The 56,316-nt window shown below is 72.1% G+C and carries 49 protein-coding genes, 3 tRNA genes and 2 pseudogenes (2 of these 54 running past the window's edge); 27 read left to right on the top strand and 27 right to left on the bottom strand.

The annotated features are described in order from the left end of the window. Window positions 1-174, bottom strand: partial view of a fused MFS/spermidine synthase gene (locus ABZV42_RS22465; protein WP_355980850.1) — the 5' end (the start) only. The gene continues 732 nt to the left of window position 1, outside the view; 174 of the gene's 906 nt are visible here — the first part of the coding sequence; its start codon is at window positions 172-174; the stop codon falls past the left edge of the window. 63 nt (window positions 175-237) lie between these two features. After that, the gene (locus tag ABZV42_RS22460) at window positions 238-675 is read right to left on the bottom strand and encodes a hypothetical protein (RefSeq protein ID WP_356053257.1); all 438 of its coding nucleotides are present in this window, start codon (window positions 673-675) and stop codon (window positions 238-240) included. Between the two features lie 298 nt (window positions 676-973). Between ABZV42_RS22460 and ABZV42_RS22455 the strand changes: the two genes are divergently transcribed. Next, window positions 974-2,542, top strand: a complete 1,569-nt coding sequence (locus tag ABZV42_RS22455) for a hypothetical protein (RefSeq protein WP_355980846.1) — start codon at window positions 974-976, stop codon at window positions 2,540-2,542. A gap of 10 nt (window positions 2,543-2,552) precedes the next feature. On the opposite strand, the gene ABZV42_RS22450 is transcribed toward ABZV42_RS22455, so the two are convergent. Then, window positions 2,553-3,149, bottom strand: coding sequence for a histidine phosphatase family protein (locus tag ABZV42_RS22450; RefSeq protein WP_356053255.1), 597 nt, complete (start codon window positions 3,147-3,149; stop codon window positions 2,553-2,555). Between the two features lie 246 nt (window positions 3,150-3,395). Between ABZV42_RS22450 and ABZV42_RS22445 the strand changes: the two genes are divergently transcribed. The 7 genes from ABZV42_RS22445 to ABZV42_RS22415 all read left to right on the top strand — a co-directional run bounded on the left by ABZV42_RS22445 (window position 3,396) and on the right by ABZV42_RS22415 (window position 10,180). Next, a complete protein-coding gene (locus ABZV42_RS22445) occupies window positions 3,396-4,397 on the top strand; it encodes a phosphatase PAP2 family protein (RefSeq protein ID WP_356053253.1) in 1,002 nt (333 codons plus the stop codon). Beyond that, window positions 4,348-5,697: a hypothetical protein gene (locus ABZV42_RS22440; RefSeq protein ID WP_356053251.1), complete on the top strand. Its 1,350-nt coding sequence runs from the start codon at window positions 4,348-4,350 to the stop codon at window positions 5,695-5,697. The genes ABZV42_RS22445 and ABZV42_RS22440 overlap by 50 nt, the downstream gene beginning before the upstream one ends. Next, window positions 5,688-7,280, top strand: a complete 1,593-nt coding sequence (locus ABZV42_RS22435; protein ID WP_356053249.1) for a hypothetical protein — start codon at window positions 5,688-5,690, stop codon at window positions 7,278-7,280. The genes ABZV42_RS22440 and ABZV42_RS22435 overlap by 10 nt, the downstream gene beginning before the upstream one ends. Next, on the top strand, window positions 7,277-8,611 hold the full coding sequence (locus tag ABZV42_RS22430; RefSeq protein WP_355980835.1) for an AAA family ATPase: 1,335 nt from the start codon (window positions 7,277-7,279) through the stop codon (window positions 8,609-8,611). Before ABZV42_RS22435 ends, ABZV42_RS22430 begins: the two co-directional genes overlap by 4 nt. Before the next feature lie 145 nt (window positions 8,612-8,756). Next, complete coding sequence (locus ABZV42_RS22425) at window positions 8,757-9,134, top strand: hypothetical protein (protein ID WP_355980832.1); 378 nt, start codon at window positions 8,757-8,759, stop codon at window positions 9,132-9,134. Window positions 9,135-9,282: 148 nt separating this feature from the next. Beyond that, window positions 9,283-10,116, top strand: coding sequence for a hypothetical protein (locus tag ABZV42_RS22420; RefSeq protein WP_356053247.1), 834 nt, complete (start codon window positions 9,283-9,285; stop codon window positions 10,114-10,116). Next, window positions 10,107-10,180, top strand: a tRNA-Lys gene (locus ABZV42_RS22415). The genes ABZV42_RS22420 and ABZV42_RS22415 overlap by 10 nt, the downstream gene beginning before the upstream one ends. A 202-nt stretch (window positions 10,181-10,382) precedes the next feature. Here the strand turns inward: ABZV42_RS22415 and ABZV42_RS22410 are convergent. Further along, window positions 10,383-11,975, bottom strand: a complete 1,593-nt coding sequence (locus ABZV42_RS22410; RefSeq protein ID WP_355980826.1) for a M6 family metalloprotease domain-containing protein — start codon at window positions 11,973-11,975, stop codon at window positions 10,383-10,385. A 353-nt stretch (window positions 11,976-12,328) separates the two neighbouring features. On the opposite strand from ABZV42_RS22410, the gene ABZV42_RS22405 reads away from it, so the two are divergent. Next, window positions 12,329-14,257 (top strand): EAL domain-containing protein, encoded by a 1,929-nt coding sequence (locus ABZV42_RS22405; protein WP_355980823.1) that lies wholly within the window; start codon window positions 12,329-12,331, stop codon window positions 14,255-14,257. On the opposite strand, the gene ABZV42_RS22400 is transcribed toward ABZV42_RS22405, so the two are convergent. From ABZV42_RS22400 to ABZV42_RS22390, 3 genes and pseudogenes are all read right to left on the bottom strand, one after another. Beyond that, a complete protein-coding gene (locus tag ABZV42_RS22400; protein WP_355980820.1) occupies window positions 14,248-15,375 on the bottom strand; it encodes an LLM class flavin-dependent oxidoreductase in 1,128 nt (375 codons plus the stop codon). The genes ABZV42_RS22405 and ABZV42_RS22400 overlap by 10 nt on opposite strands. A 347-nt stretch (window positions 15,376-15,722) precedes the next feature. Beyond that, a complete protein-coding gene (locus ABZV42_RS22395) occupies window positions 15,723-16,457 on the bottom strand; it encodes a decarboxylase (RefSeq protein WP_355980817.1) in 735 nt (244 codons plus the stop codon). Continuing rightward, window positions 16,454-16,871: pseudogene (locus ABZV42_RS22390) on the bottom strand (hypothetical protein). The gene ABZV42_RS22395 and the pseudogene ABZV42_RS22390 overlap by 4 nt, the downstream one beginning before the upstream one ends. Window positions 16,872-17,073: 202 nt before the next feature. On the opposite strand from ABZV42_RS22390, the gene ABZV42_RS22385 reads away from it, so the two are divergent. Together ABZV42_RS22385 and ABZV42_RS22380 are read left to right on the top strand one after the other, a co-directional pair. Further along, window positions 17,074-18,057, top strand: a complete 984-nt coding sequence (locus tag ABZV42_RS22385; protein ID WP_356053245.1) for a D-2-hydroxyacid dehydrogenase — start codon at window positions 17,074-17,076, stop codon at window positions 18,055-18,057. Window positions 18,058-18,076: 19 nt separating this feature from the next. Beyond that, complete coding sequence (locus ABZV42_RS22380; RefSeq protein WP_356053243.1) at window positions 18,077-19,507, top strand: amidase; 1,431 nt, start codon at window positions 18,077-18,079, stop codon at window positions 19,505-19,507. Here ABZV42_RS22380 and ABZV42_RS22375 read toward each other — a convergent pair. Then, window positions 19,504-20,006 (bottom strand): annotated as a pseudogene (locus tag ABZV42_RS22375) (DUF3830 family protein). The gene ABZV42_RS22380 and the pseudogene ABZV42_RS22375 overlap by 4 nt on opposite strands. Before the next feature lie 85 nt (window positions 20,007-20,091). Between ABZV42_RS22375 and ehuB the strand changes: the two are divergent. The 6 genes from ehuB to ABZV42_RS22345 all read left to right on the top strand — a co-directional run bounded on the left by ehuB (window position 20,092) and on the right by ABZV42_RS22345 (window position 24,443). Beyond that, window positions 20,092-21,021, top strand: coding sequence for an ectoine/hydroxyectoine ABC transporter substrate-binding protein EhuB (ehuB, locus tag ABZV42_RS22370; protein ID WP_356053241.1), 930 nt, complete (start codon window positions 20,092-20,094; stop codon window positions 21,019-21,021). Then, entirely contained in the window at window positions 21,018-21,752 is a 735-nt protein-coding gene (gene ehuC, locus ABZV42_RS22365; RefSeq protein ID WP_355980807.1) for an ectoine/hydroxyectoine ABC transporter permease subunit EhuC, read from the top strand. The genes ehuB and ehuC overlap by 4 nt, the downstream gene beginning before the upstream one ends. Before the next feature lie 40 nt (window positions 21,753-21,792). Further along, window positions 21,793-22,443: an ectoine/hydroxyectoine ABC transporter permease subunit EhuD gene (gene ehuD, locus ABZV42_RS22360; RefSeq protein ID WP_355980805.1), complete on the top strand. Its 651-nt coding sequence runs from the start codon at window positions 21,793-21,795 to the stop codon at window positions 22,441-22,443. Further along, complete coding sequence (gene ehuA, locus ABZV42_RS22355; protein ID WP_355980803.1) at window positions 22,433-23,212, top strand: ectoine/hydroxyectoine ABC transporter ATP-binding protein EhuA; 780 nt, start codon at window positions 22,433-22,435, stop codon at window positions 23,210-23,212. Before ehuD ends, ehuA begins: the two co-directional genes overlap by 11 nt. Window positions 23,213-23,464: 252 nt before the next feature. Further along, window positions 23,465-24,223 carry an IclR family transcriptional regulator C-terminal domain-containing protein gene (locus ABZV42_RS22350; protein ID WP_355980801.1) on the top strand — a complete coding sequence of 253 codons (759 nt, stop codon included), beginning with the start codon at window positions 23,465-23,467 and terminating at the stop codon, window positions 24,221-24,223. 146 nt (window positions 24,224-24,369) lie between these two features. Then, a tRNA-Lys gene (locus tag ABZV42_RS22345) sits at window positions 24,370-24,443 on the top strand. A gap of 53 nt (window positions 24,444-24,496) precedes the next feature. Here the strand turns inward: ABZV42_RS22345 and ABZV42_RS22340 are convergent. The 6 genes from ABZV42_RS22340 to ABZV42_RS22315 form a co-directional block, all read right to left on the bottom strand. Then, window positions 24,497-25,825 carry a M18 family aminopeptidase gene (locus tag ABZV42_RS22340; RefSeq protein WP_355980798.1) on the bottom strand — a complete coding sequence of 443 codons (1,329 nt, stop codon included), beginning with the start codon at window positions 25,823-25,825 and terminating at the stop codon, window positions 24,497-24,499. Window positions 25,826-26,465: 640 nt separating this feature from the next. Next, window positions 26,466-28,229: an AMP-binding protein gene (locus ABZV42_RS22335; RefSeq protein ID WP_355980796.1), complete on the bottom strand. Its 1,764-nt coding sequence runs from the start codon at window positions 28,227-28,229 to the stop codon at window positions 26,466-26,468. A gap of 47 nt (window positions 28,230-28,276) precedes the next feature. Then, window positions 28,277-28,744 carry a DUF3592 domain-containing protein gene (locus ABZV42_RS22330; RefSeq protein ID WP_355980793.1) on the bottom strand — a complete coding sequence of 156 codons (468 nt, stop codon included), beginning with the start codon at window positions 28,742-28,744 and terminating at the stop codon, window positions 28,277-28,279. A 148-nt stretch (window positions 28,745-28,892) separates the two neighbouring features. Further along, complete coding sequence (locus ABZV42_RS22325) at window positions 28,893-29,546, bottom strand: lytic polysaccharide monooxygenase (RefSeq protein WP_355980790.1); 654 nt, start codon at window positions 29,544-29,546, stop codon at window positions 28,893-28,895. Window positions 29,547-29,785: 239 nt separating this feature from the next. Next, complete coding sequence (locus ABZV42_RS22320; protein WP_356053239.1) at window positions 29,786-30,973, bottom strand: SPFH domain-containing protein; 1,188 nt, start codon at window positions 30,971-30,973, stop codon at window positions 29,786-29,788. A 60-nt stretch (window positions 30,974-31,033) separates the two neighbouring features. Next, window positions 31,034-32,374, bottom strand: a complete 1,341-nt coding sequence (locus ABZV42_RS22315; protein ID WP_355980784.1) for a peptidoglycan-binding protein — start codon at window positions 32,372-32,374, stop codon at window positions 31,034-31,036. A gap of 184 nt (window positions 32,375-32,558) precedes the next feature. On the opposite strand from ABZV42_RS22315, the gene ABZV42_RS22310 reads away from it, so the two are divergent. Beyond that, window positions 32,559-32,632 (top strand) — tRNA-Lys (locus ABZV42_RS22310). Between the two features lie 544 nt (window positions 32,633-33,176). On the opposite strand, the gene ABZV42_RS22305 is transcribed toward ABZV42_RS22310, so the two are convergent. From ABZV42_RS22305 to ABZV42_RS22285, 5 genes are all read right to left on the bottom strand, one after another. After that, window positions 33,177-33,842: a class F sortase gene (locus ABZV42_RS22305; protein WP_355980781.1), complete on the bottom strand. Its 666-nt coding sequence runs from the start codon at window positions 33,840-33,842 to the stop codon at window positions 33,177-33,179. A gap of 1 nt (window position 33,843) precedes the next feature. Next, window positions 33,844-34,431: a hypothetical protein gene (locus tag ABZV42_RS22300; RefSeq protein ID WP_355980778.1), complete on the bottom strand. Its 588-nt coding sequence runs from the start codon at window positions 34,429-34,431 to the stop codon at window positions 33,844-33,846. A 121-nt stretch (window positions 34,432-34,552) separates the two neighbouring features. Beyond that, window positions 34,553-35,332, bottom strand: a complete 780-nt coding sequence (locus tag ABZV42_RS22295; RefSeq protein WP_355980775.1) for an HAD-IIA family hydrolase — start codon at window positions 35,330-35,332, stop codon at window positions 34,553-34,555. Between the two features lie 152 nt (window positions 35,333-35,484). Next, window positions 35,485-36,408, bottom strand: coding sequence for a hypothetical protein (locus tag ABZV42_RS22290; protein WP_355980772.1), 924 nt, complete (start codon window positions 36,406-36,408; stop codon window positions 35,485-35,487). Window positions 36,409-36,743: 335 nt separating this feature from the next. Further along, window positions 36,744-38,078, bottom strand: a complete 1,335-nt coding sequence (locus tag ABZV42_RS22285; RefSeq protein ID WP_356053237.1) for an ROK family transcriptional regulator — start codon at window positions 38,076-38,078, stop codon at window positions 36,744-36,746. A 56-nt stretch (window positions 38,079-38,134) separates the two neighbouring features. Here ABZV42_RS22285 and ABZV42_RS22280 point away from each other — a divergent pair, with 56 nt between their 5' ends. Together ABZV42_RS22280 and ABZV42_RS22275 are read left to right on the top strand one after the other, a co-directional pair. Beyond that, window positions 38,135-39,226: a Gfo/Idh/MocA family oxidoreductase gene (locus ABZV42_RS22280; protein WP_356053235.1), complete on the top strand. Its 1,092-nt coding sequence runs from the start codon at window positions 38,135-38,137 to the stop codon at window positions 39,224-39,226. Continuing rightward, a complete protein-coding gene (locus ABZV42_RS22275; protein ID WP_355980765.1) occupies window positions 39,223-39,696 on the top strand; it encodes a heme-degrading domain-containing protein in 474 nt (157 codons plus the stop codon). The genes ABZV42_RS22280 and ABZV42_RS22275 overlap by 4 nt, the downstream gene beginning before the upstream one ends. Before the next feature lie 241 nt (window positions 39,697-39,937). On the opposite strand, the gene ABZV42_RS22270 is transcribed toward ABZV42_RS22275, so the two are convergent. From ABZV42_RS22270 to ABZV42_RS22255, 4 genes are all read right to left on the bottom strand, one after another. Further along, the gene (locus tag ABZV42_RS22270; RefSeq protein ID WP_356053233.1) at window positions 39,938-40,795 is read right to left on the bottom strand and encodes a fumarylacetoacetate hydrolase family protein; all 858 of its coding nucleotides are present in this window, start codon (window positions 40,793-40,795) and stop codon (window positions 39,938-39,940) included. A 282-nt stretch (window positions 40,796-41,077) separates the two neighbouring features. Continuing rightward, on the bottom strand, window positions 41,078-41,824 hold the full coding sequence (locus ABZV42_RS22265; RefSeq protein WP_356053281.1) for a YidC/Oxa1 family membrane protein insertase: 747 nt from the start codon (window positions 41,822-41,824) through the stop codon (window positions 41,078-41,080). Between the two features lie 193 nt (window positions 41,825-42,017). Then, complete coding sequence (locus ABZV42_RS22260) at window positions 42,018-42,332, bottom strand: DUF6412 domain-containing protein (RefSeq protein WP_355980760.1); 315 nt, start codon at window positions 42,330-42,332, stop codon at window positions 42,018-42,020. Window positions 42,333-42,703: 371 nt separating this feature from the next. After that, a complete protein-coding gene (locus ABZV42_RS22255) occupies window positions 42,704-43,285 on the bottom strand; it encodes a helix-turn-helix domain-containing protein (protein ID WP_356053231.1) in 582 nt (193 codons plus the stop codon). Between the two features lie 133 nt (window positions 43,286-43,418). On the opposite strand from ABZV42_RS22255, the gene ABZV42_RS22250 reads away from it, so the two are divergent. Next, entirely contained in the window at window positions 43,419-44,948 is a 1,530-nt protein-coding gene (locus ABZV42_RS22250; RefSeq protein WP_356053229.1) for an MFS transporter, read from the top strand. Between the two features lie 146 nt (window positions 44,949-45,094). Here ABZV42_RS22250 and ABZV42_RS22245 read toward each other — a convergent pair whose 3' ends face one another. Then, on the bottom strand, window positions 45,095-45,904 hold the full coding sequence (locus tag ABZV42_RS22245) for a class E sortase (RefSeq protein WP_355980753.1): 810 nt from the start codon (window positions 45,902-45,904) through the stop codon (window positions 45,095-45,097). A 307-nt stretch (window positions 45,905-46,211) separates the two neighbouring features. On the opposite strand from ABZV42_RS22245, the gene ABZV42_RS22240 reads away from it, so the two are divergent. From ABZV42_RS22240 to ABZV42_RS22225, 4 genes are all read left to right on the top strand, one after another. After that, complete coding sequence (locus tag ABZV42_RS22240) at window positions 46,212-47,687, top strand: beta-1,6-galactanase (protein WP_356053227.1); 1,476 nt, start codon at window positions 46,212-46,214, stop codon at window positions 47,685-47,687. Window positions 47,688-47,868: 181 nt separating this feature from the next. Further along, entirely contained in the window at window positions 47,869-48,882 is a 1,014-nt protein-coding gene (locus tag ABZV42_RS22235; RefSeq protein WP_356053225.1) for an SEC-C domain-containing protein, read from the top strand. Between the two features lie 164 nt (window positions 48,883-49,046). Beyond that, window positions 49,047-52,190 (top strand): DUF3427 domain-containing protein, encoded by a 3,144-nt coding sequence (locus ABZV42_RS22230; RefSeq protein ID WP_356053223.1) that lies wholly within the window; start codon window positions 49,047-49,049, stop codon window positions 52,188-52,190. 84 nt (window positions 52,191-52,274) lie between these two features. Next, a complete protein-coding gene (locus ABZV42_RS22225) occupies window positions 52,275-52,577 on the top strand; it encodes a hypothetical protein (RefSeq protein WP_103554612.1) in 303 nt (100 codons plus the stop codon). A gap of 192 nt (window positions 52,578-52,769) precedes the next feature. Here ABZV42_RS22225 and ABZV42_RS22220 read toward each other — a convergent pair whose 3' ends face one another. Further along, window positions 52,770-53,735, bottom strand: a complete 966-nt coding sequence (locus ABZV42_RS22220; RefSeq protein WP_355980722.1) for a helix-turn-helix domain-containing protein — start codon at window positions 53,733-53,735, stop codon at window positions 52,770-52,772. Between the two features lie 225 nt (window positions 53,736-53,960). On the opposite strand from ABZV42_RS22220, the gene ABZV42_RS22215 reads away from it, so the two are divergent. Beyond that, window positions 53,961-54,425: a hypothetical protein gene (locus ABZV42_RS22215; protein WP_355980720.1), complete on the top strand. Its 465-nt coding sequence runs from the start codon at window positions 53,961-53,963 to the stop codon at window positions 54,423-54,425. A 133-nt stretch (window positions 54,426-54,558) separates the two neighbouring features. Next, window positions 54,559-55,068: a levansucrase gene (locus ABZV42_RS22210; RefSeq protein ID WP_356053221.1), complete on the top strand. Its 510-nt coding sequence runs from the start codon at window positions 54,559-54,561 to the stop codon at window positions 55,066-55,068. Window positions 55,069-55,101: 33 nt separating this feature from the next. On the opposite strand, the gene ABZV42_RS22205 is transcribed toward ABZV42_RS22210, so the two are convergent. Next, the gene (locus tag ABZV42_RS22205; protein ID WP_355980714.1) at window positions 55,102-55,575 is read right to left on the bottom strand and encodes a hypothetical protein; all 474 of its coding nucleotides are present in this window, start codon (window positions 55,573-55,575) and stop codon (window positions 55,102-55,104) included. Window positions 55,576-55,926: 351 nt separating this feature from the next. After that, on the bottom strand, window positions 55,927-56,316 hold the 3' end of the coding sequence (locus ABZV42_RS22200) for an MFS transporter (RefSeq protein WP_356053219.1). It continues 1,125 nt past the right edge of the window; 390 of the gene's 1,515 nt are visible here — the last part of the coding sequence; the start codon falls outside the window, past its right edge — the gene reads right to left on this strand; the stop codon is at window positions 55,927-55,929.

Raw genomic sequence — 56,316 nt, 5'->3', positions numbered from 1 at the left:
CGGGGCGCCGTCGATGAGCAGGGTCCAGGCGCGCGCCCGGTCGCGGTCGGGCAGCAGTTCGGCGAGCCCGCCGTCGACGGCCTCCACGACCGCCTCGGCCGCGGCCTGCCCGCGCCGTCCGCCCCGTCCGGTGTCGCTGCCCTCGTCCGCCCGCTGTTTCCTCGCCCTTGCCATCTGGCCATTATCGGGGCGCGGGGGCGGCTCGGCTCAGCGACCGGTCACCGGGTTCCGGCCCGCTCACCGGCAGCCGTCCGCCGCCTCGATCAGCCGCGCGGCCTCGCCCAGCGCGGCCCGCAGGACCGCCGGATCGGTCGCGAGGTCCGCGTCACCCGGCGGGAGCAGCCAGTCCGAGCCCTCGACCGGGGGTTCGGGGATCGCCCGCAGGCCGCGGCCGTTGGTCTGCGTACAGGTGCTGCCGGGAACGTCCCAGGCGTCGGCGGTGCCGGGCGGCACCAGGAAGCCCAGGGTGTCGCCGCCGCCGTCGTGCAGGACGGGCCCCACGAGGTCGGCCGCGCCGCGGCGCAGGATGTCGACCGCTTCGAGTCCCTGGCGGGCCGGGACGGTCACCAGGTCGCACTCGGCGGCCGGCCGCGCCGGGACGGCGCACTCCGGGGACGGCCTGTGCTGCGCGGTCGGCTGCGGCGTACGGAATTCGGTGCTGTGCGTGATCTGCATCCCGGCCTCCAACGGAACCCCTCCTCATGACGAGTGGGTCGGGAGTTCGGGCGGCTCCCGGTCCGCACGGTTCAACGCGCCAGGACGTCAACGGCTACGGCGAAACTCCGCCACAAAGGATGGCAGTTCATGGCAGATCGTGGATGAGATATCCGGTTTGTAGCCAAACCCAGCGTGGCGGCGTTGTCACACCAGGTACGTTCTTGCCCGCCGGAAGCAGGGAAGCTACCGGGCACAACCCGGTCAAGTCAGTCCCTGCTCCGGCGTGGTTCGACGGTTCGCAAGAGAGGGCCCGGCCATGGCGTCGTCATCGGTGACCTCGTCCCCGTCCCCCCGGCCGGCACGGCCGAATCTCGCCTTCCGGCGGTTGCGCGGTCTGCGCTCCCCGGGCGAGTTCGCCGCGCTGGTACGGAGGGCCGCGCGCGAGATCGGCGAGCGGGTCAGCTGCGACGCGCGCTACATCGGGCGCGTCGAGGCGGGCGAGATCCGCTGTCCCAACTACGCGTACGAGCGGGTGTTCCTGCACATGTTTCCCGGCCGCACGCTGACGGACCTCGGTTTCACGCCCCGCTCCTGGGTACGCGGACGCGGTGCGCGCGACACGGGGGAGCCACCCCTCACGCACCCCACGAACCTTCCACCCGCCCCGTATGAGACGGACGGGGCGCACGAGACGTATGAGACACCGGGTCCGCTCCACGTCCCGGCCCCGTACGGACCGCGCACCGCGCACCACACGGACAGCCCGCACGATCCGCACAGCACGCACGATCCGTACGACCCGCACCACTCGTGGGATCCGTACGACCCGTACGACAAACGCGATCAGAACCACGAGGAGAGCGACGTGCAGCGTCGCGCATTCATGACCGGAGGCACCGCCACCGTGGCGGCGGCCTCACTGGGACCCTTCGCGGTCGCCTTCGGCGGCAGCGCCGAGGCCTGCGAACGACGCGTCCACCGGGCGGGTACGTCCGAGGCGGGCGCCCTGGAAGAAGCCGTCCGCCGGATCCGGCTGCTCGACGACAGACACGGCGCCGACGGGCTCTACCGACGCGCGGCGGCCCCCCTGCGCACCGCGTACGAACTGCTCGACGCGGGCACCACCCGGCAGGCGACCGCCGACCGGCTGCACTCCGGGGCGGGCGAACTGGCCATCTCGGTGGGCTGGCTGGCCCACGACTCCGGGCGCTTCGACGACGCCCGCTCGCACTACGCGGAGGCCCTCGCGACCGCCAGGATGGCCGGCGACGCGAACCTGGAGGCCCATGCCTTCTGCAACACGGCGTTCCTCGCCCGTGACGCGGGGCGCCCGCGCGAGGCCGTCCGCGCGGCCCAGGCGGCCCAGCGCGCCGCACGTCCGCTGGGATCCCCCCGGCTGCTCTCCCTGCTCGCGCTGCGCGAGGCGGGCGGCTGGGCCGGGCTCGCCGACCGCCGGGGATGCGAGCAGGCGATGGCGCGCGCGCAGGCCCTCTACGGACGCGGCCCCTCGGAGACCGATCCCGAGTGGATGACCTTCTACGGAGAGGCCGAACTGGAAGGCCTGGAGGCGCAGTGCTGGTCGACACTGGGCGACTGGCCCCGCGCGGCCCGTCACGCCCGCCGCGCCGCCCACCTCCAGGACCCGCACTTCACCCGCAACATCGCCCTCTACACCGCCGAACTCGCCGACGACCTGGCCCGCGGCGGGCGTCCCGACGAGGCCGCCGTCGCCGGTCTGCGCGTGCTCGACCTGCTGAACGAGGTCCAGTCCTCCCGCATCCAGACCATGCTGGCGGGAACGGCCCGCGTGCTGCTCCCGCACCGCAGGGCCTCGGGCGTCTCGGCGTTCCTCGACCGGCACGCGAGCCTGCCCCGCACGACGTGAGGGGCGCCGGTCAGGCGCTCAGGTGCCCGCAGTCGTTCCACACCTCGATCGCGGGCTCCCCGTAGGCCCAGCCCAGCACCGACAAAGAGGCCGGGTTCAGGCGGACACGGGCCGCGAAGTCCAGCGGAAGGCCCAGCCAGCGGGCGCCTATGGAACGCAGGATGTGGCCATGGGCGAAGACCAGCAGATCGCGGTCCTCGGAGCGGGCCCGGGAGACGACCTCGTCCGCGCGCGCGGTGACCTGCTCCAGGGTCTCCCCCTCGGGGACCCCGTCGCGCCAGATGAACCAGCCGGGACGGACGTCCTGGATCTCGGCCGGGGTCATGCCCTCGTAGGCGCCGTAGTCCCACTCCATGAGCGTGTCCCAGACGGTCGCCCGCTCCGCGAAACCGGCGAGCTCGCACGTGTCGCTCGCCCGCGATAGCGGGCTGGTGAGCACCTCGGCACCGGGCAGCGCGCCGAACGGCGGCCGGTGCAGCCGCTCGCCCAGCAGCTTGGCACCGCGCCGTCCCTCTTCCAGGAGCGGGATGTCGGTCCTGCCGGTGTGCTTTCCGGACAGCGACCATTCGGTCTGTCCGTGCCGGGCCAGCAGGATGCGCGGTGCCATGACGAGGAGCCTTTCCGGGACGGCGGCACGGATGAGAGGGTTCGGCTCACCCGTGGACGACTGAGGAGTGGGTCACTCCATCATCGCTCACCCCCACCGCGGGCAACCCGGGGGGCGATGTCCGCGTCTTTGACATCCGGGGCGCCCCCTCGGGGCATTCGCCCACACCGTAAAATCCCGGGGTGGCCACGGAATGCCTGGTCACCACGAGCAGATGGGCACGAGCAGATGGGGGAGGGCGATCGGATGCCGCAGACCGAGGCACCGCGTACCGAAGCGGCACCGCGCGCCCGGTCGGGCCGGTGGACCGCGCTCGGCGGTTCCGCCGCGTCGCAGGGCCGCCCCCGCTGGTGGACCGAGGTCCCGCTGATCCTGCTCGTGTACGCGGCTTACACGGCGGGCCGGCTCCTCGCCCGGAGCGACACCGGCGGAGCGACGGACCACGGCCTGGAGATACTGCGCGTCGAGAAGTTCCTCCACCTCAACGCCGAACATCCGCTGAACCGGCTGTTCACGCGGGAGGCCTGGCTGGGGATACCCGCCGACTTCTGGTACGCCTCGCTGCACTACGTGGTGACGCCCGCGATCCTGATATGGCTGTTCCGCTCCCGGACCGTGCGCTACCGCGCGGCCCGCACCTGGCTGATGACCTCCACGTTCATCGGCCTGATCGGCTTCACCCTGCTGCCGACCTGCCCGCCCCGGCTGCTGTCGCCGGAGCACGGCTTCGTCGACACGATGGCCCAGTACAGCGGTTACGGCTGGTGGGGCGGCGAGGCGAGCGCCCCGCGCGGTATGGGCGGGATGACGAACCAGTACGCGGCGATGCCGAGCCTGCACGTGGGCTGGGCGCTGTGGTGCGGAGTGATGCTGTGGCGCCACGGCCGTACTCCCGCGGCCAAGGTCGCCGCCGTCGTCTATCCGCTGTTCACCACCATCGTCGTGATGGGCACGGCCAACCACTACTTCCTGGACGCCGTCGCGGGCGTCGCGGTGATGGGGGCCGGCCTGCTGCTGACCCCGTTCGTGATGCGGGCGGCGAACCGGCTGCGTACGCTGCTGAAGGCCCGCGCCCCATGGGTCCCGGGTGCCTCCCGGGACGCGGGTTCCGCAATTGTCAGTGCGGGGTGCCAGACTTCCCCGGGTGAACGAATTCCCCGACAGCGCGAGTCCCGTACCGGGCCGGGAGCCGAGCCGGGTGCCTCTCCCACGGACGCGGGGGACAGCGCTGCGACAGCAGCTCGCTGAGCTGCGCGGTCCGGACACGGCACCGAAGGCTCTGGACGCGCGCGCCCTCGCGGCGCTGGCCGCGAACCCCGGGTGCGACCGGCGCGCCCTGCTGGACGGTGTGGGCGTCGACAAGGCGAAGCTGGCCGACGCGCTCGGCGCGCCGTCGGCGTTCGGGATGTCGCAGTTCGCCTTCATGCGGGGCAACGCGTTCGAGGCGCGGGTCAAGGCCGACGGCGGCGCCGAGCTGCTGCGGCTGGTGCACGAGCGGCTGGACCCCGGCGCCGAGCCGCCCGGCGCGGGTGCCGTGCCCGACCTGACCGCGATCGGCCCCGAGGGACGCACGGCACGTACGGAACTGGCGTTGCGGGAGGCCACCGGGACCGGCGCCTGGACCCTGCTCGACCACCCCATGCTCGCCCTGGACGTCGCGGGCTCCCCCGCCTTCCTGGAGCCCGACGCCGTGGTCGTGCACCCCGACGGCGGCTGGACGGTCGTCGAGATCAAGTCGTTCCCGATGCTGGACGGTTCGGCCGACCCCGCCAAGGTGGGCGCCGCCGCCCGGCAGTCCGCCGTGTACGTCCTGGCCCTGGAGGAGGTCGCGGCCCGCCTCGATCCCGCTCCCCGGGTCCACCACCGTGTCCTGCTGGTCTGCCCGAAGGACTTCTCCAACCTCCCGGCGGCCTCGGCCGTCGACGTGCGCAAGCAGCGCGCGGTCACCCGCCGGCAGCTCGCCCGGCTCACCCGGGTCGAGGACATCGCCGCAGCCCTGCCCGAGGGTGTCTGCTTCTCCCCCGGCCTTCCGGCCGAGGAACTGATCACGGCCGTCGAGGCGGTCCCCGCGACCTACGCACCCGAGTGCCTGGCCGCCTGCGAACTGGCCTTCCACTGCCGGGCCCGGTCGCGTGCCGAGGGGGCTGTGACCTCGCTCGGCCGCTCGCTGCGCGCGGAGCTGGGCGCGCTGACGACCGTCCCGGACGTCCTGGCCGCGGCCCACGGGGAGGCGGGCGACCCCGGGGACCCGGCCGTCGCGGCCCTGCGCAGAGCGGCCCTGTTGCGGGCGGAGGCCCTGCGCGGCAGCGCGGCACCGACCCACGCCCGGGCCGGGGAGACCCTGGTCCCGGTCGCGGCGGCGCGGGCCCGCGTGCCGGAGGACCTCGCACCCGTCGTGCCCGCGCCCGGCTCCCCGCCACCGGGGGCCGGCGCGCCCCGGACGCCCGCCGACGTGCCCGGGACGCCGGTCCCCGGCGTCTCCCTGGCGAAAGCCGAACTGCCGGAGACCGGTGCCCCGGACGGTCTGGAGGCGGGCGCATGTCGCTGATCACCACCCTCGCCCGGCTGAAGGCCGTCGAGAGCGGCCGTGCGCAGCCCGCCGCGACCGTGCTCCACCGCCATCTCACCGAACGGCCACTGGTGTTCGTGCCGCTCACCACGGCGGGCGAGGCGGGAGCCCCGCTCGGCGCGCTCGTCGGCACGGACCGGGACGCACCCCGGCTGCTGGTCGTGCCGCAGCCCCGCGACCGCGACCTGCGCTTCGCCTTCCTCGCCGAACTGGCGGACGTCGTACTGCCGTACATCGACACGTACGCGGACGTGGTCGAGGCGGCCGAGCGCAGCGAGACCGACCCGGAGACGGGCAAGCGCGTCAAGGTCGAGGTCGAACTGTGCGCGGACGCGCCGCAGCTGATCGTTCCGGGCCGGGCCGGAATCGAGTTCATCCGCCTCCTCGGGCGCTCCACCCGCTTTCGCCGCACCGCCGAGCAGGACCCCGAGACACCGCATCCGGCGCCTCCCCGCGTCCCGCTGTCCGGCCGCTGGCTGACCCACTTCGGAGAGCGCGCCCGGGTGCCCGGCTCCGCCCTGCTCCTCGCCCTCACCGACGTGCTGTCCCGGCACTGGGCCACCGGGCAGAGCAGCCTGGAGGACCAGCATCTCGGCGCGCTGCTCGCCTGGCTCGATCCACCGGAGGGCGAGCCGGGCGCGGAGGCCGCGGTGCGGGCCGAACTCCAGCGGGACGCGCGCGGGCAGCTCGTCTGCCCGCCCGCCGGACCGGCCACGGACCCCGCCTTCGACAATCAGCTGCTGGCCCCGGCGATCGAACGCTACGACCGCGCGCGTACGGCGCTGGCGGCCGCCGAGGACGGGATCGAGGCGGACGACCGGCTCGGTGAACTCACCGCGGCGGAGCGGAAGATCCGCGAACTGGTCGAGAGCGTCACCCGGCCCACCTGGGACGCGGTCTGGCGCGGGCTCGACCTGCTGCGGACGCTGCCGGAAGGGGCGCACGCCGTCGACCGGTGGACCCGCGACCGCTGGTCGTTCACCGGGCACCGCGACCGGGTCGTGGCCGGCGAGCCGCCGCAGCCGCGCCGCGACGACGCGGTCACCGCCGCGAACAAGCTGGCCACCCGCGAGCGGGAGCAGGCCAGGCTGGACGCTCAGGAGGCCCTCGACGACCCGCTGGTCATGGCCGGCCGGCGGCTCGCGGGTGAGGCGTTCGCCGGGGAGGTCGGCGAGGTCGTGATGGCGTACAGCGAAGGCAAGCGGCCGAGCCCCCGCCCCCTGGTGACCGTCCGGACGGACGACCACCCGCACCTGGGGGAACGGGCCAAGGTGTACCGCTCGCTCGGCGGGAAGCCGCAGGCCGCGGAGTTCGTGGGGCTCGACGACGAGGGCTCCCTGGTGCTGCGGATCGTCGACAAGATGGGGCGCGGCAAGGAACCCGAGGCCGGGTCCGTGCCGGAGAAGGGGGACCTCGTCTGCTTCACCCTCTTCGAGCACGAGCAGCGCGGCGGCGCCAAGCTGCCCGACGCCGAGGAGACGCCGTGGACGCACGGAGGGCCGCCGGGTGAGCCCGACGCCCTGCCGCTGCCGGACCCGGTGACCGCGGAGGACGTCCTGTGACCGCCGTCTTCGACCCGGGCGCCGAGGCCGCCCGCGCCACCGACGCGATCCTGCGCGACACCCTGCACGGCACCGACCGCGGTGTCGTGGTCGACTCCCCGCCGGGCGCCGGCAAGTCGACCCTGGTCGTCCGCGCCGCTCTCGAACTGGCCTCCGCCGGGCGCCCGTTGATGGTCATCGCGCAGACGAACGCCCAGGTCGACGACCTGGTGCTGCGGCTTGCGGAGAAGGCGCCCGACCTGCCCGTGGGACGGCTGCACAGCAGCGACTCCGACCCGTACGACAAGGCTCTCGACGGCCTGGACCAGGTCCGCAAGTCCACGAAGGCGGCCGACATGGCGGGCCTGGACGTCGTCGTCTCGACCGCCGCGAAGTGGGCCCACGTCAAGGGCGTCGAGCCGTGGCGGCACGCGATCGTCGACGAGGCGTACCAGATGCGCTCGGACGCGCTCCTCGCCGTCGCCGGTCTCTTCGAGCGGGCGCTGTTCGTGGGCGATCCCGGGCAGTTGGACCCGTTCGCGATCGTCGGCTCGGAGCAGTGGGCGGGACTGTCCTACGATCCGTCCGCGTCCGCGGTGAGCACACTGCTCGCGCACAATCCGCAGCTGCCGCAGCACCGGCTGCCGGTGTCCTGGCGGCTTCCCGCGTCGGCCGCGCCCCTGGTCTCGGCCGCCTTCTACCCGTACACACCGTTCCGCAGCGGCACGGGTCACGGCGACCGGAAGCTGAACTTCGGTGTCGCGTCGGACGGTTCGGGCACCGACCGGGTCATCGACGAGGCGGCCGAGTCCGGTTGGGGTCTGCTGGAGCTGCCGGCCCGGCACACTCCCCGTACGGACCCGGAGGCCGTCCACGCGGTGGCCGGGGTCGTACGGCGGCTGCTGGACCGGGGTGGCGCGGCCACGTCGGAGCGGGCGGAGGATCCGGTGCCGCTGACGGCCGACCGCATCGCCGTCGGCACGGCACACCGCGACCAGGCCGCGGCCGTACGGGCGGCACTGTCCGGTCTCGGCGTCACGGACGTCACCGTGGACACCGCGAACCGGCTCCAGGGACGGGAGTTCGACGTCACGGTCGTCCTGCACCCGCTGTCGGGCCGGCCCGACGCCACGGCCTTCCATCTGGAGACCGGACGTCTGTGCGTGCTCGCTTCCCGGCACCGGCACGCGTGCATCGTGATCTGCCGGGAAGGAATCACGGAGTTGCTGGACGACCACCCGTCGACCGAGCCCGTACAGCTGGGAGTGACCGTGAAGTTTCCGGATGGCTGGGAGGCCAATCATTCGGTGCTGTCGCATCTGGCGGAGCACCGGGTGGCCTGGCGGACCTGAGTCGCGCTCCCGCGGCCCCTGGACCCGGCGTGGTCCAGGGGCCGCGGGGCGCGCTCGGCCCCCCGGGCCCACTTGCGCGGGCGCGAGACAATGGACGGTGGCCCTTTACCGAGAGGGGCCCCGAACCGTACGAGGAGGAGAAGACATGGCGGAGCCCACGCCGCGTCGGAACGAACCGCGGCTACGCCCCGCGCCCCTGCTCTTCGAGCCCGCGGAAGCCGCCGGGGATCCGGAGCATTTCTTCGACCTGGAGTCGATCGACGATCCGCGCGCGCTCCTCGACCGGTCCACGGAGCTGGCGCACGCGTTCCGCGCCGCCGCCGACCGGGCCGTCGAGTTCCAGGCCATCGCCGCCGCGCAGCTCGCCGATCCGCGCCGTTTCGACCGGCTGACCACCGCCTCGATCGCCGAGCGGGCCGAGTGGACCGAGGACTACGCGAAGAAGATGGTCGAGTTCGGCCAGGACCTGCTGCGGGGCGCCGAGGGCAACGGACACGGTCACGGGGTGACCGACGCGCTCTGAGGCACGTGCCCTGGACCAGGGCGGCCGGCCTTGCTCCGTCCGCTCTGGCATATGCCAGCCGGGCAAGATACTCCACCTCACCCCCGCCTGTCCCGGTTTCCGGCAACCCTCCGGATCCGGGTGCTCACCGCCGGTAGATGTATGCGGCATGAGCAGCACACGGAACCCGCCGAGCAGCAGCCCGCACAGCCCCGGAGCGAGGTCGTCCGAACGGCTGGACGTCTCGGGTGTCACGGCCGAGGGCGCCGCCTGGCTCGCCTCGGCGGGAACGTATCCGCGCAGCACGCTCGCCCTCTGGCGCGAACGGCCCGACGCCCCGGTCGTCCTGCTCTGCGGCAGCGCGTTCGACGTCGTCAGCGCCTCGGCCCTCTTCGGCCGGCGGATGCTCGACCGGCTCTGGGACGAGGGGCCGGGCTCGGGTCCGGTGGCGGCGTACCGCGGGCGGATCCTGCTGTTCGCCGCGCCCGGCACGGCCCAGCGGCTCCCCTCGCTCATGGAGTGGGAGGAGTGGGGTGCGAGCCCCGCTCCCGGCCGCGAGGGCGCCGTGGAGCGCGGCGGACACCCCGGAGCCGGAGCCGTGGCAGGGTCCGGCGAGACCCGGGCCGGAGCCGTCGCGGGGTCCGGTGAGCCCCGGGCCGGAAGTGTCGCGGGGTCCGGCGAATCCATGGGCTCCGAGGCCCTGAGGCACGGCGGGCGGGCGGGGCGGTGCCGGGAGGTGCCGCCGCTGCTCTGCCACGGCACGGGGGACGCGGTCACCGTGCCCCCGCTGAACCCCGGGGGCGGCGGAGCGGAGGCCGCCCGCACCGATTCCCGCTGGCTGGTCGCCCCCGACACGCGGCGGCCCTGGCTTCCCGGCCCCGAGATCCTGCTCTGGGCGGCCGTACGGGCGGCCCGCGCGGCGGCGTCGGCGGCGGTGCGGATATCGATTTTTCCTCGCGCCGATCAGGATGCTAAGGTCTACGACGTCAGCAGGCGCCGCTAGCTCAGTTGGTTAGAGCAGCTGACTCTTAATCAGCGGGTCCGGGGTTCGAGTCCCTGGCGGCGCACGCCAACGAGAGCGGGATGATTCGCGGAAACGCGAGCATCCCGCTCTCGTCGTTTCCGCGACCACCGAGCCCCCACCACTGATTCCGCGGGCCCGGGGAGAGGTCTCCGCCGCCGCTGATGTCAGCGGGCCCGGGGAGGTCTCCGCTGCCACTGATTTCCGCGGGCCCGGGGATAGGTCTCCGCCGCCGCCGAGGGTGCCGCTCAGCCTGTCGTGATCCTCACCGTCCAGGATCCGGAAGCCGTCCGGTCCTCCACCTGCACCCTGACGTTCGCGCCCGGCACCTTGAAGCTCTCCCCGAGGCGCACCGGGGCGTCCGCGAGGGGCGGGTACACCGAGTCCTCCCAGCAGGACTCCGTGCGGGGGTGGGCGTCGAGGACCTGGATGGGGCCGCTGCCCGACTCGGTCCGGCTGCGGACCCGGTAGACGAGGACGCCCTGCTCGCAGGTCGAGCCGTCGTTGCCCCCCGATCCACGCGCCTCCAGGGCGATCGCGCTGTCCGGGCCCGTGGGGACCACCGCCAGCTTCGTGCCCCGGCCCACCCCGAAGGGCCGCGAGCCGGGCGGAGCCACCACACCCACCGCGCCCGCCGGCGTGCGTGGCGCGCCCGGAACACGCGGGGCCGTCCGCGGTCCGCCGGAGGGCACCCGCGGCCCCTGCCAGGCCGGCCCCCTCGCGGCAACCTCACTCGACCCGGCCGCCTCACTCGACCCGTTCGACCCGTTCGACCCGCTCGAAGAAGGCGACGAGGCCTCCACAGCCGACGTCGGCGCGGCCGGGCGGCTCACCGGCACCCCGGCTCCGGCCGGCACCCCGGCTCCCGCCGCTCCCCCGGCGTTCGCGCCGGCCGAGCCGACCGCCGGTCCTACGGGTCCGGCCTCCAGCGGCTCCAGCGTCAGCCGGGTGGTGCCGGAGCCCAGGACGCACGCCACCTGGTGCGATTCCAGCCATCCCAGCCGCCACTTGTGCCAGCCGAAGAGGTCCGGGGCGAGGCCGAACTGGCTGCCCATGAGGTCCCAGTCACCCACATAGGTGTCCCAGTCGCCCTTGCCGTCGGTGGGACGGTGGTAGAGGTCGGGCAGGTCGAAGACATGGCCGGTCTCGTGCGCGAGGACGAGCCGGTCCGGCGGATGCTTCTCGAAGACCGTGACCACACGCCGGATGTCCTTGCCGTCCGCGCGCAGCGGCGTGTCCAGGTTGACGACCTTCGTGGCGTCCGAGTCGACGCCCGGCGCGTCCGGGTCCGCGATGAAGTACACGACGTCGTAGCGCGAGAAGTCGACCTTCGGGTCGGCCGCCGAGAGGGCGTCGCGCAGATAGGCGGAGCGGTCACCGGCGTTCCAGTCGCGCTGTATTGCGTACGACGTGGAGGAGTGCGGCATCCGGATCCAGGCGCGCTGGGGATGCGGCCGCACCGTGAACCTGCCGTACGAGGCCTGCTCGAAGAAGCGGCTGGTGGCGGGGAAGTAGTCGCCCGTCAGTTCGGCGGGCGTGGTGCGCGGGGCGGAGTCGGGGAAGGACAGGAAGACCATGACGGCGTCGAGGGGGCGCGTGGGGCGCTCATAGGCGGCGTTCCAGGTGTCGGCGCCCTCCGAGTGGTGCGCGCCGGTCCGTGTCAGGGCGCACGGCGAGGCGAGGGGTTCGGCGATCGCGTGACCCGGCCCCAGGGAGGTCGCGGCGAGCGCCGCCATCGAGGTGAACACGGCCGCGGTGCTGCGCCAGCGGGTTGCCCCGTCGCGGGCACGACCGCGCGGGGCCCCGCGAGCGAGAACCCTCAGGGCGAGCGGACGCGGCACGTCGACCTCCGGATGCGGTTTCGGGACACCGCACCCAGCCTGATTGAATTTGTACTATTTCGCGCTGTTTGTCTGCACCGGAAGGGTGAGAGGGCGGACGGGCCGACACCCCCGGACATGCACGGAACGTCACGTGCGCTCGATGCGGGAGAGGACCGTCCGGATAACAGGCAGAAACGATCTGTCAGAACAGCTGGTTGTTCCTGGACACTGGACAGTGGCTGCACCGTTTCGCGGGCAGCCTCTATGATCGGCACACTTTCCTGCACCGACACGGCTTGTGCGGCCGCCCGTCACCGGCCGACCGCCCCGAGAGACCCATACGAAGAACGAGTGCACTGCGGGAGCGAGCGGTGAGCGGAACGTCCGAAGGGCCGGCGCCCGCGGGAGACCTCGTCCGGCCGGCTGTCACAGAACGTCACGTCGACACGTCTTCTCGTACGTCCGCCGGGACCTCTCCCGGCCCATTCGCCCCCTCCGTACCGTCCGTGGCGCCGGGGCCGCCTTCCGGGACGTCCGCGCCCATGGCGGTCCCCGACGGAACGTCACTCCGTACCTTCCACGCGGCCTTCGCCACCGCCCCCCTCGCCATGGCCGTCGTCGACCGTGAGGGTCTCGTCGTCACCGCCAACGAGGCACTGGGCACCCTGCTCGGCGCCCGGGCGGGCACGTTCGCCGGGCGGCCCGCCGCCGACCTGGTGGACCTGGCCTCCGACGTCCGCACCTGGCACGCGTACCGCGAGATGCTGGCCGGGAGCCAGGCCAGGCTGCGCTGCACCCGTCGGCTCAAGCACCCCGACGGCCATGTGATCTGGGCGCAGGTCACGATCGCGCCGCTGCCCCCGCAGGAACAGGCAGTCCTGATCTCGGTCACCGACATCGGCGCGAGGCGTGAACTCCAGGCGCGGCTGCGCCACTTGCAGATGCACGACCCGGTGACCCGGCTGCCCAACAGGGCACTGTTCTTCGAGCGCCTGTCGGCGGCGCTGGAGGCGGAGGCGTACGAGGAGCGCGGCACCGGCCGGATCGGGCTCTGCTATCTGGACCTGGACGGGTTCAAGGCGGTCAACGACACGCTCGGCCACCGGGTCGGGGACCGGCTGCTCGCGGCCGTCGCGGAGCGTCTGACGCGCTGTGCCGAGGAGGCCGGCGTCACGAGGGCGGCCACTCCCCTGGTGGCACGGCTGGGAGGGGACGAGTTCGCGCTGCTCGTCGACGACTCCACGGGCACCGACCAGCTCGCGGACCTCGCCGAGTCCGTACTGAAGGCGCTCCGGGCGCCGTTCGACCTGTCGGGGCAGCGGCTGTCCCTGTCGGCGTCCATCGGGGTCGTCGAACGGCGCGCCGCCGGTACCACCGCGACCGGTCTGATGCAGGCCGCGGACACCACGCTGTACTGGGCGAAGGCGGACGGCAAGGGCCGCTGGACGCTCTTCGACCCGGAGCGCAACGCGCACCGCATGACCCGCCAGGCCCTGTCGTCCACCTTGCGCGCGGCCGTCGAGCGGGGTGAGTTCGCCCTGGAGTACCAGCCGTTGGTGGGCATGGAGGACGGTGGTGTGCACGGGGTCGAGGCGCTCGTCCGCTGGAACCACCCGAGGTTCGGGACGCTGACACCCAACCGGTTCATCGGACTGGCCGAGGAGGACGGCTCGATCGTCCAGCTCGGCCGCTGGGTGCTGGCCACCGCCTGCCGCCAGGCGCGCCGCTGGCAGCTGGACCGCCCGGACGCCCCGCCGATCTTCGTCAGTGTCAACGTCGCCGTGCGTCAGGTCTGGGACTCCGACCTGGTGGCGGACGTGGCGAAGATCCTGGCGGAGACCGGACTGGCCCCGCATCTGCTCCAGTTGGAGCTGACGGAGTCGGCGGTGATGGGGTCGGCGGGTCGGCCGCTCCAGGCACTTCAGGCCCTCAGCGACATGGGGGTCCGCATCGCCATCGACGACTTCGGCACCGGCTACTCGAACCTCGCCTACCTGAGCAGGCTCCCGGTGTCCGTGCTGAAGCTGGACGGCGCCTTCGTCCGAGGCTTCCAGTACGAGAACGCCGACGGCTCCTCGGCCCACCCCAACCCGGCCGACGAGGTCATCGTCGAGGCGCTCATCCAGCTCGCCCACCGGCTCGGCCTGACGGTCACGGCCGAGTGCGTGGAGACCGCCTCGCAGGCGGCACGGCTGCGCGGGATCGGCTGCGACACCGGCCAGGGCTGGCTGTACTCCCGGCCGGTGACGCCGGAACGCATCTCCGCGCTCCTGATGTCGGCGACCTGCCCTCAGGCCTGAACGCCCTGCTCCCCGGTCAACCCGTAGGCGTCCGCGATCAGTTCGTACGAGCGCAGCCGCACGTCACCGCTGTGCGCGTTGCCCGTGATCATCAACTCGTCGGCGCCGGTGCGCTTCTGGAGGTCGTCGAGGCCCGCGCGGACCTCGTCGGCGGTGCCGTGGATGACGTTGGCGTTCCAGGATCCGACGAACTCCCGCTCCATCGCGCTGAATTCATAGGCCTCCGCCTCTTCCGGAGTCGGCACGAGACCGGGGCGCCCGGTACGCAGGCGGACCATGCTCAGCGCGGCGGCCAGCACCTGCCGACGGGCCTCCCGCTCCTCGTCCGCGGCGATGGCGGCGACCCCGATGAGGGCGTACGGGGCGTCGAGGACCGCGCTCGGCCGGAAGGACTCCCGGTAGAGGTCGAGCGCCGGGATCGTGTTCTGCGCCGAGAAGTGGTGCGCGAAGGCGAACGGGAGACCGAGCGTTCCGGCGAGGCGGGCGCTGAAGCCGGAGGAGCCGAGCAGCCAGACCGGGGGCCGGTGCGGGGACTGGACTCCGCCGGGCGAGGTCGCCTGGACGGGACCGGGGACGGCGTGGATCCGGGCGTAGGGGTGGCCGTCGGGGAAGTCGTCGTCCAGGAAGCGGACGAGTTCCGCGAGCTGTTCGGGGAAGTCGTCGGCGCCCTCGTTCAGCCGCTGGGTGCGGCGCAGGGCTGCGGCCGTCGCGCCGTCCGTGCCCGGGGCCCGGCCGAGGCCGAGGTCGATGCGGCCCGGGGCCATCGCCTCCAGGGTGCCGAACTGCTCCGCGATGACCAGCGGAGCGTGGTTCGGGAGCATCACTCCGCCGGAGCCCAGGCGGATGCGGTCCGTGTGGGCGGCCAGGTGGGCGAGGATCACCGCGGGCGAGGAGCTGGCCACGCCGGGCATCGAGTGGTGTTCGGCCACCCAGTAGCGGTGGAAGCCCCGGGATTCCGCGAGGCGGGCGATCTCGACGCCGGTGCGGAGGGCGTCGGTCGCGGTGCGGCCGGCGCCCACGGTGACCAGGTCCAGTACGGACAGGGGTACGGGGGCGGTGCCCTGTGCCGTGCCTCGGATCTCGTCCTGCTCGGGCGTCTCGTCCACCGTCTGGTCCACCGGGGGTGCCTCCTGTTGCGTGCGCGATGTCTCCTCGCCGTGCGAACAGGAGGGTGTCTCCGGTTATTCCCCGGCTCCCCGGCGCGGGGCGGCGGCCCCCGGGTGGGGCTGGGGCCGATTTCTTCGCCCCCGCCCCTACCCGTCCCCTGCCCGGGGGCTCCGCCCCCCGGACCTCCGCTCCTCAAACGCCGGAGGGCCTGGATCTTTCCCGCCCGGGGGGCCGGAGCTTCCCCGCCTGGAGGGGCTGGGGCTTCCCCGTCCGGAGGGGCTGGGGCTTCCCCGTCCGGAGGGGCTGGGTCTGGTTTCCTGCCCGAGGGCCTGGGTCTCCTGCCCGAGGGGCCGGTTCTCTACTCTGCCTGGATGATCGGTTCCCTGGTGAACAGGGAACCCAGGCCCGGGGCGTTCACCCGGCGGCCGGTCAGGCGCAGGGCCTCCCAGACGGTGACCTGGTTGGCGGTGAGGACCGGTTTGGCCAGCTCCTTCTCCAGGGCCGTGAGGTGGGAGGCGGTGTGCAGGGCCGTGTCGGGGAGGAGGACCGCGTCGGCGTCCGGGTGGTCCGCCTCGCGGGCCAGCGCGAGGACCCGGTCGTAGTCCCAGCCAGCGACCTCGGCGGCGGTGACGACTCCGGAGCCGCGCACCGAGACCGTCTCCGTGCCGGTCCCCTTCAGGAACTCCGCGAAGAGCGCGGCCACGTCGTCGGGGTAGGTCGCCCCGATCGCCACCCGCCTCGCCCCGATCTCCCGCGCCGCGTGCGCGAAGGCGAAGGACGTCGAGGAGGCGGGCAGACCGGCCGCCCTGGCGAGGCCGCGGACCTGCTCGTGGGCGCCCTGCACCCCGTACACGAAGCTGCCGCTCGTGCATGCCCAGACGACGGCCTCCGCTCCGGACAGGCGCAGCTCCCCGACGCCCGCCGCGAGCCGGTGTGCCGAGCCCATCTCGAGGAGCGCGTCCACGCCGTGGGCGCCCTCCCCCATGTCCGTGTGGACGACGGTCAGGCGGACGTCGCTGCCGAGCAGCTGCTCGACGCGCGGGTAGTCGTCCTCGGCCGAGTGGCCGGGGTAGAGGAATCCGAGTGCGGTCATGCCCAACCTTCCTGTTCTTCGGGAAGTACGGGTCCCCTGCGGGCGGCCGGATCAATCAGCCGCCGACAAGGGCCCTCCGCTCGGGTACCCAGTTGGCGCAGCGCCGCCCACATCGTCACCTGGTTGGCCGAGATCACCGGTATCCGCGGTTCGGCCTCCAGCCGGGGGATGACGTCGTACGTCGCGAGGTTGGTGCAGCTGACGAAGAGGGCGTCCGCCGGCCCGCGCGCCGCCCTGCGTGCCATGTCGGCCACATCGCGGTACGGGACCGGGCACGACCGGGGTGCGGGTCAGATGCAGGGAGACGTCGTCGGGAACCCATCGCCAGAGTTCGCGGCCGAGGGCGGAGTCGGACGGCGCGACGACTCCGACCCCGCGCTGCGGATGTGGACCGCCGAGAAAGGAAACGTCCATGGCAGGCACCGGCCTCGTAGAGGGGAACGGGCGGGCAACGGACCGTATGCGAGCCCGTGTTGACGACGGTAGGTTCGGGTGCGAGCGTGGTCGATCCGCGCATCTCAGACGGGCCGGCTCCCGCCCGGCCGCACGCCTCCCGGTCATTTCGCCCCAGGACCTACCAGAGAAGCGGACCCGCATTGCGAAACGGTCTCCTCCGATGAGCGCCCGTACGTCCCCCGGCGCACCGGACGCCCCGGTCCGGCCCACCCTGCTCGTCCTGGACGCCGACCCGCTTCCCCGGCTGGGGCGGCTCACCGGCCGGGTACGGATCGAGCACACCGACGAGTCCGCTCTCGCGGAGCGGCTGCCGCACGCGGACGTGCTGCTCGTGTGGGACTTCGCCTCGCAGGCCGTACGCCGTGCCTGGCCGGGCGGGGGACCGCGGCCGCGCTGGGTGCACACGGCCAGTGCGGGCGTGGACCATCTGATGTGTCCCGAGCTCGCCGGCTCCGACACGGTGGTGACCAACGCGCGCGGTGTCTTCGAACGGCCGATCGCCGAGTACGTCGCCGCTCTGGTCCTCACCATGGCGAAGGATCTGCCGCGGACCTGGGACCTGCAACGGCGGCACGAGTGGCGGCACCGGGAGTCGCAGCGGGTGGCCGGGACCCGGGCCTGTGTGGTGGGGTCGGGGCCGATCGGGCGGGCGATCGTCCGCACCCTGAAGGCGCTGGATGTCACCACGGCGCTGGTCGGGCGCATCCCGCGCACCGGGATCCACGGTCCCGGGGAGCTGGACCGGCTGATGGCGCGCGCCGACTGGGTGGTGTCGGCGGCTCCGCTCACCGCGGAGACCCGCGGCATGTTCGACGCCCGTCGCTTCGGGATGATGCAGCCCTCGGCCCGCTTCATCAATGTCGGACGCGGGCAGCTCGTCGTGGAGGAGGCGCTCGCCGAGGCGCTGTCGAAACGGTGGATCGCGGGTGCGGCCCTGGATGTCTTCCGGGACGAACCGCTCGGCCGTGACAGCCCGTTGTGGGACGTCCCCGGTCTGATCGTGTCGCCGCACATGAGCGGGGACACGGTCGGCTGGAGGGACGAACTGGGCGAGCAGTTCGTGGAGTTGTACGAGCGCTGGGCCGCGGGCAGGCCGCTGCCGAACGTGGTCGACAAGCAGCGCGGGTACGTGCCCGGCCACTGAAGCGCCCTGGGAGGAACCGATGCCGGAACTCACCGACCTGACGGCCGTACAACTCGTCGACGGGTACCGCAAGGGCGAATTCGGCCCCGAGGAGGCGACGCGCGCGGCCCTGGAGCGAGCACGCCGAGTACAGCCGGCCGTGAACGCGTTCGTCGCTCTCCTCGCGGACGAGGCCCTGGCCCGGGCACGGGAGTCGGCGGACCGCTGGCGGCGGGGCAAGCCCGCGGGGCTGCTGGACGGTGTGCCCGTCACGGTGAAGGACATCCTGCTGCTGCGCGGGCATCCCACCCTGCGCGGCTCCAGGACGACGAGCGCACAGGGAAGCTGGGAGGAGGACGCCCCCGCCGTGGCCCGGCTGCGCGAGCACGGGGCGGTGTTCCTCGGCAAGACGACGACACCCGAGTTCGGCTGGAAGGGCGTGACGGACTCGCCGCTGTCGGGGGTGACGCGCAATCCGTACGACGTCACGCGCACCTCGGGCGGCTCCAGCAGAGGCAGTGCGGCGGCCGTGGCGCTGGGCGCCGGTCCGCTGTCGCTCGGTACGGACGGCGGCGGCAGCGTCCGTATCCCGGCCGCGTTCTGCGGGATCTTCGGGCTGAAGCCGACGTACGGCAGGGTTCCGATGTATCCGCCGAGCGCCTTCGGGACTCTCTCGCATGTGGGCCCGATGACCCGGGACGCGGCCGACGCGGCCCTGATGCTCGACGTGATCGGAACGCCGGACGCCCGCGACTGGTCCGCGCTCGGCCCGGCCGGCGGATCCTTCGTGGACGCCCTCGGCAAGGGGGTGCGGGGTCTTCGGGTGGCCTACTCGCCCTCGCTCGGCGGGCAGGTCGCCGTCGACCCGGCCGTCGCGGCGGCGGTACGGCGGGCGGTGGAGCGCCTGGCGGGCCTGGGCGCCCATGTCACCGAGGCGGACCCCGACTTCGCCGATCCGGTGGACGCCTTCCACACCCTGTGGTTCAGCGGAGCGGCCCGGGTGACCCAGCGGCTCGGCGCCGGCCGGCGGGCCCTGCTCGACCCGGGGCTGCGGGAGATCTGCGGCCTGGGCGCCCGCGTCGGCGCCCTTGACCATCTCGCCGCCACGGACGTCCGGATGGCGCTGGGCCGCCGGATGGGCCTGTTCCACACGTCGTACGACGTCCTCGTCACGCCCACCCTGCCGCTGACGGCCTTCGAGGCGGGCGCCGAGGTCCCGGCCCGGTCGGGGTCCCGTCGCTGGACGGGGTGGACCCCGTTCACGTACCCGTTCAATCTGACGCAGCAGCCCGCGGCGACGGTCCCGGTCGGCGTGGACGGCGAGGGGCTTCCGGCCGGGATGCAGATCGTCGCCGCCCGGCATCGCGACGACCTCGTCCTGCGCACGGCGCACGCGCTGTACGAGGCGGGAGCCGCCGGAGTGGCACCGCCACCGGCCCTGCCCCAGCCTCTGCCCCTGCCCCTGCCTTAGAGCCGCTCGAAGCCGAGCGTCTCCCCCGCGGCTCCGGTGTGCCACAGGTCGTCGCAGGCCGCGGCCAACTCGGCGAGTCCCAGGATCAGTTGGCCCCGGACGATGCCCGGCACCCAGCCCACGTCCCCGTGAGGAGCAGGTTGTCGCGCTCGTGGAAGAGCGCGAGGTCGACCACGGTGGCGCCGGGGCGGACCTCGGTGCCGTATCCGTAGGCCCGGGTGCCCAACTCCGTGCCCGCGAAGGCGAAGCAGCAAAGGTCTCCGGGAACGGGAGTGACGGTGGGATTCTCCAGCGGCGGCTCCGCTGCCGCGAACGGCGGGAAGAGGGCGTAGATCTCGTTGCGCGCGTACTTCGCGTGGTGGACGTCACCGCTCTGCGGGAGCGCGTCCCACACCGCCGCACAGGTGACCGGTGCCCGGTCGTCGAGGAGTTTCGCGGTGCCGTGCACACCGCGCCCGGCCAGTGACACCCGGATGAATCGATCGGCCGTGCCTTCCATGGTCCCGCTCGCGTCACGAGCCCACGGCCGCACGGGGCCGGATCCGGTCCGCATACATCGCATGGTCCCGGGTAGCCGCGCGGCCATGGCTCCACCACTTGGGAATGCAGATGCGAACGCGACGGGGAACGGCAGACATCCGCCCGGGACGACGCGCCGGTCGCTGCTCGCGGGCGTCGCGGCCCTCGGCGCGCTCGGCGCCGCCGGCTGTAGTCGCGTGGCCACGGCGTCGTCGGCCGGCGGCGGTGATCTCCTCGACCGGCTGAAGGCGCAGGGCGTCGTCCGCCTCGGCATCGCGGGCGAGATCCCCTTCGGCTACATCGACAAGGACGGCCGGCTCACCGGAGAGGCACCGGAACTCGCCAAGGCCGTCTTCAAGCGGCTGGGCGTCGACCGTGTCCAGCCGGTGCCGACCGAGTTCGGCTCGCTCATACCCGGGCTCGACTCGCAGCAGTTCGACGTGGTCTCCGCCGGGATGTACATCAACGCGGAGCGCTGCGAGCAGGTCATATTCGCCGACCCCGACTATCAGATGCTCGACGCGTTCATCGTGCGCAAGGGCAATCCGAAGGGGCTGCACGACTACAAGGACGTCGTGGCCAAGAAGGCCAGGTTCGCGACGGGGACCGGCTACGCGGAGATCCAGTACGCGGTCGAGGCCGGGTACAAGGAGAGCGACATCCTGGTCGTGCCCGACCAGGTGGCCGGGCTGAACGCGGTCGAGGCGGGCCGCGCCGACGTGTTCGCGGGAACCGCGCTGACCGTCCGCGAGGTGGTGAAGCAGTCCGACAAGGCTGAGAGCACCAGGCCCTTCGCTCCGCTGGTCAAGGGCGAACCCCATGTCGACGGGGGCGGCTTCGCCTTCCGTTCGCAGGAGACGAGGCTGCGGGACGCCTTCAACGTCGAGCTGCGGAAGATGAAGAAGAGCGGCGAACTCTTCCGCGTCCTGCGGCCGTTCGGCTTCACCAGGGCCGAGATGACCGACATGACCGCGAAGGAGCTGTGCCGCGGATGACATCGGGACTCTGGAAACTCGTCCTCGAAGGGATCTGGGTCACCGTCCAACTGCTGCTCTTCAGCGCGCTGTCGGCCGGAGCCATGTCCTTCCTGGCAGGAATCGCGCGCACGTCGCGGCGGTGGATCGTCCGCTTCCTCGCGGGCTTCTACACCGAGGTGTTCCGCGGCACCTCCGCGCTGATCATGATCTTCTGGGTGTACTTCGTGCTGCCGCTCGCCTTCGGCTGGCAGCTCGTCCCGCTGTGGGCGGGCACGCTGGCACTGGGGCTGACCTACGGGGCGTACGGCTCCGAGATCGTGCGCGGCGCGCTGAACGCGGTCGACCCGGCTCAGCGCGAGGGCGGGATCGCGCTCAGCTTCACACCCTGGCAGCGGATGCGGCTGATCCTGCTGCCGCAGGCGGTGCCGGAGATGATCCCGCCCTTCTCCAACCTGCTGGTCGAACTGCTCAAGGGCACGGCGCTCGTCTCCGTGATGGGGATGGGCGATCTGACGTTCAGCGCCAATCTGGTGCGGCTGGCCCTCCAGCAGAGCGCGGAGGTCTACACGTACGTCCTGCTCATCTACTTCGTCATCGCCTTCCTGCTCACCCGGCTCATGCGCGGCCTGGAGAAGCGGCTGAAGGCCGGGGTCGGCAAGGCGTCGGACAGCGTGCCGGCCCGCGAGGCGAAGCGGGCCGCGACGGCCGGTGCGGGCGCCGGTGCCACCGCGGGCAGGAGTGCCTCATGAGCATCGTGCCCCTCGCAGAGACGACGATCGGTGGTGCCTCATGACCTGGGACTGGAACGCCGTCGGCGACTTCATGCCGCACTTCTGGGACGGCCTGCTGGTCACGCTCGAGGCGCTGGCCCTCGGCTCGGTGATCTCCTTCGCCCTCGGACTGGTGTGGGCGCTGCTGATGCGGGCGCCGACCCGCTGGGTGCGCTGGCCGGTCGGGGTGGTCACCGAGTTCGTGCGCAACACCCCGCTGCTGGTGCAGCTGTTCTTCCTCTTCTACGTGCTGCCCGAGTGGAACATCACGTTCTCCGCCCTGACCACCGGTGTCATCGCGATCGGACTGCACTACTCGACGTACACGATGCAGGTCTACCGGGCCGGTATCGAGGGCGTGCCGGCCGGCCAGTGGGAGGCGGCCACGGCGCTCGGCCTTCCCGTGCGGCGCACCTGGACGGCGGTGATCCTGCCGCAGGCCCTGCGCCGTGTGGTGCCGGCGCTCGGCAACTACGTCATCGCGATGCTCAAGGACACGCCGCTGCTGATGACGATCACGGTGCTGGAGATGCTCGGCGAGGCGCGGCTGTACTCGCAGCAGCACTTCCAGTTCACGGAGCCGCTCACGGTCATCGGCGTGGCCTTCATCCTCATTTCCTACCCGGCTTCCCTGCTGCTGCGAGCCCTGGAGCGACGACTTGTCCGCTGACACGAACGCCCTCGACAACCCCCCGGTGGACGGCAGCGAGCTGATCCGCTTCGACAAGGTCACCAAGCGTTTCGGTGACAACACCGTCCTCGACGGGCTCGACTTCCGCGTCGACTCCGGCAAGCACGTCACCCTGATCGGCCCGTCCGGTTCCGGAAAGACGACGATCCTGCGGCTGCTGATGACCCTGACCCGGCCCGACGAGGGCACGATCACGGTCGCCGGGGACCGGCTCTTCCCCGCGCAGGAGAAGCAGGTCCGCGAGGTCCGCAAGAAGATCGGGATGGTCTTCCAGCAGTTCAACCTCTTCCCGAACATGAGCGTGCTGCGGAACGTCACCGAGGCACCCGTGGCCGTCCTCGGCCTGTCCCGGGACGAGGCCGAGGAGCGGGCCCGCGAACTGCTGGACCTGGTCGGCCTCGCGGACAAGTGCGACGAGCGGCCGGGCCGGCTGTCCGGGGGCCAGCAGCAGCGCGTGGCCATCGCCCGCACTCTGGCGATGCGGCCGCAGGTGCTGCTGCTGGACGAGGTGACGTCCGCACTCGACCCCGAACTGGTGGCGGGCGTCCTCGACGTACTGCGTGACATCGCCCGCACCACGGACATCACGATGCTCTGTGTGACCCATGAGATGAATTTCGCCAGGGACATCTCGGACCAGGTCCTGATGTTCGATTCCGGTCATGTCATCGAGTCCGGCCCGCCGGAGCGGATGTTCAGCGATCCGGAGCACGAGCGGACCAGGGAGTTCCTCGGCGCGGTCCTCTGACTCGGGGAGCGAACGAGGGGCGGAGGGGGAGCGCTTCCGGGAAGGCGCGAGGTCCCGCGGCCGGGACATGCCCGAAGCGTCATGCCGTTGGCATATGCCAGGGTGGTGCGCTCCTGCTGAGAGGCATGGAGCGCACCACCAATCTCGTCAACAGACCGCCACGGAAGGCGTCTTGGCCGTTATCGTGTAATGAGCCCAGCCGTCCGGACCGACGTCATTTTTGAGCCGGGCCATGAAGCGCAGGGGGAAACCGTGGCGCTGATGAACGAGCCGACCGCGCCGTACCACTCGGCCCAGGACGCGCTGCGCGTGCTGGAGACGATGTCGCGGCACACCACCGGTGTCACCGCGACCGATCTCGCCCGCCGGGCCGGCCTCGGCGCCGACCGGCTGACCGTACTGCTGCGCATGCTGCGCCGGGAGGGCTACGTCGAGCAGGTCGCGGACGGCGCGTACGTCACCGGCGCCGCCCTCGGCCTCCTCGGTTCCGCCCACGGCCGCGAGCAGGCACTGCGCGACAAGCTCCAGCAGACGATCGACCGGCTCCGCGACTCGGTCGGCGCCGCGATCTACATCAGCCGCTACATCGACGGCGAGGTGCACGTCACCCAGTACGCGGATAGCCCGTCCAGCCCCGCGGTCAACGAGTGGGTCGACTTCCGCTCCTCCGCGCACGCCAGCGCGGTCGGCAAGAGTCTGCTCGGCCAGCTCGACCACAACGGCCGCCGCGACCACCTCGCCCGCCACAAGATGGCCCGGCTCACCTCGCGGACCATCACCAGCGAGCGGCTCCTGCTGTCCCGCCTCGACTCCCAGCCGGCCACCGTGCCCGTGCTCGACCTCCAGGAGTACGCGATCGGCACGGTCTGCGCGGCCGTCCCGATCACCGCGGGCTCCTCCGTCGGCTGCCTCGCCCTGTCCCTCCCGGTCGAGCACGCCCACCGGCTCCGCCGCGCCGCCGACACGCTGAACCGCGGAGCGACCCCGGTACTGCTCTCCCTGGCGATCTGACAGCCTCCGCGCCGGGCCCGCACGGAGCGAGTGCGGGCCCGCCCGGAAGGCCGCGTGAGTGGTGTGCGCGGCTGGTCCGAAACACCCCCGCGGACCAGGTAGTATTTCTTTTGTCGCCGGCCGCGGAAGCGGAAGGCGAGAGTCATGCGCCGCTAGCTCAGTTGGTTAGAGCAGCTGACTCTTAATCAGCGGGTCCGGGGTTCGAGTCCCTGGCGGCGCACCTTGGTGAAGGCCCTCCACACTGTGGGGGGCCTTCACGCATGTCCGGGACCATCACCGCCCCCGGTCTCGGACGCCGGCCCGCTCCGCCGTGACGAACTCCGTCAGCACCCGCGCCAGCAGCTCCGGGTCCCGCGCCCCGCACAGTTCACGCGCCGAGTGCATCGACAGCCCGGCCACCCCCACGTCGACCGTCGTCACACCGAGACGGGCCGCGGTGATCGGACCGATCGACGTCCCGCACGGCATGGCGTTGTGCGAGACGAACGGCTGCCACGGAACCCCGGCCCGTTCGCACGCGGCGGCGAAGGCGGCGACACCGATGCCATCGCTGGCGTACCGCTGATTGACGTTGACCTTGATCACGGGGCCGCCGTTGGGCAGCGGACGGTGGTCAGGGTCGTGGCGTTCGGCGTAGTTGGGGTGGACCGCGTGGGTCATGTCGGAGGAGACGCACAGGGTGCCGGCGAGGGCACGGTCGAAGTCCTCGCGCCCCCCGCCCCTGGCGGACACGGAGCGGCCCAGTATCCGTTCCAGGAAGGGTCCCTGGGCTCCGGTCTCCGATCCGCTGCCGACCTCCTCGTGGTCGAAGGCGGCGAGCACCGGTACGGACGCGGGCGGGCGTTCCGAGCCCGCCGCGGCGACCAGGGCGGCGACGGCCGCGTGCACCGAGATCTGGTTGTCGAGGCGCGGCGCGACGATGAACTCCTCGTCCGCGCCCAGGTATCCGGGCGGCTGGATGTCGTGGAGCATGAGGTCCCAGCCGAGGACCTCCGCCGCTTCGGCGCCCGCCTCGTCAGCGAGCCGGCCGAGCAGGGCGCCGGGCCGCGGGCCGCCGAGCCCCCACAGCGGGGTCAGGTGCCGCTGCCGGTCCAGGGCGAGCCCGTCGTTGACGGTCCGGTCGAGGTGGATGGCGAGCTGCGGCACCCGCAGCAGCGGTTTGTCGACGCGGACCAGCCGGGTCGAACCGTCACGCAGGGCCAGCCTCCCCGAGACGCCGAGATCCCGGTCGAGCCAGGTGTTGAGCGGCACTCCGCCGTAGACCTCCACGCCGATCTGCCGCCACCCCGCCGAGCCGGTGTCCGGAGTGGGCTTGACCCGCAGGTTCGGTGAGTCGGTGTGGGTGCCGACGATCCGGAACGGGGTGCAGGCGGGGGCGCCGGGCGGGGCGTACCAGGCGAGCAGCGCTCCCCCGCGTACGACATAGCGGCCGCCCTCGGCTCCGGCGGTCCAGTCGTCCCGCTCCCGCAACTCCGCGAAACCCGCCTTCTCCAGGCGCTGCGCCGCGCTCGCCACCACGTGGTACGGCGAGGGGCTGGACCTGACGAAGCCGAGCAGGTCGTCATTGTGTCCGCGGTCGAGCGTGTCATGTGTGGGGGACATGATTGCCTTTCGGGTGCCGTGGAGGGGGCGAGTGGGGGGCGTCGGACCGTGCAGCCGGGCGCATCGTTCCGCTGGGGGGCGACAGTCGTCCCGGGGGAACTGCCGGGCCGGGGCGACGGTCCTCCCGGGAGGCGACCTGGACCGCAGGGGCATGACAAGTTCCCGGCAGAGTGCCGGTACCGGTAGCGGCGTCACCGTCGAAGTCACCGGCACCACTGGCGTCACCGACATCACCGGCTTCACGGGCGCGGACGTGAGCCGGGGCGGCACCGCCCCGCGGCCTGCGTGTCCGCGACCCGGATCAGGCAACGCAACGCCCTTCTTCGCTCGGCCCGGGCCTCCGGCGCGGGGGCCCCTCGGCACACGTGCCCGGATATCCTCCCCGCGGATGGCGGCCGGGATGCCTCATGCCGCCGCCGATCGAAAGACACCGCCTTTCGAAAGCCCTCGCCGTTCGAAAGCCCCCCTCGACGTCACCGGCCGACGTCACCGCCCCCGACGTCACCGCCACGCGAACCGCCCGGGACGCACCGCGCCGGGGGAGGGACCCCGGGCCAGGGACCCCTAGCCGACGGACCCATCGGAGTGCCGCCCTCCGACCCCGCCTCCCGGCCCGGCCCAGCCCCGCCCCGCCCCGCGGCTATCGCGTCAGCAGTTCCTCCCGGCCGTGCGCCCGGTACCGGGACACCAGTCCGTCCACGTCCGCCGGCGTCAGCCTCCGGTACGCCGGCTCGCCCGGGGGCCGCCACCACACCGGGTCGGGACAACGGAAGCCCTCGCGCCGCAGGGCCACCCGGTGGATCTTGTTGGTGGCCGTGACCGGCATCCGTTCCACGATCCGCAGGAACCGGGGGGCCATCTTGGTGCCGAGGTCCGGCTGGGCGAGCAGGAACCCGGCGAAGGGCGAGGGACCGAAGCGGGCGCCCTCCTTCAGGGCGAGCGTCGCCATCACCTGGTCGCCCGCCACCGGATCCGGCACGGCGTACACCGCGACGGCGGCCGCGTCCTCGTACCGGGCGAGAATGTTCTCGATCATCGCGGCGGCGAGGTTCTCGCTGTCGACGCGCAGCCGGTCGTCGCTTCGCCCGGCGAAGTAGAGAAAGCCGTCGGTGTCGCGGTAGAAGAGATCACCGGTCCAGTACCAGCCGGCCCCCGCTCCAGCATCCCCCGCCCCCGCCTCGCCGGCCCCCTGCCCCTCCTCGCCGGTCCCCGCCCCCGCCTCGCCGCTCCCCTGCCCCGGCCCGGGTGACGCCCCCCGGCGCCGGGCCGCCTCGGCCTCGGGATTGCGCCAGTACCCCTCGAAGAGACTGGTTCCCCGGTTCACCAACTCCCCTATCGCGTCAGCGCCGTTGAGCAGACGCCCGTTCCCGGCGAACACTGCGGGCGGGCACTCGCGCCCGGTGTCCGGGTCGATCACCGCGAGGTCGTCCGAGGGCGCCGCCCGGCCGATCGCCCCGGCCGGGGTGCCTGGCGTGCGCTGGACGGCGGCGCCGCCCTCCGAGGAGCCGTACCCCTCGACGAGCCGCGCCCCGAAGCGCTTCTCGAAGGCGGCCGCGTCGACCGCGCCGGCCTCCGTCCCGAATCCCAGGCGCAGCGGGTTGTCGCGGTCGTCGGGGCGGGCGGGCGTGGCCAGCAGATACTGCACGGCGCGGCCGACGTAGGTGAAGTACGTCGCGCCCGAGGCCCGTACGTCGGGGAGGAACCCGGAGGCCGAGAAGCGGCGCCGCAGCGCGATCCCCGCGCCGGTCGCCAGCGCGGGCGCCCAGTCGGCGATCACCGCGTTGCCGTGGAACATCGGCATGCAGATGTAGTGGGTGTCGTCGGCGCGCACCCCGAAGTGGTCGACGAGGGAACGCCCGGCCGCGGCGATGCGGCCCTGGGTGCAGACGGCGGCCTTGGGCGCGCCGGACGAACCGGACGTGAAGAGCAGCAGGAAGCGGCTGTCCGGACGCGCCCCGCCGTCGTCCGGCTTCGCGCCCTCGTAGGTCCTCAGGAGCTCGGCGTAGGCGTCCGTGTCGGTCACCAGGACGCGCACGCCGGGGAGTTCGAGTCCGTCGAGGAGCGGCAGATGAGCTCGCTCGGTGACCAGGACGCGGCATTCGGTGTGCAGGATGTCCCGGGCCAGTTCGGGTCCGCGGCGGGTCGGGTTGATCCCCGCGACGGCGGCACCGGCGAGGGCGGCCGCGCCGAGCCACAGTGGATATTCGGGGGTGTTGTCGAGCAGCACCCCCACATGCGGCTCCGCGCCGTACGGCAGCGCATCGGCGAGCAGTGCCGCACGCGCCGCCGCGCCCGCCGCCACCTGGTGATGGCTGATGACCCGGCCCTCGAACCACAGTCCCGGCCGGTGGTCACCCCACCGCTGCCGCACGAGCTCCCCGACGGTACGCCTCCTGGACACCATGCAGACGTAAGGTAATTGACGGCTCGTCAGATAGGGAGTCCCGTGCGCTAACCCCCGAGGAACCCGTCGACGCCGGAGACCGCCTCGTGATAAGTGATCATGAAGCCGACGCAGAAACTGACGATCACGCCGAGGAACACCAGCAGGGCGAGGGTGCCCGCGACCGCCCTGCCCGGGTTCGGCGCGTGCGCCGTGGCCTTCTCGGGGTTCCGGGCGGTGTAGTACGCGGGGACGATGTCGCCCTCCAACACCGTCGCGGGGCCGTTCGGCTCCTCGAAGCGGATCGCCCGGCCGTCGCGCGTCGTGAACTCGTAGACGTGGCGCAGGGTCGTGGTGACGGAGGTGTCGTTGCCTCCCCCACTGACCGTCGTGTACGAACGCAGACAGCGCGCCTCCGCGGTCAGTCCGCTGTTCCAGGCGCTGCGCACCTCCAGCAGGCGGCGCACGATCCTGGCCGCCGCGAAGAGCACCGCGGCGATGATCAGGCTGGGCAGGACATAGAAGAACACACTCATGACGGTCCCCCGGTGGTCGGACACTGTTCCCCGCGCGTCGGCATGGTCATGTCGACGTGCGGGGAACATACCCGCACCGGTGGCGCCCGCGCCTCAAGCGAGGCTCAGAACTCGTGGAACCGGGATTGCGGGCGCCGGATCGCGGGTCTCAGAACGTGACGTCCGCGCAGGAGTAGAACGCGTTCGTCGTGTCCGCGACCGTCCACACCCCGAGGATGACGTGGTGTCCGGTCCTGCCGCCGGGCAGCGTGCCGGTGTGCGTGAGCGTGGCCGGGGGGCGCTGTCCGTTGTAGGGGACCGTCAGGAACGGGGTGGTCTCCAGGTCCGCGCGGGTCAGCGCGTGGTTCTGGTTCCAGCCGGTCTTGGTGACGAAGTACTTGAAGTCGGTCGTCGCATGCATCGCGGTGAACTGCCAGCGGAACGTGTAGGTCTGCCCCGCGGTCACCTTGGTCGTCGGCCAGGCCGCGCCCGCCGGAGTCTTCGGCTGGTCGAGCTGGGCGAAGTTGGCGTGCCCGGCGGAGCAGATGCTGCCGTCGGCCGGACCCGCGGCCGGGAAGCCCTTGAGGCCCTCGACGCTCTGCGGTTCCCATTGGATGTCACCGCAGTTGGCCACAATGCCACCGTTGGCGGCACACATCTTCTGCCGACTGAGGGGCTGGTCGGTGTAGCCGTGGGCACTGGCGCCGCCGGTGGAGAGCACGAAGGTGCCCGCCGTCGCGAGGCCGAGCGCCGCCGCGTACAACTTCGCTTTCCCGCCGGCGCGGGACCGGCCGGCGGGGTGTTGGTTCGTCCGTGTGCGCATGCTGCCGCTCCTGGAGGACGTGGGGGATGTTCCCGTGAGGCGCCCGCGCGAGGTTCAGGTCTAGACCAAGTGTCAGATTATTGCGGGTAGTTGAACATGTCCATACCAATAGCCGACCCGACCGCCCCGCACGGCCGGGGTCAAGCGGCCGATGAGGTCTACGAGGCCTGCGAGACCCAAGAGGCCCACATGACCCACTAGATCCATGCGACCCACGAGGCCCATACGACCTGCGCGACCTACGCGGAGACCTCCCCGCGTCCGGTGCAGAACGCCACCGTCAGGTCCTTCACCAACGCCTTGCGTTCGTAGTCGTCCAGCTCGACGAGCCCGCGCAGGGTCAGCCGGGTCACCGTGTCCTCGACCGAGTCGACGACCGAGCCGAGCACGCTGTCGCGGTGCTGGGCGTCCAGGGCCGCGATCCGGCGGCGCTGCATCACGGCGGCGATCTCCGGCGCGTACTCGATCCGGGTCGGCTGCGCCGAGAACACCTCCAGACCGACGGGGGCCGTGTCCGCGGCCACCATCCGGGTCAGCGCCTCGCCGACCGCGTCCGTGTTGCGCAGGGTCAGATCCCTGATCACGGCGGGCGGCAGCTCGGCCGGCAGCTGGGAGAGCACCCGCGAGAGGGCCGCCTCCACACACTCACGCAGATACATCCGGTGGTCGTCGACCGCGAGCGTGGCCCGCGCGGTGTCCTTGACGCGCCACACGACGAGCACGATCACCCGCAGCTCGACCCCGTTCGCGTCGACCACGGACATCGGCTCGCTGCGCCAGTGCCGCAGCCGCACGTCGACCCGGCGGCGCAGCACCAGCGGGTTGACCCACATCAGGCCGGTACGCCGGACCGTGCCGCGATAGCGCCCGAACAGACCGAGCACCCAGGCCCGTCCGGTCCGGCCACGGGCGAGACCGCCGAAGCCGAACAGACCGAGCGCGCCCGCCCCGGCGTACGCGGCCCATTGCGCGGGCCCGAGTCCGGTGCCCGCGCGCCCGGGCAGCTCGAGCGCCGCCAGTACGGAGGGCGGCAGCAGACCCGCCCACCAGGTGGTGAGAACACATCCGGCCACACCACAGGCCCCGGCCAGCACACCCGCGGCACCGGGCAGCACCCGCGCGGGCCGTTCGACCAGCTCGGGATCGGCCTCCGGCACCGGGCGCGGGGGTCTGCCGGGCGCGGGCCGCCGGATCCTCGGCTGCTCCCCCGTACCGCGCCGACGGCCCACGACGGCGGGCGCGAGCGGCACGGAGACCGGGTCGGGGTCGTCACGGAAGAGCAGATGGACGGGGATCTCGGTGGTGGCCTCGTTGTGGATGAGCCGGGCGGCCCGGTGAACGCCACCGCACTCGGCCGTCGTGTCGGACCGGGGTTCCGCCGGGGGTGCCCCCTCGGACTCCGGGGTGTCTGACGTCGTCGTACTCATAGCTGCCTCCATGCCTCCGCGCCTGGAAGTGTGTTCACGAGCCGTGCGGAACCCGGCCGCTCAGGAGAAGAGCCGCCGCCAGGTCTCCGGTCCCGGATAGCCGTCCGCCGCACCGCCGCGCCAGCCCTGTGCCCGCTGGAACGCCTCGACGTTGCGCCGGTCCGCCTCGCCCCAGCGCGGCCCGGGCCCGGAGCTGTAGTAGGTGCCGAACCCCTTCTTGACCAGCTGCTTTCCCAGCTGGGTCACCTGGGCGTCGTTCGCTCCGGGCCGGAACACCGCGCGTCCCGGATAGCCGGGCACGGTGTGCGAGGAACCCGGTCCGGCCGTCACCGCCGGGATGTTCCTGCCCTCCTTGCCGACCAGGTACGACCAGGTCTTCGGACCCGGCAGCCCGTCCGCGTCGGTGCCCTTCCAGCCCTGCGCCCCCTGGAACGCCTCAGTGGCCCGCCGGTCCGCGGCCGACCAGCGCGGCCCCGGGCCCTTGGTGTAGAAGCGCCGGCCGCCCCGGTCCACCAGAAGCCGGCCGAGCTGGGCGACGTACGCGTTGTTCGCGCCCGTCCCGAAGTACGCGGCCCCTGGGTAACGGGTCGCCGAGGACGGCGGCGAACCGCCCGCGCCCTCCGTGATCCCCCGGTAGCGATAGGGCACGTACTGGTCCGAGTTCGTCCAGTACGCGTACGGGGTGGACTGCTTCCTGGCGCGCGGCGGGGCCTGCTCGTAGGCGACGTACTGGGTGTGCGTGTAGTCCGTCCAGCCGCCGAAGATGACGACGTGCGAGCCCTTCTCGGGGTTGTCGGGGTTGTGGAAGAGCAGGATGTCGCCCGGCTGGAGCCGGTCCCTGGTGATCCGCACCCCGAAGCTGTCGAGGCTGCCGGTCCATTCGTTGCCCGGCAGGTTCCAGGCCATCGAGACGAAGCCGGAGCAGTCCTGCCGGTATCCGTCCCGCCAGTAGTCGTCCATGCTGTACGGCACCTGCGCGTCGATCCAGGTCTTGGCCCGGCTGATGATCGCGGCCCGCGTGGTGGCGCGTGCCCGGACCGCCTTGCCCGGACTGACGGGCAGCCCCGGCTTCCCCACCGGGCCGTGCAGCGGCGCCCTGCGGCCCTGGGGGGTGTCGTCGTGTCCGTCGACCGGGGGAACACCGGGCCGGACGGGCGCGTGCACGGCGGCGACCGCCGGCACCGCGCCGAGTACGGTTCCCGCCGCGGCGGCCAGCGCGAGCGTCATGGGGGTTCGCGCCACCGCCGCGCGAGCGAGGACATGGGCGCGGGCCGCCGGATGCGCCAGGGCGCCGGACGGGCCGAGCCGCGAGGAAAAGGGCAGGACACGCCGCCAGTGAACGCATCCGGGGCAGTCGCAGTCGGTCGCGGGATCGACTTCCTCGAACACCGGAGTCTTCATGTGACGCCCCTCGTACTCCAGATTGAAATGTCCGCAATTCTGCACGTTCGTCAGTTTCTCAACTGTCATCCGGAGCCGCACGTTGACGGTCCGAATGATGTACGGGACGACCCCCACCTGCCGCGGAGCCGCCCGCCTGGTCGGAGCACCCCCGCGGGTCGGGTAGAGTTTTGCCTGTCAGTAGGCGCCGCTAGCTCAGTTGGTTAGAGCAGCTGACTCTTAATCAGCGGGTCCGGGGTTCGAGTCCCTGGCGGCGCACAGACCGGAGGGCCTCCTCGTGAGAACGAGGGGGCCCTTCGTCATGCCCGGAGCCGGCTCGCCGACGACGCTCGCCGGAGCCGGGACCGAAGCCGGAGCCGGCACCGGAACCGAAGCCGGACCGGGGCCGGGACCCTCGCCGGGGGGCCGTCGCCGGCCCCTTCAGACTTGGCGTCAAACAGTCTAGAAACCGAGGCGCACATCCGTTCTAGGGTGGGCTCAAGTGGTCTCCATTGCAGGCCAGTTGATCCGGCCCGACCGCGTCACCGCGGTGGACGGGCCACGAACCTCCCGCGCCGGTGCCGGGTTACTCCCGCAACCCGTGCGCCCGCGGTCGAGGACCGGCCCGGTCGGCGGCTTCGGGGGAGCGGCCGCCGACCGGGCCCGGTGCCGCGCCCGCCCCGCAGAGCCTGATCCGCGTTACACCCGGGCCCAGCCGAGCCGGCTCCCCACTGCGCTTGGCCTCGCCGAGCGCACTCCCCCTCACAGCCCACCCCGCCGGTCGCACTCCCCTCACGCCCCTCCCCGCCGAGCGCACTCGGCCTCAGAGCCCGCTCCCCGTGAGGTACGCCGAGACGACCACGTTCGCCGTATAGCTGCCGCTGGTTCGATCGAAGGTTCCGCCGCAGGTGATCAGCCGCAGCTCGGCCCGACCCGACTCCCGTACCCCGTACGCCTGCCGGGCGTCGAAATGGTCGCGCGGCAGCACCTGGACGTCGTCCACGGTGAACTCGGCGACCGTCCCGTCGTCCCGCACGACCCGCACGGTGTCGCCGGGCTTGACGGTGCTGAGCCGGTAGAAGACCGCGGGCCGGGTCCCGGTGTCGACGTGGCCGACCATCAGCGCCGTCCCGGCGGCCCCCGGCTTCGCCCCCGAGGCGTACCAGCCGACGACACCCGGCTGGTCGTACGACGGCGGATCGACGGCACCCCGGCCGTCGAGCCCGCGGGCCACGACGGGGGCCTGCACTCCCATCGAGGGAATGTCGACGCGCTGCGGCCTGGCGCCGCCCAGGGGCTTGAGCGCGGGCGGCAGCCGTACCTCCGGCGGCCGTCCGACCGCCGCGATGTCCCCCGTGGTCGGTGCCGACGTCCCCAGCCGCAGATCCGTCACGTCGCGGCCCCACAGCCACAGCCCGAGCAGCAGCACGAGCCAGGCCACACCGGTCAGCAGCCGGCCGGCGCCGGTGGAACGCTCCGGTTCGGCCATGTCAGTCGCGGCCGTCGTCGCCCCGGCGCGCGCTGCGCACGGCCACGGCGATCGCGGCGACGCTCGCGAGGACCAGGCCGACCACGGCCTGCTTGGTGCCGGGTCCGGCCGCGTGGGCATCGCCCGTGGCGTGGGCGTCGTGTGTGGCGGACAGGCGGGCGGTTCCACCGCCGCCGGCGTTCACGGGCGCGACCGGCGAGGCAGGGGCGGAGACACGCGGGGAGGAGCCGCTCGGGGAGGAGTCCGGTGCCGGGACGGTGAGCGTGCCCTCGACCCGGTCGCGGTGGCCGTCGCAGTCGACCCGAACGCCGTAGCTGCCCGGCCGCAGCTCGGTACGGACGCGGGTGTCACCGACGAGTCCGCCGCCGCCCCCGCCGGTCAGCCGCGCGTCCGAGACGAAGGCGTCCGACACCGCGGTGCCCGTCCGGCCCGTACAGCCCATGGCCCGCAGCCGGATGTCACTGCCCGCCGCCGGGGACAGCGGGTTCACGGAGACACCGGCCGGTCCCGCGTCGGCCGCGTACGCGGCGGGCGTGAACGCCGCCGCGACCACCGCCCCGGCGCAGAGAGTGAGTCGCACTGAGCGCATCGTGAAACCTCCAGACATCTGGAGACTCCCCCTCGGGGCGGCGGACCGCATCTTCAGCGGGCCGCCACTGCTCCGTACGGGTCTGAGCGCGTCGCCACGGGTTTGGAACCGGCTCGGCGGCTCAGACGCGGTCGACGAGGTCCGCGATCGAGTCGACGATCTTCGACGGCCGGTACGGGTAGCGCTCGATCTCCTCGGGCGTGGTCAGCCCGGTCAGGACGAGGAAGGTCTGCATCCCCGCCTCCAGACCGGCCAGGACGTCGGTGTCCATGCGGTCGCCGATCATGGCGCTCGACTCGGAGTGCGCGCCGATGGCGTTCAGGCCGGTCCGCATCATCAGCGGGTTCGGCTTGCCCGCGAAGTACGGCTGCTTTCCGGTGGCCTTGGTGATCAGCGCGGCGACCGCCCCGGTGGCCGGCAGCGGGCCCTCGGTGGACGGGCCGGTCTCGTCCGGGTTGGTGGCGATGAACCGGGCGCCGCCCTTGATCAGCCGGACCGCCTTCGTCATGGCCTCGAAGGAGTACGTACGGGTCTCGCCGAGGACCACGTAGTCCGGCTCATGGTCCGTCAGGACGTACCCGATGTCGTGCAGCGCGGTCGTCAGGCCCGCCTCGCCGATGACGTACGCCGTGCCGCCGGGCCGCTGGTCGTCCAGGAACTTGGCGGTGGCGAGGGCGGAGGTCCAGATGTTCTCGACCGGCACGTCCAGGCCCATGCGCTGGAGCCGGGCGTGCAGGTCGCGGGCCGTGTAGATGGAGTTGTTCGTCAGGACCAGGAAGGGCTTCCCGGACTCCCGAAGCTTCTTGATGAAGGCGTCGGCGCCGGGGATCGGCACACCTTCGTGGATGAGGACACCGTCCATGTCGGTGAGCCACGACTCGATCGGCTTGCGCTCTGACATGTGCTGGGTCTCCTGCCGTCCTGGCGTACGTACGCACTCGAACCGGGGCTGCCGGAACGACGCTGTGCCGACACGCCCAGCCTAGTCAGCACGACACGGCCACGGCCGGGCCGCCCTGGTGTCAGCACGGGGGCGGCCGGGCCACCCGGATGTCAGCGCCGGCGCGGGCGGATCCGGCGGGCCAGGGCGAACAGCCCCGCTCCGAAGGCGACGAGGACGAGTGCCAGCGCGGCCAGGGCCGGTCGGTTCGGCCTGCCGGGTCCGGTCCTGGCCAGTTGGTCGGCGGACGGCGCCGCCGTACCGGTCCCGGCGGTGGTCCCGACGCCCGTGCCTGTACGGGCCTCGACGCCGGGGCCCGTACCGGCACCGGGGCCGGTACTGGCGCTCGGGTCCGTACCGGCACCGGGACTCGCGTGGACGCCGGTGCCGGTGCCGGCGTCCACGGTGGCGTCCGGGGTCTCGCCCGTGCCGGTCTCCTTGCCCGCCTCCGGGTCCTCGGCGGCGCCCTCGATCCGGAAGCGGTAGGTGTTCGACTCCCCCACCCAGTCGCCGTCGTCGGCGCGCTTCTGCACGACGGCCGCGTTCGCGACGACGGCGTTCGGGGCGGTCGCGCCGGAGGCCAGGGAGAGCCGCACCTTCACCGTGACGGTCCGGCCGGGGGCCACGGTGAACCCGGGGAAGCCGTCGTCGAACGGTCCTACGTTCTCGGCCTCGTCGCTCCGCTCGAACCTCACCGCGTGGGCCCGCTCCCCCTCGTAGAACTCCAGCCGCGCCTGTTCCGGCCGCAGCGTGCGCTTGTCGTCCACAAGAACGACGACCGGGTGGATCGCGCCGCAGGGGTGCGCGGTGGTGTTGGTGAGGTCGATGTACCAGGTACCGGAGTCGCCTCCGGCCCGGTAGCTGTCGGGGCCGCCGTGGATCCGGGTCCTGATCGGGAAGTCGTGGGCGTCGGACGAGACACAGTCCGGGCGGGGTTCGAGCGCGTGCGCCGGGGCGGACGTGAACGTCACGCACAGCGCCAGCGCGGTCGGGGCGAGGGCGGTCGGAGCGAGCGGATGAGACGTACGCAGTCGCATGAGGAGCCTTTGGCCGATCGGGAGAGGGCGGGGATCGGGAGGACCGAAAGCGTCAGTCGGTACCGGGCAATGGCCTCGTGACCGTGCCACGCCCCGCCCCGGAAGTCCGACCGCCACCCGTGGAACGACCCCCGTTCGGCCCCCCGAATCCCACCGTCCGGCGGCACCCTCGACAGACCGTCAGGCAACGGACTGGTGCGGATGAGGTGGATGCGGTGGACGGGGTGGCTGTGGCGGACGCGGCGGACTCGGCGACCCACCCCGCCCGCGGGAGCAAGCGCGGCAGGCGGAAACCCAGGCCTCGCAAGCAAGCCAGGCAAGCCGCGCAGGCCCCCTCAGCCCTCCCCCCGTCCGAACAGCGGGGCCAGCAGTAGTTGGGCCGCGCCCTCGGCCACGCCGCGGGCTCCGCCGGGGGCGGGCAGGACCGGCACCGCCGCGGCGCCTCCCTCACGCCGGGCCCGTTCCTCCAGGACGGCTCCGACCCCCTGGAGGAAGACCTCCTCATGGGCCGCGACCGTGCGCCCGCCCAGCAGTACGAGGTCGATGTCGAGCAGCCCGACCAGGTTGGCCGCCCCGGCGCCGAGCACCCGGGCCGCCTCGGCCAGGGCCCCCCGCCCCACCGCGTCCAGGCACAGCACCTCGATGCACCCGCGGTTCCCGCACTCGCACAGCGGCCCGTCCAGCTGGATGACCTGGTGTCCGAACTCCCCGGCCCCGGTACGGGCCCCCCGGTGCACGCCCCCTCCGATCACGAGGCCCGCGCCCAGTCCCGTACCGAGATGCAGATAGGCGAAGGACCCGCCGCCCGCGACGCCGGAACCGGGCCGGGCGCCGGTGCCCACCGCGACTCCGAGGGCCGCCGCGTTGGTGTCCTTGTCCACGACCACGGGCAGCCCGAGCCGCCCGGCAAGCGCGTCCCGCAGCGCGAACCCGTCCCACTCGGGAAAGCCCGTGACCCGGTGCAGCACCCCCAGGGTGTGATCGAGGGGCCCCGGCAACGCCACCCCGACACCCAGCGCCGACACCTCGCCGAGCAGGGCGGAGACCTCCCCGGCCGCCCCCTCGACCACCGCGTCGGCCCCGGCGCCCAGATCCAGCGGGGCTCGCCGCTCGGCCACCACGGCCCCGGCGAGATCGCAGAGCACCGCGGTCAGCTCGTCCCGGTCGAGATGCAGCCCGACCGCGTGCCCCGCGTCGGGCACGAGCCGCAGCACCGTACGGGGCTTGCCGCCGGTGGACGCGAGGCGCCCCGCCTCCGTGGCGAGACCGCCCGCCCGCAGCCGCGCGGTGATCTTGCTGACGGCCTGCGGGGTCAGACCGGTCCGCTCGGCGAGTTCCAGGCGGCTGATGCCGGAGGCCCCCGCGGTGCGCAGCAGGTCGAGCACCAGCGCGGCGTTGTGACTGCGCAGCGCGGGCAGATTCACCCCGGCCGCCCCGCTCCTGCCGGAACCGCCGCCCGCCCCGCCCCCGCCCAGGTCTCCGGGAGCGCCGAAGCCCCCGCCCTCACCCCGGTTCCCGGAAGCGTCGATGACCGTGCCCCCGTCCCGGTCCCCGGAAGCGTCGATGCCCCCGCCCGCGCCCGGGCCGGCGAAATCGCCCGAGGTCCGGGGTACACCTGAATTCCCGGAGATCTCCTGCATCCCGGCCCCACCCACGTCGGTCCTGTTCACACCCCCATTGTCCCCCGCGCTTGCACTTTGGCAACAGCGTTGCGAAAGTAGGACGCATGACAGGCATGACTGGTACTGGTACGCCCCTTCGCGTGGGTCTCGTCGGCTACGGCCTCGCGGGTTCCGTCTTCCACGCCCCGCTGATCGCCACGACCGAGGGGCTCGCCCTCGACACGGTCGTCACCTCGAACCCGGAGCGCGAGGCGCAGGCCCGCGCCGAGTTCGGCGACGGACTCCGGTTCGCCGCCACGCCCGAGGAACTGCTGGAACGCGCCGACGAACTCGATCTGATCGTCATCGCGTCCCCGAACAAGACCCACGTCCCGATCGCGACCGCCGCCCTGAGGGCCGGCCTCCCCGTGGTCGTGGACAAGCCCATCGCAGGGACGGCGGCCGAGGCCCGCGAGCTGGCCTCCCTGGCCGACGAGCGCGGACTGCTGCTCTCCGTCTTCCAGAACCGCCGCTGGGACAACGACTTCCTGACCCTGCGCAAGCTGTTCGCCGAGGGCGAGCTGGGCGACGTGTATCGCTTCGAGTCACGCTTCGAGCGCTGGCGTCCGCAGCCGAAGGGCGGCTGGCGCGAGTCGGGCGACCCGGCCGAGATCGGGGGTCTCCTCTACGACCTCGGCAGCCACCTCGTCGACCAGGCGCTCGTCCTCTTCGGCCCCGCGGCCTCGGTGTACGCGGAATCGGACGTCCGCCGTCCGGGCGCCCTGACCGACGACGACACGTTCATCGCGATCACGCACACGAACGGGGTCCGCTCCCACCTCTACGTCTCCGCGACGACGGCCCAGCTCGGCCCGCGCTTCCGCGTCCTCGGCTCGCAGGCGGGGTACGTCAAGTACGGCCTCGACCCGCAGGAGGCCGAACTGCGCGACGGCAAGCGCCCCGGCGCCGGTACCGAGTGGGGCGTCGAGCCGGAGGCCCTGTGGGGGCGCGTCGGCTCCGGCGAGTCCCCGCTGACCGGCGGCGGCCGTCCCGAGCCGACGGTCCCGGGCGCGTACCCCGCGTACTACGCGGCCGTCGCCGCCGCGATCCGTGACGGCGGCCCGAACCCGGTCAGCGCCCACGAGGCCGCCGCCGCCCTCGATGTCCTCGAGGCGGCCCGCCGCTCCGCCCGCGAGTCCGTGGTGGTGTCCCTGTGAACGCGCCCGTCGCGCCGGAGATCGCCGAGCTTGAGGAGCAGGAGCGCCGGCTGACGCTCCCGCGTTTCACCCACGACGACGCCTGGACCCTCGGCACACTCCTCGTCGGACTCGCCCGCGACCGCGAGGCGCCGGTGGCCATCGACATCCGCCGCGGCGGCCAGCAGCTCTTCCACGCGGCACTGCCGGGCTCCACCCCGGACAACGACGCCTGGATCGACCGCAAGCGCCGCGTCGTCGAGCGGTACGGCTGCTCCTCGCTGCTGGTCGGCTCGCGCTTCCGCGCCAAGGGCACGACGTTCGAGGACTCCTCGCGCCTCGACCCCGACACGTACGCGGCCCATGGAGGCGCGTTCCCGATCACCGTGAAGGACGCGGGCGTGATCGGCACCGTGGTGGTCTCGGGCCTGCCCCAGGTCGAGGACCACAAGATGGTGGTCGAGGCCCTGGAGAAGTTCCTGGCCCGGTAGCACCGGGTCACCCTTCACCCCGCGCCCCGTGACGGGGCGCGGGGTGAAGGGTGAAGGGCACGGTGGAAGCCTCGTAAGGGGCGCGAGGAAGGGCGTGAGCAACCACGACGCACTCGCGGCGGACAGCGCACACCGAGGCTCCGTCAGGGGTGCGGGGAACCGCGCGACCAGCCACAACGCACCCGCGGCGGACAACGCACCCCGGCCGAAGCGGACCCCGACGGCGAACCCAGCGGAGCGCTCACGCGTCGGCGAGCGACTGCCGCTGCCGCCCCAGCCCCTCGATCTCCAGCTCGACGACGTCCCCCGCCCTCAGGAACGGCTTCGGCTCGGGCCGTCCGAGGGCCACTCCGGCGGGCGTGCCGGTGTTGATGACGTCACCGGGGTAGAGCGTCATGAACTGGCTGACGTACCGGACGACCTCGGCGACCGGGAAGATCTGCTCGGCCGTCGTACCGTCCTGCTTGAGCTCGCCGTTCACCCAGAGCCGCAGCGGCAGCGCCTGCGGGTCCTGGACCTCGTCCGCGGTCACCAGCCACGGGCCCAGCGGGTTGAACGTCTCGCAGTTCTTGCCCTTGTCCCAGGTGCCGCCGCGCTCGATCTGGAACTCGCGCTCGGAGACGTCGTGCGCCACCGCGTACCCGGCGACATGCGCGAGCGCCTCCTCCCGGGACTCCAGGTAGCGGGCGGTACGGCCGATGACGACGGCCAGTTCGACCTCCCAGTCGGTCTTCACCGAGCCACGCGGCACGAGCACCGTGTCGTTCGGCCCGACCACGGTGTCGGCCGCCTTGAAGAAGATCACCGGCTCGGCCGGCGGCTCGGCCCCGGTCTCCCTGGCGTGGTCGTGGTAGTTCAGCCCGATGCACACGACCTTGCCGATCCGGGCCACCGGCGGTCCGACGCGCAGTCCGTCCGCGTTGAGCGCGGGCAGCTCACCGGTCGCCGCGGCGGACCGGATCCGTCCGAGCGCGGCGTCGTCGGCGAGCAGCGCCCCGTCGATGTCGGCGACAAGGCCCGACAGATCCCGCAGGGTCCCCTCGGCGTCGAGCAGCGCGGGCCGCTCCGATCCGGCCGTACCGACTCGCAGCAGCTTCACGGTCACCATCTCCCTCGGTCGCGGGCCGTCGACCGATGGGTGCGGCCATCGGAGGACCGTGCGATCCTCCAAGCTCACCGTCCAGTCCGCAAGACCCCGTTCACGGACTGGACCAGCCGAATCCAGGCACCGCAGGACCGGAACAGCCGAAAACGAGCCCCGTCCGACTGGACCGGCCGATGACGAGCCCCCTCGGACGGGACCAGCAGACGGAAGGCACCGTCGGACTGGACCGGCCGATGACGAGCCCCTTCAGACGGGACCGGCCGACGAAGAGCGCTGTCAGGCGAGAGCCGCGGCCGCGGGCACCGCTCCGGGCATGTCCCGGTAGAGCACGGCCCGCTCCACCGCGCTCCAGGTGGCGCTGGTCACCACGTAGAGCGCGGCCGCCAGCGGCACCACGGCCACGGTGAACAGCGTGAAGAAGGACATGAACGGCATGATCCTGGCGACCGAGGCGAGAGCGGCCGCCTGCTCGCCCTCTCCCGCCACCGGCGCGGCAGCGGCCGTCCGCTTCGTGCGTACGTAGTTGAAACCGGCCACGGCCGTGACGACGGCGAAGAGGCCCAGATAGACGAGACCGGCCGGCCCGAAGACCCCGCCGTCGCCGAGCGCGTCCACCCACCGGCCCCCGAGCGGCGCGCCGAACAGCTTGTGCCCGAGCAGCGTGTTGGCCCTGCCGCCGATCGTCGAGCTGGAGAACAGGTGGTAGAGGAGGAAGAAGGCCGGCATCTGCAACAGGCTGGGCAGGCACCCGGAGAGCGGCGACACCTTCTCCTCGGCGTGCAGTTCCATCAGCGCCTTCTGGAACTTCTCGCGGTCCTTGCCGTGCTTCTTCTTCAGCTCGGCGACCTGCGGCTGGAGCGCGGCCCGCGCCCGCTGTCCGCGCGCCGAGGCCCGCGACAGGGGATGCACGAGCAGTCGTACGAGCGCGGTGAACAGGACGATCGCCGCGGCTGCGGCCGAGGCGTGGAACAGCGGCTGGAGCAGGTCGGCGATGTGCTCGACCAGGTGCGCGAAAACGGACATGAACGTGGACATGTGTGAGCCCTCCGGGGGTCTCGTCGTGCCGGGGGTGGGAATGCGGCATGACGACCCGCGCGGGTCACCCGTGAGTGAGCGCCACCCGGGGTGGGCCCCCGAATCATCGGGGTGCGTCACCGGGAGTGGAGAGCCACCGCCACCGGGGGCGGACAGTCGCCGGGGTGGAGTGGAGGGGTGCCTACGCGGTCGCCGGGAGGGCGTGTCCGGGTGCCCTGGGGCGAGGCCTTCCGCTGGCGTCGGGATCGCGTTGCGGCAGGAAGGCCGTGCGGCGGTCGCGGTCGCGGATGGCCGTACGGACCCGGGTGGGCGGCACGGCGGGCGCGCAGCGCGCCACCATGAGGGAGCAGGCGACGAAGGCGGACCCGGCCGCGGCCGTCGCGGCGAACGCGACGGTGGCGGCGAGGCTGCCCGAGTCGAGCAGCGCGACCTCGAGGAGCAGAAGCAGCAGTACGGCGGCGGGGCGGGCGTCGGCCCAGCTCCGGGTCCGGATCATCTGCCGCTCCTCCTCTCGTACGTGGTGCGCGTTCGCGTTTCCCTCCGTTCGTTATACAGGATGGTTCCCGGCGGACCGCCCGGAATCGGACGCGGCATCCGCCACACCGTCCGCACCGCGATCCACCCGGGCAGACCCCCGGCACTCCGCCCCCGCCCGGCACGAACGCCGCCCCGGCGACCGCCCTGTACCCGGCCTACGCCCCGCCCACCGGCCTACGCCCCGCCCACCGGGAGTCCACCCCCCGACCACCAGGGCCTACCCACCGCCGACTGGAAGTCCACCCCGGCCACCAGGGCCTAAGCACCGCCCACCGAAAGTCCGCCCCGACCGCCGGGGACTCCGACCCGGCCCCCGGGAGTCCGCCCCGTCTACCGGGAGGCCGGCGCGTCCGGCCCGCCGGAACCGGCCCCCGCGGGCATCGCCTTCTTCGGGTCCGTGTCGACCGGCTCGAGCAGCCGCCTCGGCGCGAGCAGGGCACGGCTGACCGGATCCGCCGGGTCCCGGTCGAGTCCGGGGCCCGGTGTCATCTCGACGTCCGGGACGGGCACGACCACAGCGCAGACGGGGCATTCGCCGTACGGGCCGAGCTCCGTGCCGCAGACGGCGTGCCGGAAGTAGCGCAGGCGGCTCTCGGTGAAGTGCTCGCGGCCCCACAGGCCGAGCGAGCGCAGGGTGGGCCACAGGGCGATACCCCGGTCGGTCAGGACGTACTCGTCACGCGGCGGCGACTCCTGGTAGCGGCGCTTTTCGAGGACGCCCTCGGCGGTGAGCGCCTGGAGGCGGGCCGCCAGCACGGCGCGCGGGATGCCGAGGTGCACGAGGAAGTCGTTGTAGCGCCGTACGCCGTAGAGCGCGTCGCGGATGACGAGCAGCGTCCAGCGCTCGCCGACGATCTCCAGCGCGCGGGCGATCGAGCACTCCTGCGTCGCGTAGTCCTTGCCCAGAGCCATGCCTCCACTGTAGCCACTTTCCGACGTGTTGGTTCATTGAACGAACCTAAGTGCTACCGTCTACCCATACACAGGGTTCAATGACCGAACCTACTCGTCCCGCAGAACCGACCCAGGGAAGCGAAGGCAGGCCATGACCCGGCTCGACCGGCCCGAGATCAACACGCAGCCCGCGCACGTCACCGCATCTTCCGAGGGCACCGTGACGTCGACCGCGCCGACCGGTCCGACGCACACGCCCTCCTCGAACCCACCGGCCTCCGGAACCTCACCGCTCCCCGGAACCACTCCGGCCTCCTCGGCCTCCTCCGCCTCCCCGGCGCAAAGCGCTCCGCGGGCGGCCCCGACCCTCGCCCTCACCAGTGCCGCCACCACCGTGGCCCTGATGACGTACACGGCCCCGATGGTCACCCTTCCGGACACCGCGGCCGCTCTGCACACCTCGGTCTCCGCCCAGGCCTGGCTGCTCAACGGCACCCCGCTGGGCCTCGCCGCGCTGCTCCTGGTCGCGGGCAGCCTCGCGGACGACTACGGCCGCCGCCGGATCTTCCTGGCCGGCACCGTGGCCCTCGGCCTCACCACCGCGCTCGGCGCGCTCGCGGGCTCCACCTGGCTGTTCACCCTGACCCGCATCGCGCAGGGAGCGGCGAGCGCCGCGATCCTCGCCAGCAGTCTGGGGCTGATCGTGCACGCCTTCCCGACCCCGCGCGGGCGGCTGCGTGCGACGGGGGTGTGGGGCGCGTTCGTCAGCGGCGGGATCGCGGTGGGTCCGCTCCTCGCGGGCGCCGTGGCGACCTGGAACTGGCGGATGACGTACGCCGTCCTGGGCGCCGCCGCCCTGCTCGTCGCCCTCCTCGGAACCCGCGCCCTGACCGAGTCCCGCGCGACGCGCGGCGGCCGGCCCGACCTCGCGGGGGCACTGACCTTCGGCCTCGCCCTGGTGTCGCTGGTGGCCGCGCTGACGCTCGGCCGCGACGGCTGGCTGCGCGCGCCGGTGGGTCTGCTGCTGGCCGCGTTCCTCGTCCTGATGGCCGCGTTCGTCGCCGTCGAGCGTCGCAGCGGGACACCCATGATCGACCTCGGCCTGCTCCGGCAACGGCGTTTCCTCGCCTCGTCGGCGGGCGGGCTCTTCACGGGCCTCGCGGTGATCGGCCTGTTCAGCTTCCTGCCGGCGCTGCTCCAGCGGACGCTCGGGATGTCCGCCATGGACACCGCGTGGCTGTTCCTGCTGTGGTCCGGCCTGTCCTTCACGGTGGCCCTCCAGGCCCGCCGTCTCGCCGGCCGGGTCTCGCACCGCCATCAGCTGGCCCTCGGTTTCGCGCTGCACGCGGCCGGCGTCCTGACGATGCTCGGCGCGATCGGCTCCGGCTCCTGGCTCCGCCTCCTCCCGGGCTTCGTGCTCTCCGGCGTGGGCAGCGGCCTGCTGAACGCCGCGCTGCCGCTGCTGGCCGTCGAATCCGTGCCCGCGACCCGCGTGGCGATGGGCTCGGGCGCCCAGCAGACCTTCCGCTACATCGGTTCGTGCGCCGGGGTCGCCCTCACGATCGCCCTGGTCACCTCCACCGGCGGACCGGCACACGGCGCGAACGTGGCGATCATCGTGTCGGCGGGGCTGGCCGCAGTTGCCGCGGCGAGCGTTCTGGTCCTGCGGGACCGGGCCTGAGCGGACGGGAGGACGGCGGCTCCCGGCGGGGCGTCGCAGCGAGGTCCGGCGGCTCCCGGCGGCGAGGTCCGGCCGAGAGGTCCGGCGGCTCCCGGCGACTCCCTGTGCCCGCCCGGGCGGGACGGAGAGGAGGCGGCCCCTCTGCGTCAGCGGGGCCGCACCGAGGTGAGCGTCCCCCACACCGCCATGCGGTACCGGGAGGTGTACTCGGGGGTGCAGGTGGTGAGCGTGATGTAGTACCCGGGCCGGCTGTACCCGTACGACGGCCGGACGGTGCTGCGCGGTACCGGGCGGATCACCCCGACGTCCCGCGAGGAGGTCTGCGGAAGCGTCCGGTCGACGGTGTACGTGTACACGGCGGCCTTCGTCTCGACGGTGATCGTGTCACCGCGCCGGAGCCTCGGGAGGTACCGGAAGGGCTCGCCGTGGGTGTTCCGGTGCCCGGCGAGCGCGAAGTTCCCGGCCTGGCCCGGCTGCTGGGTTCCCTTGTAGTGGCCGACGTAGCCCTTGTTGAGGACGTCCGTCTTGCTGACGCCCTCCGCGACCGGCACCCGCAGGGAGAGCCGCGGAATGCCGAGGACGGCGTAGGCCTGGGACCAACGGGGGTGCGCCTGGCCGCCGTCGCCCCCACCCCCGGAACCCGTCCCGGACCCGGCCCGCCGCCCCGCCGGTTGCCCCCCGGCGGCCTTCCCGCCCCCACTCCCCGCGCTCCCCCCACTGCCCTCGGCGGAGACGGCGCTCCCCGGATCCGGACTTCCCCACTCCCGCTCCAGCGCCTGCACCTTGCGCTCGGCACCGTGCCGCGCCTCCCGGTTGGTCCACCACAGCTGGTGCGCGACCAGGAGGAGCAGCACCACTCCGACGGTGACGAGCACCTCGGCACCGCTCCAGAGAGCTCGCCGGTACGCGGCACGACGTCGCCGCGTGCCGTGGTGAACGACCCCCGGAGCCCGCATCCGTACGCCCCCTTCGCCGGGCGCACGATAGGCGTCACCCCGCCAACTCTCCAGCCCCGCGCGGCTCCTGTCCGCAGGACGCTCCTCGACCGGGTCCCTTCGGTGCTTCCTCCAGCCGTTTTAGAAAGGGCTGTCGCAACCCTCGACAACCTCAGGCGCCACACCCGATGCTTCCTGATGGCATCACCGGAACAGGCAAGCGCCGGCGGGAACGAACCGGCGACCGAGTTCGAAGTCGAGTCGACACAGACAGCCAACTCCGTCGGTAGGAACGTGAGTCGCGCTGTGACGGACGGAGAAGCCAGCCATGATCCGACGCAGAACACTTCTGGCCGCCGCGGGCGGTACGGTCCTGGGCGGCGCCCTGGCGACGGGCACGGCCCGCGCGGACGCCACGATCGCCGTCAACCCGGCGACGACGTACGGAAAATGGGAGGGGTGGGGCACCTCGCTCGCGTGGTGGGCCAATGTCTTCGGCGCCCGCGACGACTTCGCCGACCTGTTCTTCACCACCAAGTCGACGACGTACAACGGCGTTTCGCGCCCCGGTCTCGGCCTGAACATCGCCCGCTACAACCTCGGCGCGTGCAGCTGGAACAGCGTGAACGGCGAGACCATGACCGCCTCCGCCAACATCCCCTCCTTCAAGCAGATCGAGGGCTACTGGCAGGACTGGAACAACGAGGACCCGACGTCGTCGGCGTGGAAATGGACGGCGGACGCCACCCAGCGCGCCGCCCTCTCCAGGGCCACGGCGCGCGGCGCGACGAGTGAGCTGTTCGCCAACTCCCCCATGTGGTGGATGTGTCTGAACCACAACCCGTCGGGCGCGTCCGGCGGCGGCAACAACCTCCAGTCCTGGAACTACCGCCGGCACGCCTCCCACCTCGCGGCGGTAGCCCTCTACGCGAAAACGAACTGGGGCGTGAACTTCGCCAGCGTGGAGGCGTTCAACGAGCCCTCGTCGAGCTGGTGGACGTCGACCGGCACCCAGGAGGGCTGCCACGTGGACGCGTCCGTGCAGTCGGCCGTACTCCCCTATCTGCGCAGCGAGTTGGACACCCGGGGACTGACCGCCACCAGGATCTCCGCGTCGGACGAGACGAGCTACGACCTGGCCCGCACGACATGGAGCTCCTTCAGCTCGACCACCAAGGGCCTGGTCAACCGGGTCAACGTGCACGGCTACCAGGGTTCGGGCGGCCGCCGGGACCTCCTCTACACGGACGCCGTGACGGCCTCCGGCAAAACCCTGTGGAACTCCGAGTACGGCGACGGGGACGGCACCGGCCTCACCCTGGCGAGCAACCTCCTGCTCGACTTCCGCTGGCTGCACCCGACCGCCTGGGTCTACTGGCAGGTGATGGACCCCACGGCGGGCTGGGGCATGATCAAGTACGACGCGAGCACCCTGACGGCCGGCGCGGTCGAGACGAAGCTCTATGTGATGGCCCAGTTCAGCCGCCACATCCGCCCGGGGATGACGATCGTGGACACGGGTGTGGACTACGCGGTGGCGGCGTACGACGCGACGGCGAAGCGTCTGGTGATCGTCGCGGCGAACAAGGCCACGTCCGCCCAGACCCTGACCTTCGACCTCTCCCGCTTCACCACGGTCACCGGCGGCACCGGCGGCCTGGTCCCCCGCTGGAACACCCTGACGTCCGGCACCGGCGACCTCTACACGTCCCATTCGGACACCTACCTGAGCGGCAGGTCCGTCGCGGTGCCGTTCGCGGCGGGGGCGGTACAGACGGTGCAGGTGGACGGGGTGGTGGCCTGAGCGGACACGGAGGACCTCGCCGCGGGCAGACACCGGACACCACCGCACCGCCACACCCCTGCACCCCTGCACCCCCACACTCGCGGCATCGCGGCATTCCTGAATATGCCGCCGGGGACTCCCGCGTCTCTGGCCAGCAGGTCTCTCTCCTTGGTGGCCCGGCGGCAGTACGGTGTCACCCATGCGCCCCGACACGCCTGCCGAGAACGTCGACCACACCGCCGAAGCGGCTCGCCTGGAGCGGACCGCCGGCCTGTACCCGGAGGACGCCGAGCACCTGCTCCTACAGGCAGCGGCCCACCTCGAACTGGCCGGCGACCGCCCCGGCGCCACCACCCTCTACGACCGCCTCCTCGCCTCGGACACCCCCCTGGACAAGCCCTACCTCGTCCGCGCCCTCAAGGCGTCGAACCTGTGGGAGTACGACCACGAGGCCGAAGCCCGCGCGATCATCGACGGCGTAAGGGCCGCGGCCCCCCGCGATCCGGCCCCCTGGGTCATCGTGGCGGAGGCCCTGGAGTCGCACGACGAGCTGGAGGCGGCACAGGACACCTTCACGCAGGGAACGGTCCTGCTCCTGACGGACGTGCCCGAGCCCCCGTACGCCACGCTCCCGCTCCTGTTCGGCCGTCACCGCGTACGCCGCATGCTGGGCGCGGCCCACGACGAGTGGGACGCCCTGGCCGACACCCTCCACTCGTCCCCGATCTCCCTGGACGAACTCCACGACCCGAAGCGGGTCTGGTCCCTCGGCTCGGACAACCCGGCGGAACTCCAGGCCGAGATCAGTCGTCTCCAGGCCGAACTGAGCACCTACCGCGAGGCGCTCTCCCGCCCGTTCCCGGTGGCGGTCCTGCACTGGGCGGCCCCCGAACTCACGGAACTGACCACGGCGTACCCGGACCTCACCACCGAGTACCCGTCCCACGGCGAGCACCTCGCGACGATAGAGGCGTCCCTGCGCGAACTCGCCGTCTCCGGCACCCCGAACCTGGGCATCGTCACCGCCACGGTCCCCTCCTACGAAGCCTTCGCAGCCTCGGAGGCCTCGTCCCCCGCGGATACGACCCTGCTCCCCCAGTACGCGACGACCCTGGCGGCCAGGGGGTTGGCGGTCGAATGGCCACCGCAGCGGACGAGCGAGTGCTGGTGCGGGTCGGGGGCCTCTTACGGGGAGTGCCACGGGGCCGTGTGATGGCCAGTGGCACCGCCACGCTTCGCTGTCTCCCATGAGGTGCATCCCGGACTACAAGCAGTCTGGGGTGCACCTTCGCCTTCATCCTTAGCTCATGACTCGATCGTGTCAGCGCCCCCTGCTAGAACTGCGCATGGCGCAATGAGCGATCGGGGGGAGCCAGCGTGGTTCAGTCAGGGGATCTGTCACAGCCTGTTGCGGGCGTGTACGAGGAGCTCATCACCGAGGGCGTGCAGGCACAGATCGACCAGTTGAATGCGGCCGGATGGAAGCCGATTCACGCCGAGGTCAGCGCCGAGTCGTCCCCCCATGTCCTGGCGCGCTACATCGGCGAGGCCGTGGGACGACGGTTGAGCCTGCTGCCTCACGACAAACAGGTGGCCGCGGCCAACCAGATCATGCAGTCCCTGGTCAGCAGCATGCCGGACCCGGATGTGAACGAGCCGTCACCCACCATCGTCGATGGCCCCCGCCAACTCCTCGCCCTGGCCAAGCAGGAGGCTCCTGGCGCCTACGCCATCAGGCCCCTGACTCCCCTGTCCGAAACAGCATTGATCACCAATGCGCCGGATGATCCGAGCCTGGGGGCGGAGTTGCGGGCCGAGCTCGCTACTGCCGACCGCATCGATCTGCTCTGCGCCTTCGTAAAGTGGTACGGAATAAGGGTTCTCGAGGACTCGCTCCGCGCGGCCAAGGACCGTGGAGTCCCCATCCGGGTCATCACCACCACCTACATCGGCGCCACCGACCGGCACGCTTTGGACCGACTGGTGCGTGAGTTCGGCGCCCAGGTGAAGGTCAACTACGAGATCAGGTCGACGCGCTTGCATGCCAAGGCATGGCTGTTCCGGCGCAACACAGGCTTTGACACCGCGTATGTGGGCAGTTCGAACCTCTCAAAGGCTGCCTTGCTCGATGGCCTGGAATGGAACGTACGGCTGTCCTCAGTGGCCACGCCAAGAGTGCTGGACAAGTTCGAGGCGACCTTCGACGCGTACTGGGCCGACACCGCCTTCGAGTCCTACGACCCCGATCAAGACGGTGAGCGGCTCGCCGAGGCACTTGCCAGGGCAGGTGGTACTGGCCCTGCTGGAGAACTCAAGATCAGCCTTTCGGGCCTTGAGGTGCATCCCCTCCCACACCAGAAGGACATGCTGGAGCGCCTTGGCGTCGAACGCGATATCCGCGGCCGCAGCCGGAATCTCCTCGTCGCCGCGACGGGTACGGGCAAAACCGTCATGGCGGCGCTGGACTATCGGAGTATGCGCGACAAACGCGGCGGCGAACTTCCCCGCATGCTCTTCGTCGCTCACCGCAAGGAGATCCTGAACCAGTCCCTGCGTACCTACCGAGAAGTGCTGGACAACGCATCTTTCGGAGAGCCCCTCCACAGCGGCCAAGAGCCACGCGATCGGACCCACGTCTTCGCCAGTGTCCAATCGCTCAACCTCCAGCGCCTGGAGCAGCTCGACCCCGGGCACTTCGACGTCATCGTCATCGATGAGTTCCACCACGCCACCGCCGAGACATACCGACGAGTCATCGAGCACTTCAAGCCGACCGAGCTTCTAGGTCTCACCGCGACCCCGGAGCGGATGGACGGTCGCAGTGTGCAAAACGAGTTCTTCGACGGACGTATCGCCGCGGAACTTCGCCTCTGGGAAGCCCTGGAGAACGATCTGCTCTGCCCCTTCCACTACTTCGGGATTCCTGACGGCACGGATCTGACCCGCCTCAACTGGCGTTCGGGTGCATACGACCGGGATCAACTCGGCTATCTGTACACGGGTGACGAAGCTCGGGCGCGCATCGTCATCAAGCAAGTTGAGGACAAAATCTCAGTCCCTGCTTCTATGCGGGCCCTCGGATTCTGCGTGTCCAAGGCGCATGCGCACTTCATGGCGGACTGCTTCCGCCGAGCGGGATTCCAAGCGACGGCTCTCGACAGTGACTCCCGCTCTGAGGTGCGTGCGCAGACACTTGACGATCTCAAAGAAGGTCGCATTCAGGTGATCTTCTCCGTTGACCTGTTCAACGAGGGTCTAGATATCCCTGACGTTGACACACTCCTATTGCTGCGCCCTACCAACAGTGCGACCGTCTTCCTCCAGCAGCTTGGGCGGGGCCTGCGACGAACACCGAACAAGCCTGTCCTCACAGTGCTCGACTTCATCGGTCAACACCGAGCAGAGTTCCGCTTCGAAGAGCAGTTCCGGGCCTTGACCAACCTGTCCCGCAACCGCCTCGTCAACAGCATCGAGCAGGACTTCCCGCAGTTGCCGTCCGGGTGCCAGATCATCCTGGAAGGTAAGTCCAAAGACCTCATCCTCGACAACATCCGTACGCAGCTCAAAGCCACCATCACCACGTTGGCCAGAGAAGCCAGGGACTACAGCACCCCGCGGCTGGCGGACTACCTACGTGAGAGCCGCCGGGACATCCAAGAGCTCTACAAGAGCGACAACTCCTGGACCAAGGTGCTGCGCAAGGCTGGGTTCATTCGCGAGGAGGCACCGCCGGGCGAAGCAGAGCTTCTCAAGCGCGTTCATGCCTTCCTGCACGTCGACGACCCCCATCGCATCCACGCGTACCTTCGACTGCTCACAGACGACGCCCCCGACTACGACTCCCTGCCAGTGGAGGAGGCGGCCTACGCTCGCATGCTCTTCTTCAACCTGTGGGACAACGGTGGCGGTTTCTCCAGCTACCGCCAGGGTCTTGAGTCGCTGCGATCCCAGCCGATGTTGCGTGACGAGCTACAGCAGGTTCTCTCGTGCGCCCTCGAAGCGGCGGACCACTACCCTCTCCCGCTGGAAGGCTCCCTCGCTCACGTCCCCTTGAAGATCCATAGCTCCTACAACCGCTCCGAGATTCTCTCGGCCCTGGGAGTGGCACGGCTGAACGGTCAGATGCCCAGAGACTTCGGGCAAGGAGTGCGTTGGGTGGAGGACCTCAAGACCGATGCCCTGCTCATCACTCTGGAGAAGAGCGAACGTGACTTCTCCCCAACAGTCCGTTACCAGGACTATGCCCTGAGCCCGACCCGTTTTCACTGGGAGTCCCAGAGCACCACGCCGGCAAACTCCGCGACTGGCCTGCGATACCAGCAGCACGACCGGCTCGGAAGCCATGTCCTACTTTTCCTGCGCCGCTACAAGCGAAACAGCATCGGCAAGGCCGAGCCGTGGATGCTTCTGGGACCAGCCACATACTTCAACCACACCGGCAGCAAGCCTATGGCGATCAGCTGGGATCTACACCACGAGCTTCCTGCCGACGTGAGCTCGTACGCCTCGATCACGAGTTGACTCGGCCAGTGAGCTTCGTGCCGGGGGGCAGGACGGCCGGGCCAGCCGGGGCGTTAGCCTCGGGTGACGAACGAGGAGGCAGTGATGGCGAAGGTTCCGGCCGCGGTGGTGGCCGCCGGGGGGCTTGTCGGTGGGTATGGCGTCGCCCGGTGGACCAGGAAGCGGCAGCTCGGCGGGGTCGTGCTGGCCGCTGCCGGGGTCGCCGCCGCGCGGCAGTGGAAGCAGGAGGCCGGCGGCGTGGCCGCGGGGGCGCTGACCGCCGGGTACGTCGCCGCGTTCGCCGGGTCGCACCCGCTGGCCAAGAAGGTCGGCGCCTGGCCCGCCGTCTTCGGCGTCGCCGGTGCCATGGCCCTCGCCTCCTGGGCCGTGGCCGACCGGCGCGCCTGAGTTGAGCCCAGGCTGAGACCCAGGGGCGGGCTCACGCCCAGGCGCCACCAGCCCCAGGAGCCGAACCACGCACAGAGGCACGCCCGAGCGCATGGGCAGGCCCACGCCCAGGAGTGCTGCCATGCCCGGGCCCAGAGGCGCGCCCATGTCCGGGTCGGCTTGGGTCGGGTCGGGGCGGGGCGGACCCGTGGCTCAGGAAGCTTGTTCTTCCGAGCCCCTGAACGCCCGCCGATACGCGTGCGGGCTCGTGCCGACCACTCGTTTGAAGCGGTCCCGGAAAGCCGTCGGGGAGCCGAAGCCCGCCTGGGTGGCGATGCGTTCGACCGGGTAGGTGGTCGTCTCCAGGAGGTACTGGGCTCGGCGTACCCGGGCCAGGTGCAGCCACTGAAGCGGGGTCGTGCCGGTCTGTTCGCGGAAGCGGCGGTTGAGGGTGCGGGTGCTCATGCCGGCCCGGACCGCGATGTCCTCCAGGGTCAGCTCCCGCTCCGCGTTCTCCTCCAGCCAGGCCAGAAGCGGCTCCATGGCCGTACCCGCCGGCGCCGGCGGCTGGGTGTGGACGATGAACTGGGCCTGGCCGCCCTCCCGTTCGAGGGGCATCACGGACATGCGGGCGGCGTCCGCGGCGACCGCCGAGCCGTGGTCCTTGCGGATCATGTGCAGGCACATGTCCAGCGCCGCCGACGCGCCCGCCGAGGTCAGGAACTGGCCGTTGTCCACGTAGAGGACGTTCGGGTCGACGGTCACCTCCGGGTGCCTGGACGCCAGTTCCCCGGCCGCGACCCAGTGCGTGGTGGCTCGCAGTCCGTCCAGCAGGCCGGTGGCGGCGAGGACGAAGGCGCCGACGCAGACCGAGGCGATCCGGGTGCCGTTCGCGGCTGCCGCGCGCAGCGCCTCCGCGACGCCCGGCGGGAGCGGGGCGGACGGGTCGGCCACGCCCGGCAGGATGATCGTGTCCGCGTCGGCCAGCGCCTCCAGGCCGTACGGGGCGCGCAGCGTGAACGCTCCCGCGCTCACCTCCGCGCCGGCCGTGACCGAGCACACCCGGGTCCGGTACGCCGGACGGCCGTCGGGCAGCCGGGCCCAGCCGAACGTGTCGATCGGGGCTGCGAGATCGAACGGGATGACCTGGTCGAGCGCCAGGACGGCCACGGTGTGCATGACCAGAGCCTATGCATACGCCGGGTTCTCGCCAGGCGCCGAGGCATCCACCGGGTTCTCGCCAGGCCCGTATGTCGGGTTCCGCCGCCGTGGCGTCTGCGGCGCGCCCGCTCCGTCACCCCGGCAACCCTGGCGACCTCGACCAAAAAGCTCTGGCCAGAATCCGTTGCCCCCTGGCAAAAGTGCCACTTCTCCAAGATCTGCCCGACCCCCTACCGTCACCCCGTGACCAAGTTCCTCCTCGCCGTCCACGTCATCGCCGCGATCGTCGCCATCGGGCCCGTCAGCGTCGCCGCGAGCATGTTCCCGCCCGCCGCGCGCAAGGTTCTCGAAGCGCCGGACGACCCAAGCGCCCTCGCCACCGCCCGGCTGCTGCACCGCATCTGCCAGGTGTACGCCGTGGCGGGCGTCGTCGTCCCCGTCTTCGGGTTCGCCACGGCGAGCGACATGGGCGTGCTCGGCGACACCTGGCTGATCGTCTCGATCGCGCTGACCGCGCTCGCGGCCGTGGTCCTCGCCGTGCTGGTGCTGCCCCGGCAGAGCGCGATCCTGGCGGGACCAGTCGGAGCGGGGGCCGTGGACCGTGCGGCCACCGTGCGGCTCGCGATGTTCACCGGGATCTTCAACCTGCTGTGGGCCACCGTCACCGTCCTGATGATCATCCGGCCTGGGTCCACGACAGGCGCCTAGCCGAGGATCCCGGGCGGCCGGCTCCCCCGTACGGGCCCGGCACACACCCCGGGGTCCCGCCGCTCTCACCGGTCCCCGGCCGGAACCCACCGCAGCCGTTCCGGTCGCCGTCCCGGGACCCTAGGATCCCGCCATGGACGCAAACCAGCAGCAATCCGCCCCGGGCAGCTATCTGACCTTCGTGGAACAGCAGTTGACCGCCGACGGATGTGCCACCCGGTGGGAGGACTGGGCCGGGGTGCCCGTACTCGTGGGGCGGCGGGGCGAGTTCCGGATGCGTTGGATGGGGACGAAACTGCACCTGTTCACGGTCGCCGCGGCCGTGCCGGAGATAACCGTGCCGGCCATCTCCGGCTTCACCGACCAGGTGATGAAGTACGCCAAGGACACCAAGGGCGGTCTGCCCGTCGGCTTCCAGAACGGCATCGGAGCCTTCCCGCTGCTGGTCAGCGACCGCGTCGATCCCGCGGCCGTGCAGTGGGCCGAGGCGCAGCAGCGGGTCAAGTTCGCGTGTATGACCCGGCCCGTCGTGGTCGACAGTTCGCGTCAGTACGTGGGGACGTACCGCGGCAAGCCGGTCCTCGGGCGCGTCTACGCCTCGTACTTCAACGAGAAGAGCTCGCGGTACTTCCACGGCCAGTGAGCTGTCCGGTTCCACCTGGCCGGCCGAGGCAGCTCACCAGCGGCCGGCCAGGGACAGTTCCTCTTCCGCCGCGTCCATCAGGTCCGGCCTGAACTGCCGTGCCACCGCGCTCGCGACCAGCACCGCGGAGGCCCCGAGCAGCGTGACGGCCGCCCACGTCAGCGTCCACACCTCGGCGAAGCCGTCCGGCGGGCCGGGATGGGTCCGCAGCGACACGTAGAGCAGGGTCGCCGGTGGTGCCGCGACCAGGAGCAGGGGCCAGGCCAGCGCGTCCCGGAGTCCGAAGTGCACGGCGAGAAGCAGCAGGACCGCGGCGAGGGCGAGCACGCCCGTACCCGTCACCGGAGTGGTCTCCACGGCGGAACCCGGCGACTCGGGCCGGTTGCGCAGGTCCCAGGGGAGGCAGACGAGGTACGCCGCGCAGGAGAGGGCGGCGCCGAGCACACGCGTCAGCCAGCGTTCCGGCCAAGGGCGCGTTCGCAGGGGGCGGAGCAGTTTCTCGGTCATGCGTACGAGGGTTCCGCGCCCGGCGGAGCCGCGACAGAGTACGCGTACTCAGAAGCCGGCGCCCTGGGCGGTGCGGACGCCCCCCAGCCCCAAGCCACCTGCTGCCCCGGGCCACCTGCCCCCCGCCCCGGGCAACCTGGGCACCCCGGCCACCTGTTACCCGGGGGCGGAGGGTGTCCCCCGCCCCCTGCCCCGTGCCCCGTGCCCCGGGCACCCCGGGCACCCCGGCACCCCGGCACCCCGGCACCCCGGCACCCCGGCACCCCGGCACCCCGGCACCCCGGCACCCCGGCAAGGACTACACGCCCGCGCCTCGCGCACGGGCACCCCGGACCACGCGCCCCGGACCACTCACGTCGCCTGCGCGGTGGACGTCGACGAGGAGGCGTCGGCCGTCGCGGGGGCCGTCGACAGGGGTGCGGCGATGTCCTCCAGGGAGCGGCGCTCGGCCTTGACCGCGAGGAACACGGCGACCAGGCCAGCGGCGCACATCAGGGACGCGCCGATCTGGAACGCGAGCACCGTGTCGGCGACGACGCCGGACTTCGTGAGGTCGGCGAAGACCAGCGGGCCGCTGATACCTCCGGCCGCGGTACCGATGGCGTAGAAGAAGGCGATGGCCATCGCCCTGGTCTCCATGGGGAAGATCTCGGAGACGGTGAGATACGCGCTGGAGGCTCCCGCCGACGCGAAGAACAGCACCACGCACCAGCAGGCCGTCATCGTCACCGCGGTCAGGGT

Origin of the sequence: Streptomyces sp. NPDC005281 (assembly GCF_040607495.1) — a bacterium.
In the GTDB taxonomy this organism is placed as follows: domain Bacteria; phylum Actinomycetota; class Actinomycetes; order Streptomycetales; family Streptomycetaceae; genus Streptomyces.
Note: the sequence above shows the minus strand (reverse complement) of the source record. Positions and strands in the feature narration are given on the sequence as shown.

Bases quoted from the DNA above. Each gene is read 5' to 3' on its own strand.
- ABZV42_RS22460 (WP_356053257.1), bottom strand. From the start codon at position 675: ATGCAGATCACGCACAGCACCGAATTCCGTACGCCGCAGCCGACCGCG.
- ABZV42_RS22455 (WP_355980846.1), top strand. From the start codon at position 974: ATGGCGTCGTCATCGGTGACCTCGTCCCCGTCCCCCCGGCCGGCACGG.
- ABZV42_RS22450 (WP_356053255.1), bottom strand. From the start codon at position 3,149: ATGGCACCGCGCATCCTGCTGGCCCGGCACGGACAGACCGAATGGTCG.
- ABZV42_RS22445 (WP_356053253.1), top strand. From the start codon at position 3,396: ATGCCGCAGACCGAGGCACCGCGTACCGAAGCGGCACCGCGCGCCCGG.
- ABZV42_RS22435 (WP_356053249.1), top strand. From the start codon at position 5,688: ATGTCGCTGATCACCACCCTCGCCCGGCTGAAGGCCGTCGAGAGCGGC.
- ABZV42_RS22425 (WP_355980832.1), top strand. From the start codon at position 8,757: ATGGCGGAGCCCACGCCGCGTCGGAACGAACCGCGGCTACGCCCCGCG.
- ABZV42_RS22420 (WP_356053247.1), top strand. From the start codon at position 9,283: ATGAGCAGCACACGGAACCCGCCGAGCAGCAGCCCGCACAGCCCCGGA.
- ABZV42_RS22395 (WP_355980817.1), bottom strand. From the start codon at position 16,457: ATGACCGCACTCGGATTCCTCTACCCCGGCCACTCGGCCGAGGACGAC.
- ABZV42_RS22385 (WP_356053245.1), top strand. From the start codon at position 17,074: ATGAGCGCCCGTACGTCCCCCGGCGCACCGGACGCCCCGGTCCGGCCC.
- ABZV42_RS22380 (WP_356053243.1), top strand. From the start codon at position 18,077: ATGCCGGAACTCACCGACCTGACGGCCGTACAACTCGTCGACGGGTAC.
- ehuB (WP_356053241.1), top strand. From the start codon at position 20,092: ATGGCTCCACCACTTGGGAATGCAGATGCGAACGCGACGGGGAACGGC.
- ehuC (WP_355980807.1), top strand. From the start codon at position 21,018: ATGACATCGGGACTCTGGAAACTCGTCCTCGAAGGGATCTGGGTCACC.
- ehuD (WP_355980805.1), top strand. From the start codon at position 21,793: ATGACCTGGGACTGGAACGCCGTCGGCGACTTCATGCCGCACTTCTGG.
- ABZV42_RS22340 (WP_355980798.1), bottom strand. From the start codon at position 25,825: ATGTCCCCCACACATGACACGCTCGACCGCGGACACAATGACGACCTG.
- ABZV42_RS22335 (WP_355980796.1), bottom strand. From the start codon at position 28,229: ATGGTGTCCAGGAGGCGTACCGTCGGGGAGCTCGTGCGGCAGCGGTGG.
- ABZV42_RS22330 (WP_355980793.1), bottom strand. From the start codon at position 28,744: ATGAGTGTGTTCTTCTATGTCCTGCCCAGCCTGATCATCGCCGCGGTG.
- ABZV42_RS22325 (WP_355980790.1), bottom strand. From the start codon at position 29,546: ATGCGCACACGGACGAACCAACACCCCGCCGGCCGGTCCCGCGCCGGC.
- ABZV42_RS22320 (WP_356053239.1), bottom strand. From the start codon at position 30,973: ATGAGTACGACGACGTCAGACACCCCGGAGTCCGAGGGGGCACCCCCG.
- ABZV42_RS22315 (WP_355980784.1), bottom strand. From the start codon at position 32,374: ATGAAGACTCCGGTGTTCGAGGAAGTCGATCCCGCGACCGACTGCGAC.
- ABZV42_RS22305 (WP_355980781.1), bottom strand. From the start codon at position 33,842: ATGGCCGAACCGGAGCGTTCCACCGGCGCCGGCCGGCTGCTGACCGGT.
- ABZV42_RS22300 (WP_355980778.1), bottom strand. From the start codon at position 34,431: ATGCGCTCAGTGCGACTCACTCTCTGCGCCGGGGCGGTGGTCGCGGCG.
- ABZV42_RS22295 (WP_355980775.1), bottom strand. From the start codon at position 35,332: ATGTCAGAGCGCAAGCCGATCGAGTCGTGGCTCACCGACATGGACGGT.
- ABZV42_RS22290 (WP_355980772.1), bottom strand. From the start codon at position 36,408: ATGCGACTGCGTACGTCTCATCCGCTCGCTCCGACCGCCCTCGCCCCG.
- ABZV42_RS22280 (WP_356053235.1), top strand. From the start codon at position 38,135: ATGACAGGCATGACTGGTACTGGTACGCCCCTTCGCGTGGGTCTCGTC.
- ABZV42_RS22265 (WP_356053281.1), bottom strand. From the start codon at position 41,824: ATGTCCGTTTTCGCGCACCTGGTCGAGCACATCGCCGACCTGCTCCAG.
- ABZV42_RS22260 (WP_355980760.1), bottom strand. From the start codon at position 42,332: ATGATCCGGACCCGGAGCTGGGCCGACGCCCGCCCCGCCGCCGTACTG.
- ABZV42_RS22255 (WP_356053231.1), bottom strand. From the start codon at position 43,285: ATGGCTCTGGGCAAGGACTACGCGACGCAGGAGTGCTCGATCGCCCGC.
- ABZV42_RS22250 (WP_356053229.1), top strand. From the start codon at position 43,419: ATGACCCGGCTCGACCGGCCCGAGATCAACACGCAGCCCGCGCACGTC.
- ABZV42_RS22245 (WP_355980753.1), bottom strand. From the start codon at position 45,904: ATGCGGGCTCCGGGGGTCGTTCACCACGGCACGCGGCGACGTCGTGCC.
- ABZV42_RS22240 (WP_356053227.1), top strand. From the start codon at position 46,212: ATGATCCGACGCAGAACACTTCTGGCCGCCGCGGGCGGTACGGTCCTG.
- ABZV42_RS22235 (WP_356053225.1), top strand. From the start codon at position 47,869: ATGCGCCCCGACACGCCTGCCGAGAACGTCGACCACACCGCCGAAGCG.
- ABZV42_RS22225 (WP_103554612.1), top strand. From the start codon at position 52,275: ATGGCGAAGGTTCCGGCCGCGGTGGTGGCCGCCGGGGGGCTTGTCGGT.
- ABZV42_RS22220 (WP_355980722.1), bottom strand. From the start codon at position 53,735: ATGCACACCGTGGCCGTCCTGGCGCTCGACCAGGTCATCCCGTTCGAT.
- ABZV42_RS22210 (WP_356053221.1), top strand. From the start codon at position 54,559: ATGGACGCAAACCAGCAGCAATCCGCCCCGGGCAGCTATCTGACCTTC.
- ABZV42_RS22205 (WP_355980714.1), bottom strand. From the start codon at position 55,575: ATGACCGAGAAACTGCTCCGCCCCCTGCGAACGCGCCCTTGGCCGGAA.